This is a genomic window from Georgenia sp. SYP-B2076, from assembly GCF_003991205.1.
Classification (GTDB): Bacteria; Actinomycetota; Actinomycetes; order Actinomycetales; family Actinomycetaceae; genus Georgenia.
The window spans coordinates 114616-170517 of sequence record NZ_RXOZ01000037.1; the positions used below are offsets into that span (position 1 = coordinate 114616).

Annotated in this window: 64 protein-coding genes and 4 tRNA genes (2 of these 68 cut by a window edge); 64 read left to right on the plus strand and 4 right to left on the minus strand. The window is 71.4% G+C overall.

Going from position 1 to position 55902, the window contains the following annotated elements; genetic code table 11:
- Both EJK16_RS18875 and htpX read left to right on the plus strand, forming a co-directional pair.
- A protein-coding gene (locus tag EJK16_RS18875; protein ID WP_127132180.1) for an FAD-dependent oxidoreductase crosses the window boundary here: on the plus strand, positions 1–543 show its 3' end. 864 nt of this gene lie to the left of the window's left edge; only the last 543 of its 1407 coding nucleotides appear in the window; the start codon falls outside the window, past its left edge; its stop codon occupies positions 541–543.
- 168 nt (positions 544–711) lie between these two features.
- The gene (htpX, locus tag EJK16_RS18880; RefSeq protein WP_127132182.1) at positions 712–1578 is read left to right on the plus strand and encodes a zinc metalloprotease HtpX; all 867 of its coding nucleotides are present in this window, start codon (positions 712–714) and stop codon (positions 1576–1578) included.
- Between the two features lie 79 nt (positions 1579–1657).
- On the opposite strand, the gene EJK16_RS18885 is transcribed toward htpX, so the two are convergent.
- Positions 1658–2155 carry a YajQ family cyclic di-GMP-binding protein gene (locus tag EJK16_RS18885; RefSeq protein WP_127132184.1) on the minus strand — a complete coding sequence of 166 codons (498 nt, stop codon included), beginning with the start codon at positions 2153–2155 and terminating at the stop codon, positions 1658–1660.
- A 140-nt stretch (positions 2156–2295) separates the two neighbouring features.
- On the opposite strand from EJK16_RS18885, the gene EJK16_RS18890 reads away from it, so the two are divergent.
- The 9 genes from EJK16_RS18890 (at position 2296) to EJK16_RS18930 (ending at position 7554) form a co-directional block, all read left to right on the plus strand.
- Positions 2296–2377 (plus strand) — tRNA-Tyr (locus tag EJK16_RS18890).
- A gap of 113 nt (positions 2378–2490) precedes the next feature.
- Positions 2491–3378: a hypothetical protein gene (locus tag EJK16_RS18895; RefSeq protein ID WP_127132186.1), complete on the plus strand. Its 888-nt coding sequence runs from the start codon at positions 2491–2493 to the stop codon at positions 3376–3378.
- A gap of 201 nt (positions 3379–3579) precedes the next feature.
- A tRNA-Thr gene (locus EJK16_RS18900) sits at positions 3580–3652 on the plus strand.
- A 59-nt stretch (positions 3653–3711) separates the two neighbouring features.
- Positions 3712–3788: transfer RNA gene (locus EJK16_RS18905), tRNA-Met, on the plus strand.
- Positions 3789–3846: 58 nt separating this feature from the next.
- Positions 3847–4014, plus strand: coding sequence for a 50S ribosomal protein L33 (gene rpmG / locus EJK16_RS18910; RefSeq protein ID WP_127132188.1), 168 nt, complete (start codon positions 3847–3849; stop codon positions 4012–4014).
- Between the two features lie 35 nt (positions 4015–4049).
- On the plus strand, positions 4050–4523 hold the full coding sequence (locus EJK16_RS18915) for a MaoC family dehydratase N-terminal domain-containing protein (protein WP_127132190.1): 474 nt from the start codon (positions 4050–4052) through the stop codon (positions 4521–4523).
- On the plus strand, positions 4520–4981 hold the full coding sequence (locus EJK16_RS18920) for a MaoC family dehydratase (protein WP_127132191.1): 462 nt from the start codon (positions 4520–4522) through the stop codon (positions 4979–4981). Before EJK16_RS18915 ends, EJK16_RS18920 begins: the two co-directional genes overlap by 4 nt.
- A complete protein-coding gene (locus EJK16_RS18925; RefSeq protein ID WP_127132193.1) occupies positions 4978–6354 on the plus strand; it encodes an MFS transporter in 1377 nt (458 codons plus the stop codon). Before EJK16_RS18920 ends, EJK16_RS18925 begins: the two co-directional genes overlap by 4 nt.
- Positions 6355–6372: 18 nt before the next feature.
- A complete protein-coding gene (locus EJK16_RS18930) occupies positions 6373–7554 on the plus strand; it encodes a UDP-N-acetylmuramate dehydrogenase (RefSeq protein ID WP_205739858.1) in 1182 nt (393 codons plus the stop codon).
- 72 nt (positions 7555–7626) lie between these two features.
- On the opposite strand, the gene EJK16_RS18935 is transcribed toward EJK16_RS18930, so the two are convergent.
- Positions 7627–8688, minus strand: coding sequence for an adenosine deaminase (locus tag EJK16_RS18935; RefSeq protein ID WP_127132197.1), 1062 nt, complete (start codon positions 8686–8688; stop codon positions 7627–7629).
- 93 nt (positions 8689–8781) lie between these two features.
- On the opposite strand from EJK16_RS18935, the gene EJK16_RS18940 reads away from it, so the two are divergent.
- On the plus strand, positions 8782–10059 hold the full coding sequence (locus tag EJK16_RS18940; protein WP_127132199.1) for a phosphotransferase: 1278 nt from the start codon (positions 8782–8784) through the stop codon (positions 10057–10059).
- A gap of 83 nt (positions 10060–10142) precedes the next feature.
- A complete protein-coding gene (locus EJK16_RS18945) occupies positions 10143–11039 on the plus strand; it encodes a ketopantoate reductase family protein (protein ID WP_127132201.1) in 897 nt (298 codons plus the stop codon).
- A gap of 168 nt (positions 11040–11207) precedes the next feature.
- On the opposite strand, the gene EJK16_RS18950 is transcribed toward EJK16_RS18945, so the two are convergent.
- Entirely contained in the window at positions 11208–12422 is a 1215-nt protein-coding gene (locus EJK16_RS18950) for a pyridoxal phosphate-dependent aminotransferase (RefSeq protein ID WP_127132203.1), read from the minus strand.
- Positions 12423–12739: 317 nt separating this feature from the next.
- Here EJK16_RS18950 and EJK16_RS18955 point away from each other — a divergent pair.
- From EJK16_RS18955 to rplA, 5 genes are all read left to right on the plus strand, one after another.
- A tRNA-Trp gene (locus EJK16_RS18955) sits at positions 12740–12812 on the plus strand.
- 116 nt (positions 12813–12928) lie between these two features.
- A complete protein-coding gene (gene secE, locus EJK16_RS18960) occupies positions 12929–13195 on the plus strand; it encodes a preprotein translocase subunit SecE (protein ID WP_164737413.1) in 267 nt (88 codons plus the stop codon).
- Positions 13196–13444: 249 nt separating this feature from the next.
- On the plus strand, positions 13445–14233 hold the full coding sequence (gene nusG / locus EJK16_RS18965) for a transcription termination/antitermination protein NusG (RefSeq protein ID WP_127132401.1): 789 nt from the start codon (positions 13445–13447) through the stop codon (positions 14231–14233).
- 64 nt (positions 14234–14297) lie between these two features.
- Positions 14298–14729, plus strand: coding sequence for a 50S ribosomal protein L11 (rplK, locus tag EJK16_RS18970; RefSeq protein ID WP_127132207.1), 432 nt, complete (start codon positions 14298–14300; stop codon positions 14727–14729).
- 85 nt (positions 14730–14814) lie between these two features.
- Positions 14815–15531: a 50S ribosomal protein L1 gene (rplA, locus tag EJK16_RS18975; protein WP_127132209.1), complete on the plus strand. Its 717-nt coding sequence runs from the start codon at positions 14815–14817 to the stop codon at positions 15529–15531.
- 87 nt (positions 15532–15618) lie between these two features.
- On the opposite strand, the gene EJK16_RS18980 is transcribed toward rplA, so the two are convergent.
- On the minus strand, positions 15619–15906 hold the full coding sequence (locus tag EJK16_RS18980) for a DUF192 domain-containing protein (RefSeq protein ID WP_240646171.1): 288 nt from the start codon (positions 15904–15906) through the stop codon (positions 15619–15621).
- 163 nt (positions 15907–16069) lie between these two features.
- On the opposite strand from EJK16_RS18980, the gene EJK16_RS18985 reads away from it, so the two are divergent.
- From EJK16_RS18985 to secY, 46 genes are all read left to right on the plus strand, one after another.
- The gene (locus EJK16_RS18985; RefSeq protein ID WP_127132213.1) at positions 16070–16864 is read left to right on the plus strand and encodes a hypothetical protein; all 795 of its coding nucleotides are present in this window, start codon (positions 16070–16072) and stop codon (positions 16862–16864) included.
- Positions 16861–17571, plus strand: coding sequence for a Flp pilus assembly protein CpaB (gene cpaB / locus EJK16_RS18990; protein WP_127132215.1), 711 nt, complete (start codon positions 16861–16863; stop codon positions 17569–17571). Before EJK16_RS18985 ends, cpaB begins: the two co-directional genes overlap by 4 nt.
- Positions 17568–19154 (plus strand): AAA family ATPase, encoded by a 1587-nt coding sequence (locus tag EJK16_RS18995; protein WP_127132217.1) that lies wholly within the window; start codon positions 17568–17570, stop codon positions 19152–19154. The genes cpaB and EJK16_RS18995 overlap by 4 nt, the downstream gene beginning before the upstream one ends.
- Positions 19151–19513 (plus strand): TadE/TadG family type IV pilus assembly protein, encoded by a 363-nt coding sequence (locus tag EJK16_RS19000; RefSeq protein WP_127132220.1) that lies wholly within the window; start codon positions 19151–19153, stop codon positions 19511–19513. The genes EJK16_RS18995 and EJK16_RS19000 overlap by 4 nt, the downstream gene beginning before the upstream one ends.
- A 2-nt stretch (positions 19514–19515) precedes the next feature.
- Entirely contained in the window at positions 19516–20838 is a 1323-nt protein-coding gene (locus EJK16_RS19005; protein ID WP_127132222.1) for a CpaF family protein, read from the plus strand.
- On the plus strand, positions 20835–21767 hold the full coding sequence (locus EJK16_RS19010) for a type II secretion system F family protein (protein ID WP_205739852.1): 933 nt from the start codon (positions 20835–20837) through the stop codon (positions 21765–21767). Before EJK16_RS19005 ends, EJK16_RS19010 begins: the two co-directional genes overlap by 4 nt.
- The gene (locus EJK16_RS19015) at positions 21767–22651 is read left to right on the plus strand and encodes a type II secretion system F family protein (RefSeq protein WP_127132224.1); all 885 of its coding nucleotides are present in this window, start codon (positions 21767–21769) and stop codon (positions 22649–22651) included. Before EJK16_RS19010 ends, EJK16_RS19015 begins: the two co-directional genes overlap by 1 nt.
- Positions 22635–23855, plus strand: coding sequence for a sensor histidine kinase (locus tag EJK16_RS19020; protein ID WP_127132226.1), 1221 nt, complete (start codon positions 22635–22637; stop codon positions 23853–23855). The genes EJK16_RS19015 and EJK16_RS19020 overlap by 17 nt, the downstream gene beginning before the upstream one ends.
- 10 nt (positions 23856–23865) lie before the next feature.
- Complete coding sequence (locus EJK16_RS19025) at positions 23866–24531, plus strand: response regulator transcription factor (RefSeq protein ID WP_127132228.1); 666 nt, start codon at positions 23866–23868, stop codon at positions 24529–24531.
- An 88-nt stretch (positions 24532–24619) separates the two neighbouring features.
- Entirely contained in the window at positions 24620–24853 is a 234-nt protein-coding gene (locus tag EJK16_RS19030; protein WP_127132230.1) for a hypothetical protein, read from the plus strand.
- Positions 24854–24990: 137 nt separating this feature from the next.
- The gene (locus EJK16_RS19035; protein ID WP_127132232.1) at positions 24991–26511 is read left to right on the plus strand and encodes an OmpA family protein; all 1521 of its coding nucleotides are present in this window, start codon (positions 24991–24993) and stop codon (positions 26509–26511) included.
- The gene (locus EJK16_RS19040; RefSeq protein WP_127132234.1) at positions 26508–27305 is read left to right on the plus strand and encodes a pilus assembly protein TadG-related protein; all 798 of its coding nucleotides are present in this window, start codon (positions 26508–26510) and stop codon (positions 27303–27305) included. Before EJK16_RS19035 ends, EJK16_RS19040 begins: the two co-directional genes overlap by 4 nt.
- An 89-nt stretch (positions 27306–27394) precedes the next feature.
- Complete coding sequence (locus tag EJK16_RS19045) at positions 27395–28831, plus strand: hypothetical protein (protein ID WP_127132236.1); 1437 nt, start codon at positions 27395–27397, stop codon at positions 28829–28831.
- Between the two features lie 43 nt (positions 28832–28874).
- On the plus strand, positions 28875–29516 hold the full coding sequence (locus EJK16_RS19050) for a hypothetical protein (RefSeq protein ID WP_127132238.1): 642 nt from the start codon (positions 28875–28877) through the stop codon (positions 29514–29516).
- The gene (locus tag EJK16_RS19055; protein ID WP_127132240.1) at positions 29513–29995 is read left to right on the plus strand and encodes a hypothetical protein; all 483 of its coding nucleotides are present in this window, start codon (positions 29513–29515) and stop codon (positions 29993–29995) included. The genes EJK16_RS19050 and EJK16_RS19055 overlap by 4 nt, the downstream gene beginning before the upstream one ends.
- 292 nt (positions 29996–30287) lie before the next feature.
- Positions 30288–30809 (plus strand): 50S ribosomal protein L10, encoded by a 522-nt coding sequence (rplJ, locus tag EJK16_RS19060; RefSeq protein ID WP_127132242.1) that lies wholly within the window; start codon positions 30288–30290, stop codon positions 30807–30809.
- A gap of 81 nt (positions 30810–30890) precedes the next feature.
- On the plus strand, positions 30891–31274 hold the full coding sequence (gene rplL / locus EJK16_RS19065) for a 50S ribosomal protein L7/L12 (protein WP_127132244.1): 384 nt from the start codon (positions 30891–30893) through the stop codon (positions 31272–31274).
- 227 nt (positions 31275–31501) lie between these two features.
- Positions 31502–35011, plus strand: a complete 3510-nt coding sequence (rpoB, locus tag EJK16_RS19070) for a DNA-directed RNA polymerase subunit beta (RefSeq protein WP_127132246.1) — start codon at positions 31502–31504, stop codon at positions 35009–35011.
- 133 nt (positions 35012–35144) lie between these two features.
- Entirely contained in the window at positions 35145–39035 is a 3891-nt protein-coding gene (locus EJK16_RS19075) for a DNA-directed RNA polymerase subunit beta' (RefSeq protein ID WP_127132248.1), read from the plus strand.
- 463 nt (positions 39036–39498) lie between these two features.
- The gene (gene rpsL / locus EJK16_RS19080) at positions 39499–39873 is read left to right on the plus strand and encodes a 30S ribosomal protein S12 (protein WP_127132250.1); all 375 of its coding nucleotides are present in this window, start codon (positions 39499–39501) and stop codon (positions 39871–39873) included.
- Entirely contained in the window at positions 39873–40343 is a 471-nt protein-coding gene (gene rpsG, locus EJK16_RS19085; protein WP_127132252.1) for a 30S ribosomal protein S7, read from the plus strand. Before rpsL ends, rpsG begins: the two co-directional genes overlap by 1 nt.
- A gap of 58 nt (positions 40344–40401) precedes the next feature.
- Positions 40402–42504 carry an elongation factor G gene (gene fusA / locus EJK16_RS19090; protein WP_127132254.1) on the plus strand — a complete coding sequence of 701 codons (2103 nt, stop codon included), beginning with the start codon at positions 40402–40404 and terminating at the stop codon, positions 42502–42504.
- A gap of 122 nt (positions 42505–42626) precedes the next feature.
- Entirely contained in the window at positions 42627–43820 is a 1194-nt protein-coding gene (gene tuf / locus EJK16_RS19095; RefSeq protein WP_127132256.1) for an elongation factor Tu, read from the plus strand.
- Positions 43821–44564: 744 nt separating this feature from the next.
- Positions 44565–44888: a hypothetical protein gene (locus tag EJK16_RS19100; protein WP_127132258.1), complete on the plus strand. Its 324-nt coding sequence runs from the start codon at positions 44565–44567 to the stop codon at positions 44886–44888.
- 292 nt (positions 44889–45180) lie between these two features.
- Positions 45181–45489, plus strand: a complete 309-nt coding sequence (gene rpsJ, locus EJK16_RS19105) for a 30S ribosomal protein S10 (protein ID WP_006502853.1) — start codon at positions 45181–45183, stop codon at positions 45487–45489.
- A gap of 10 nt (positions 45490–45499) precedes the next feature.
- Positions 45500–46168, plus strand: coding sequence for a 50S ribosomal protein L3 (gene rplC, locus EJK16_RS19110; protein ID WP_127132260.1), 669 nt, complete (start codon positions 45500–45502; stop codon positions 46166–46168).
- Between the two features lie 5 nt (positions 46169–46173).
- The gene (rplD, locus tag EJK16_RS19115) at positions 46174–46830 is read left to right on the plus strand and encodes a 50S ribosomal protein L4 (protein ID WP_127132262.1); all 657 of its coding nucleotides are present in this window, start codon (positions 46174–46176) and stop codon (positions 46828–46830) included.
- The gene (gene rplW / locus EJK16_RS19120; protein WP_127132264.1) at positions 46827–47132 is read left to right on the plus strand and encodes a 50S ribosomal protein L23; all 306 of its coding nucleotides are present in this window, start codon (positions 46827–46829) and stop codon (positions 47130–47132) included. Before rplD ends, rplW begins: the two co-directional genes overlap by 4 nt.
- Before the next feature lie 36 nt (positions 47133–47168).
- Positions 47169–48005, plus strand: a complete 837-nt coding sequence (rplB, locus tag EJK16_RS19125; RefSeq protein WP_127132266.1) for a 50S ribosomal protein L2 — start codon at positions 47169–47171, stop codon at positions 48003–48005.
- A gap of 18 nt (positions 48006–48023) precedes the next feature.
- Positions 48024–48305 carry a 30S ribosomal protein S19 gene (rpsS, locus tag EJK16_RS19130; protein ID WP_127132268.1) on the plus strand — a complete coding sequence of 94 codons (282 nt, stop codon included), beginning with the start codon at positions 48024–48026 and terminating at the stop codon, positions 48303–48305.
- Positions 48306–48352: 47 nt separating this feature from the next.
- On the plus strand, positions 48353–48751 hold the full coding sequence (gene rplV, locus EJK16_RS19135) for a 50S ribosomal protein L22 (protein ID WP_127132270.1): 399 nt from the start codon (positions 48353–48355) through the stop codon (positions 48749–48751).
- On the plus strand, positions 48751–49593 hold the full coding sequence (gene rpsC, locus EJK16_RS19140) for a 30S ribosomal protein S3 (protein ID WP_127132272.1): 843 nt from the start codon (positions 48751–48753) through the stop codon (positions 49591–49593). Before rplV ends, rpsC begins: the two co-directional genes overlap by 1 nt.
- Before the next feature lie 3 nt (positions 49594–49596).
- Positions 49597–50016: a 50S ribosomal protein L16 gene (gene rplP, locus EJK16_RS19145; protein ID WP_127132274.1), complete on the plus strand. Its 420-nt coding sequence runs from the start codon at positions 49597–49599 to the stop codon at positions 50014–50016.
- Positions 50016–50255 (plus strand): 50S ribosomal protein L29, encoded by a 240-nt coding sequence (rpmC, locus tag EJK16_RS19150; RefSeq protein WP_127132276.1) that lies wholly within the window; start codon positions 50016–50018, stop codon positions 50253–50255. The genes rplP and rpmC overlap by 1 nt, the downstream gene beginning before the upstream one ends.
- Before the next feature lie 11 nt (positions 50256–50266).
- The gene (gene rpsQ, locus EJK16_RS19155) at positions 50267–50557 is read left to right on the plus strand and encodes a 30S ribosomal protein S17 (RefSeq protein WP_304999956.1); all 291 of its coding nucleotides are present in this window, start codon (positions 50267–50269) and stop codon (positions 50555–50557) included.
- A gap of 79 nt (positions 50558–50636) precedes the next feature.
- On the plus strand, positions 50637–51005 hold the full coding sequence (rplN, locus tag EJK16_RS19160) for a 50S ribosomal protein L14 (RefSeq protein ID WP_127132278.1): 369 nt from the start codon (positions 50637–50639) through the stop codon (positions 51003–51005).
- Position 51006: 1 nt separating this feature from the next.
- On the plus strand, positions 51007–51348 hold the full coding sequence (rplX, locus tag EJK16_RS19165) for a 50S ribosomal protein L24 (protein ID WP_127132280.1): 342 nt from the start codon (positions 51007–51009) through the stop codon (positions 51346–51348).
- Between the two features lie 2 nt (positions 51349–51350).
- Entirely contained in the window at positions 51351–51917 is a 567-nt protein-coding gene (rplE, locus tag EJK16_RS19170; protein WP_127132282.1) for a 50S ribosomal protein L5, read from the plus strand.
- A 1-nt stretch (position 51918) separates the two neighbouring features.
- Complete coding sequence (locus EJK16_RS19175) at positions 51919–52104, plus strand: type Z 30S ribosomal protein S14 (RefSeq protein WP_110852541.1); 186 nt, start codon at positions 51919–51921, stop codon at positions 52102–52104.
- Positions 52105–52158: 54 nt separating this feature from the next.
- Complete coding sequence (gene rpsH, locus EJK16_RS19180) at positions 52159–52557, plus strand: 30S ribosomal protein S8 (protein ID WP_127132284.1); 399 nt, start codon at positions 52159–52161, stop codon at positions 52555–52557.
- A 24-nt stretch (positions 52558–52581) separates the two neighbouring features.
- The gene (gene rplF, locus EJK16_RS19185) at positions 52582–53121 is read left to right on the plus strand and encodes a 50S ribosomal protein L6 (protein WP_127132286.1); all 540 of its coding nucleotides are present in this window, start codon (positions 52582–52584) and stop codon (positions 53119–53121) included.
- A 3-nt stretch (positions 53122–53124) separates the two neighbouring features.
- Positions 53125–53496, plus strand: coding sequence for a 50S ribosomal protein L18 (gene rplR, locus EJK16_RS19190; protein ID WP_127132288.1), 372 nt, complete (start codon positions 53125–53127; stop codon positions 53494–53496).
- Positions 53497–53530: 34 nt separating this feature from the next.
- A complete protein-coding gene (gene rpsE / locus EJK16_RS19195; RefSeq protein ID WP_127132290.1) occupies positions 53531–54235 on the plus strand; it encodes a 30S ribosomal protein S5 in 705 nt (234 codons plus the stop codon).
- Positions 54235–54417 (plus strand): 50S ribosomal protein L30, encoded by a 183-nt coding sequence (gene rpmD, locus EJK16_RS19200; RefSeq protein ID WP_127132292.1) that lies wholly within the window; start codon positions 54235–54237, stop codon positions 54415–54417. Before rpsE ends, rpmD begins: the two co-directional genes overlap by 1 nt.
- Before the next feature lie 2 nt (positions 54418–54419).
- Positions 54420–54905 (plus strand): 50S ribosomal protein L15, encoded by a 486-nt coding sequence (gene rplO, locus EJK16_RS19205; protein ID WP_127132294.1) that lies wholly within the window; start codon positions 54420–54422, stop codon positions 54903–54905.
- Positions 54906–55110: 205 nt separating this feature from the next.
- Positions 55111–55902, plus strand: the 5' portion of a protein-coding gene (gene secY, locus EJK16_RS19210; RefSeq protein WP_127132296.1) for a preprotein translocase subunit SecY. 498 nt of this gene lie beyond the right edge of the window; the window shows 792 of its 1290 coding nt (coding positions 1–792); the start codon lies at positions 55111–55113; its stop codon lies beyond the right edge, outside the window.

Consider the following 55902-nt stretch of genomic DNA (forward strand, 5'->3'; position numbering starts at 1 on the left):
ACCGAGCGCACCGAGCTCGCCGGCGACGGGAGCGTCCGCGGGACCGGGGAGTTCGTCGACACGCCCGTGCAGGCCGTGTACCGGGCGGTGGGCTACTACGGCTCGCCCGTGCCGGACCTGCCCTTCGACGAGCGCGCCGGCGTCATCCCCAACACCGAGGGCAGGGTCATCGGCGAGGACGGGACGTACCTGCGCGGCGTGTACGCGACGGGCTGGATCAAGCGGGGGCCGGTGGGCCTGATCGGCTCGACGAAGTCCGATGCCCAGCAGACCATCGCGCACCTGGTCGAGGACGCCGAGGCGGGCCTCCTCCACGCCCGCACGGACGACGAGTCCGCCGTCGGCCACGACGCGATGCTCCAGGCGCTGGAGGAGGCGGGCGTGCGCTACACCACGTGGCAGGGCTGGGAGCTGCTCGACGCCTTCGAGCGGTCCCTGGGCGGGGCGTACGACGGCATCGAGCGCGAGCGCGTCAAGGTCGTCCAGCGCGAGACCATGACGGCGATCTCCCGCGGCGAGGAGCACGACGGCCGGCTCCTCTAGCCGTCCGGCCCCGCACGGCCGCTCGCGCGCCGGCCTCTCGCGGGGCCGGGCCGGGCGCCGCGGCCCGGGGTGCCACGCGGGCCGGGGAACCGCCGGCCCGCGGCGGGCGTTGGACCAGGTGGCGGGGACCCGTGCGGGGCCGCCGACCCGAGACCAGGAGAGCCCAGGATGAACGACCGGCACCACAACGGCATCAAGACCACGCTGCTCTTCGCCGCGATGTGGGCCATCCTCCTGGCCATCGGCGGCGTGGTCGCCAACGGGACCGGCAGCTCCATGTTCATCTGGCTGTTCGCCGGCATCGGCCTCGTCACGACGTTCTACAGCTACTGGAACTCCGACAAGCTCGCCATCCGCGCCATGGCCGCGCGGCCGGTGAGCGAGGCGGAGGCCCCCGGGTACTACGCCATCGTCCGCGAGCTGGCCACGGCCGCGCGCCAGCCGATGCCCCGCCTGTACATCTCGCCCACCGCGCAGCCCAACGCCTTCGCGACGGGCCGCAACCCGCGCAACGCCGCCGTGTGCTGCACCGAGGGCATCCTCCGGCTCCTCGAGCCCCGCGAGCTGCGCGGGGTCCTCGGGCACGAGCTCATGCACGTGTACAACCGCGACATCCTGACGTCGTCGGTGTCCGCGGCCTTCGCCGGGCTCATCACGTCGGTGGCCCAGTTCCTCATGTTCTTCGGCGGGGGCCGCGACCGCAACGCCAACCCGCTGGCGCTCATCGCGACGGCGCTGCTCGCCCCGATCGCCGCGTCCCTCATCCAGCTGGCGATCTCCCGCACGCGGGAGTTCGACGCCGACGAGGACGGCGCGCAGCTCACCGGCGACCCGCTCGCCCTCGCCTCGGCGCTGCGCAAGATCGAGCGCGGCGCCGAGGCGCGACCCCTCACGCCGAGCCAGCCGCTGGAGAACGTCAGCCACATGATGATCGCCAACCCGTTCCGCGGGCGCGGCGGGCTCGGCCGGCTGTTCGCGACGCACCCGCCGATGGGGGAGCGCATCGCCCGGCTGGAGCGCATGGCGGGGTACTGACGGGGTCGTCCGGGCCGGCGGCCGGGCGGTGGGCTAGGCGGTCGGGCGCGGACGGCGGGCGCCGGCCGTCCGCGTGACGTCAGCGGTAGTTGGTGAACTGCAGCGCCGCGTCGATGTCCTCGGCGCCCTTGAGCAGGGTGATGACCTCCTGGAGCTCGTCGCGGCTCTTCGACGTCACCCGCACCTCGTCCCCGGTGATCTGCGTCTTGACGCCCTTGGGGCCCTCCTCGCGCACCAGCTTGGTGATCTTTTTCGCATTTTCCTGGCTCAGGCCCTCCTTGAGGGTGCCCACCAGGCGGTACTCCTTGCCGGACGGCTTGGGCTCGCCGTCGCCGGTGTCGACCGCCTTGAGGGAGATCCCGCGCTTGATGAGCTTGGACTGGAGCACGTCCAGGACGGCCTTGACCCTCTCGGCGGAGTTGGCCGCCATGGTGATCGTGTCTCCCGCCAGCGTCACGGAGGCGCCGACGCCCTTGAAGTCGTAACGCTGGGAGATCTCCTTGGCGGCCTGGTTGACGGCGTTGTCCACCTCCTGGTGGTCCACCTTGCTGACGATGTCGAAGGACGAATCGGCCATGAGCACTCCTTGGTCGTGGGTGGTGCGGGCGCGCGGGCGGAGGCGCGGCGCGGGCGTGTGTGACCATCGTCGCGCACGCCGCGGTTCACGAGCACCCGCAAGTTGTTGCTATCGTTCCATCTGCACCTTCCGAGGTGTGAGGCGAGTTGCCCGAGCGGCCAAAGGGAGCTGACTGTAAATCAGCCGCGGAATGCTTCGCAGGTTCGAATCCTGCACTCGCCACGGACCGGCCCATCACCTGCGCAAGCGGTGGTGGGCCGCCGTCATCTCCGGGCCCGCCCCGAGGCCCCGCCAGATCGCCTCCCGCCCGCAGGCGCCGACGCCAGAATGGGCGGATGACCGAGATCACCGGTTGGCGGCGCCTCATCGGCCACCGGGGAACGTTCCTGGCCACTCTCGACCTGTGGTCGCCCGAGCGCGCCGGCAGGACGCGTCACCTGCAGCCCGGGTTCCGGGCGCTGTGGTCGCTCGAGGGTGCCAACGGCGAGCCCGCGATCCAGGAGGGCCCGCTCGACCTCGTCGAGGCGCGAAGCCTGGCGCCGGGGAGCACCGGCAACGTGCTCATCCACCCGATGTGGCCCGAGGCGTGGCGGGGGGTCGACGCGGGTGCCACCTTGACGCTCCTCTCCCGGAGCCGGCACCGGCGAGTGATCGGGGAGGCGACCGTCCTCGAGCGCCGGGGTGTTCCCGCGTCGGCGCCGCCGAACCTCGAGCCGTTCGAGGAGACGCCGGCGCGAGCGCGCCTGCGCGCCGTGGCCGGCGCGCCGCCGGCCAGGTCCGTCGCGGCGCCGCCCACCGTGACCGTCGGGACGGTGACGTTGCCGCTGCTGAGCTCGTCCTGGGGCGACCCCGCGGACCGGCACGAGAATGCTCCCCGGTCCAGGACCGAGGAGGCCGACCTCGCGGCACGCCTGCCGACGATCAGGCTCGACCGCGGCGCGCCGGTGCTGATGACGGTGACCGACGCGGATTTGGCGGTCTCCGGCGAGATCGCGTACTTCTCCGGGATCGACCCCGACGGCATCCCCGCGGGGGACCGTCTGGACGTGCACCGTGACAGCCGCTCCCTGCTCCGCGGCGTCGAGCGTGTCGTGGGCGGCGCGTGGTCCCTTCGCATCCCCGCGCCCGGCGGCGCGAAGGCGGTCGTCGTCAGCCTCACCTTCGCACCGGGGGCGCCGGCCGCGCCGGCCAACCTCGCCTCCTGGGGCTTCCGCCTTCCATGAGTCCCCGCACGACGGTCCGTCCCGTCGGTGCCGCACGGCAGCGGCGTCCCGGAGGGCCGGCCGCCGGTGCGGCAGAGCGGCTCACAGGCCCGTGAATCCCCGTCGTTCCGGGCGAGATCCGGGCTGTGACGTGACTCACGGCCGGAAGTGGCCGATCGGATTTCACCTTCCGGCGGGGGTCCATGTAGGCTCGTCCGCGCTGCCCCGATAGCTCAGTCGGCAGAGCGTCTCCATGGTAAGGAGAAGGTCAAGGGTTCGATTCCCTTTCGGGGCTCTGGCCTTCGGGCCGCCGGCGGTACCGCAGGTTCGGTACGCTGGTGGCTCGAAGGACGCGGCGGGGTAGCTCAGTTGGCGAGAGCGCACGACTCATAATCGTGAGGTCGCGGGTTCGAGCCCCGCCCCCGCTACCAAGCAAGACGACGAAGCAGCCGATTGGCCGCTCGCACGAGTTGAACGTGAGGAACTGCCGTGGCCAAGTCAACCGATGTCCGCCCCAAGATCACCCTCGCCTGCGAGGTGTGCAAGGAGCGCAACTACATCACCAAGAAGAACCGTCGGAACAACCCCGACCGTCTCGAGCTGGCCAAGTACTGCCCGCGCTGCAACGCCAAGACGACGCACCGCGAGACCCGCTGACCTCCTCGGCCACGCCACTGCCCTAGGCTGGGGCGATGACCGAGAGCAGCACCCGCCCCACCGGCGTCGACAAGACGCTCGTGGGGCGTTCTTATGCCCCGACGGAGACCTACGAGGTCTCCCGCGTGAAGATCGCCGAGATGGCCGCCGCCACGGGCGCCACGCACCCCGCGCACACCGATCCCGATGCGGCCTGGGCCCTGGGATACGCCGACGTCGTCGCCCCGCCCACCTTCGCCGCCGTCGTGGCGCAGCGGGCCGAGCAGGCCTACGTGGCCAGCCCCGAGGCCGGCATCGACTTCTCCCGCGTGGTCCACGCCGAGGAGCGCCTGACCCACCACCGCCCCATCGTCGCCGGGGACCGGCTGCGCACCACGGTCCACGTGGACAAGATCCTCGAGCGCGCCGGCATCACCCTGGTGACCACGCGCGCGGAGATCGCCGACGACGCAGAGGCCCCCGTGTGCACCGTCCTGTCCACCCTCGCCGTGCGGGGGGAGGGCCGATGAGCGCGCAGACCCCGTCGTCCGACGACTTCCAGCCCGAGCGGCCCGTGCTCGCCGAGCTCGAGGTGGGGCAGGAGCTCTTCACGCGCACGTACGCGATCGACCGCGCGCTCCTGGTGCGCTACGCCGGGGCCAGCGGGGACTTCAACCCGATCCACTACAACGAGCGCGTCGCCCGCGAGGTCGGCCTGCCCGGCGTCATCGCGCACGGCATGGCGACCATGGGGCTGGCGGCCTCCGCCGTCGAGGACTGGGCCGACGACCCCGGCGCCGTCACCGAGTACGGGGTGCGCTTCACCCGGCCGGTGGAGGTGCCCGACCCGGGCACCGCCGAGATCGAGGTCGTCGGACGAGTCGGCGCGCTGGACCTGGCCGCCGGCTCGGTCCGCGTGGACCTGGCCGTGACCTCGGGTGGCGCGAGCGTGCTGGCCAAGGCGCAGGCCGTCGTCCGCCTCGCGTGAGCGGCGGCGCCACGGCCGCGCCGGTGACCGACCGGCGGGCCAACCGGGCGGCGTGGGCGACCTTCGCCGTCTTCGCCCTCAACGGGCTGGTGTTCGCGAACTGGGTCTCCCGGTTCCCGGCGGTGCGTGACGCCCTCGACCTGAGCCCGTCCCGGCTCGGCATGCTGCTGCTCGTCGGCTCCCTGGGCTCCGTGGTGGCGCTGCCCCTGACAGGGGCCGTGGTCCAGCGGCTCGGGACCGCACGCACGGCCGGCCTGGCGGCGACCCTCAACGTCGGCTGCTTCGCGCTGGTCGCGCTGGCCGTCGGCGCCGGTGAGATCGCCTGGCTGGTGCCGGCGCTGTTCGTCGCGCAGGTGGGCATCGCCGCATGGGACGTGGCGATGAACATCGAGGGCGGGGCCGTCGAGCGGGCGCTCGGACGGGCGATCATGCCGCGGTTCCACGCGGGCTTCTCCCTGGGCACCGTGGCCGGGGCCGGGATGGGCGCGCTGGCCGCCTGGGCGGGGATCTCCGTGACCGTCCACCTCCTGTGCGTCCTCGCCCTGATCTGGGTGGCGGTGCTGGTGTGCCTGCGCGGCTTCCTGCCCGAGCAGCCGGTGCCGCCGGCTCCGCGGTCCCCGCGCTCCGGCGAGCCCGGCCGGGGCGCGCGCCGCGGCGGCCTGCGGCAGGCGCTCTCGGCGTGGACCGAGGCCCGCACCCTGCTCATCGGCGGCGTCGTGCTCGCCGCGGCCCTGACCGAGGGGGCCGCCAACGACTGGCTCGCGCTCGCCGTCGTGGACGGCTTCGACCAGCCCGACGCCGTGGGCGCGGCCGGCTTCGGGATCTTCGTCGCCGCCATGACGGGCATGCGGCTCGCGGGCACCAGCCTCCTCGAGCGGTACGGCCGGGTGCCGGTCCTGCGGCTGTGCTCGGTCCTGGCCACGGTGGGCCTGGTGACCTTCGCCCTCGCCCCCTGGCTCGGCCTCGCGGTCGCCGGCGCCGTGCTGTGGGGCGTGGGGGCGGCCCTCGGGTTCCCCGTCGGCATGTCCGCGGCCAGCGACGAGCCGCTGCGCGCCGCCGCCCGCATCTCCGTCGTCTCCTCCATCGGCTACACCGCCTTCCTGGCCGGCCCCCCGCTGCTGGGCCTGCTGGCCGAGCACGTGGGCTACCGCCACGCCCTCCTGGCGATCGCCGTCCCGCTGGTCCTGGGGATCGTGCTGACGCCCGCCGCCCGGCCGATCGGGCCCGCGGGAGCCCGCCCTCCCGCCGTGGGGCCCGGCGCTCGCGCCGCCGAGCCGGGCGCTCCCGGCCCCGGCGTTGGCGCGCCCGGCCCCGGCGTCGCCGTGCCGGGCGCGGGCGATGTCACAGGACGCGGGGCAGGCTCCCGGCCGTAACCTGGACGGGTGACTGACATCCTCGACCCCCTCACGCCCGCGGCGACCCCCCTCGCAGCCGGCAGCACGTTCCCCGGGGGCGCGCCGACGCTCGCGGAGCTGACCACCCTGCGCGTCGGCGGCCCGGTGCGCGAGTACGTCGAGGCACAGACCGAGGCGGAGCTCGTCAGCGCCGTGCGGGCCGCGGACGACGCGGGCGCCGCGCTCCTCGTCCTGGGCGGGGGATCCAACCTGCTGGCCTCCGACGCGCCCTTCGACGGCGTCGTCGTGCGGGACGCCCGGCGCGCCATCGACGGCGTCGGGGACGACGCGTGCGCCGGCGCGAGCCTCACGGTCCCCGCGGGCCAGCCCTGGGACGACGTCGTCGCCACCGCCGTCCAGGAGGGCTGGATGGGCGTCGAGGCGCTCTCCGGCATCCCCGGGTCGGCCGGCGCGACGCCGGTGCAGAACGTCGGGGCGTACGGGCAGGAGGTCGCCGAGACGCTCTCCTCCGTGCGGGTGTACGACCGGCTCGAGCGGCGCACCCGGATGTTCGCCGTCGGGGAGCTCGGCCTGGGCTACCGCACCTCCCTCCTCAAGCGATCCCTCGCCGACACCGCCGCCGGGGGCGGGCGCACCTGGGGGCCCACCGGGCGGTACGTGGTCCTGGAGGTGAGCTTCCAGCTGCGCCTTGCCACCCTCTCGGCGCCCGTGCGCTACCCCGAGCTCGCCCGGACGCTGGGGATCGACGTCGGCCGCCGCGTGCCCGCCGCGGACGTGCGGGCCGCCGTGCTCGAGCTGCGCCGCGGCAAGGGCATGGTGCTGGACGCCGCCGACCACGACACGTGGTCGGCCGGCTCCTTCTTCACGAATCCCCTGATGAGCGTCGCGGAGGCGGACGCGCTGCTGCCCGCCGACGCGCCCCGCTACCCCGTGGCGGACCACACTGCGATCCACCAGATCGGTGGCAGCGCCCCCGTCGTCGAGGACCTCGTCAAGACCTCGGCCGCCTGGCTCATCTCCCACGCCGGGTTCGAGAAGGGGTTCGGCCTCGGCGCCCCGGCCAGCCTCTCGACCAAGCACGCCCTCGCGCTGACCAACCGGGGCGGCGCCACCGCGGAGGACCTCCTGGCGCTGGCCCGCGCCGTCCGCGAGGGGGTCCGGGCCGCCTACGGCATCGAGCTGATCCCCGAGCCGGTGCTGCTGGGCGCCGCGCTCTAACCCCCCGGCCGCCGAGCGGTCAAGTACTCGCACGCGAGTACTTGACCGCTCGACGTGTGTGTGGGGGGTGTGTCAGTGCGTGGCCGCGCGCTCGCGGGCGGTCTCGTCCGCCGGGTCCGGCGTGGCCAGCCAGGCGTCGACGTCCGCCAGCATCGCGGCCTTCGACGCCGGCGAGGCGAGCGACGCGTTGATCGAGCTGCGCGCCAGCCGGGCGAGTGCCGCGTCGTCCAGGCCGTGCACGTCCCGGGCAATGCGGTACTGGTCGTTCAGGCGCGAGAGGAACAGCAGGGGGTCGTCGGCGCCCAGGGCCACCTCCGCGCCGGCGTCGAGGAGCGCAGCGAGGGGCACGTGCGCCGTGTCGGCGTAGACGCCGAGGGAGACGTTCGAGGCCGGGCACACCTCCAGCGCGATGCCCGCGTCCACGATCTTGGCCAGCAGGTCGGGGTCCTCCGCGGAGCGCACCCCGTGCCCCAGGCGCGCGGGCTTGAGGTGGGCGACGACGTCGCGCACGTGCTCGGGCCCCAGCAGCTCGCCGCCGTGGGGGACCGCCGCCAGCCCCGCGTTCCGCGCGATGTTGAACGCCGGCGCCCAGTCGGCCGTGTTCCCCCGCCGCTCGTCGTTGCTGAGTCCGAACCCGATGACCTGGCCGGGCCCGTGCCCTGCGTGCGCGGCCGCGAGGCGCGCCAGGGTGCGCGCGTCGAGGGGATGGCGGGTCCGGGAGGCGGCGACGATCACCGCGACCTGCACGCCCGTGGCGGCGCTGGCCAGCCGGGCCTCGTCCACGACGATCTCCAGCGCCGGGGTGATCCCGCCGACGTACGGGGCGTAGGAGGTCGGGTCCACCTGGATCTCCAGCCGGCGCGAGCCCTCCGCGGCGTCGTCCTCGGCCGCCTCGCGCACGATCCGGCGCATCGCGGCCTCGGACCGCACCACGGCGCGGGCGGCGTCGTAGGAGCGCTGGAACCGGAACCAGCCGCGCTGGTCCGCCGGCACGTGCAGGGGGTCCGCGTCGAGCAGGTGCTCGGGGACCCGGAGCCCCTGCTCGGCGCCCATCTCCGCCAGGGTGGACAGGCGCATGGAACCGGTGAAGTGCAGGTGCAGGTGCGCCTTCGGCAGGCTTGCAAGGTCACGCATCCTGACGAGTCTGCCACCGGCGCCGCGGCACCCGCGCCGCCGGTCCGGCGCCGACCGGCCGGTCCCGGCGCCGGCGTGGTCCACACTGGTGCCATGAGCGTTCCAGTCGCCGCCCTCCACGAGCCGGCTGACGTCGCCCTGCTCACCGGGCCCGAGGCGGGCTCGATGCTCGCGGGCGCGCTCGAGGGGGAGGGCAGCCGGCTCGTCGCCTGGCACGTGCACACCGTGCACCACCGCCCGGGGGCGGGCGTGACCGTCGGCTACACCGCCACCGTCGAGCGGGAGATGCCCGGCGAGCCGGCGCCGCTGCGCACCGAGGAGTACCTGTGCGCGACCACCGCGCGGCTGAGCCAGGGGCCCGGCCCAGGCCTGGTCCGGTTCGAGCAGCCCGACGGCGGCCCCATCGTGCACATGTGGCGCCACCCGGCCGACCCGGAGCTGCCCGCGCTGCCCGTGGCCTGCGACGCCGCCGCGCTGACGCGGCGCCTCGGCGCGCCCGTGACCGTGGAGCTCCTCGCCTACCGGCCCACCCGCCGGGCGGTGCTGCGGGTCCGGCGCACCGACACGCCCACGACGACGGCGTACCTGAAGGTGGTGCGCCCCTCGGGCACCCGGGTCTTCGCCGACCGCCACCGCCTGCTCACCCAGGCCGGTGTCCCGGCGCCCGCCGTGCTGCGGGCCGACGACGACGGTCTCGTCCTGCTCGGGGAGGGGCAAGGGACACCGCTGTCGAACCTCCTGGCCCGCGGGCTCGGGCCGGACGCGGAGGCCGTGCTCGCCGCCCTGCTCGCCACGCTCGACGCCCTGCCCGAGGACGTGCTGGACCTGCCGCGACGGCCCGCCTGGTCCGAGCGGGCCCAGCACTACGCCCACGCCGCCGCCACGGTGCTGCCCGACCACGCGGACCGTGCGCGGGCGCTCGCGGACGGCGTCGACGCGCTCATGGCCGACTCGCACCCCGGGCCGGTGGTCCCCTCGCACGGGGACTTCTACGAGGCCAACGTGCTCATGGACCCCCGCGCGGGCGCCGTGGGCGTCACAGCGCTGCTCGACGTCGACGCCGTCGGCCCGGGCCACCGCGTCGACGACCTGGCGTGCCTGCTCGGCCACATCAGCGTGCTGCCGCACCTCGCCCCGACCACCTACCCCCACGTGCCCGACCTCCTCGAGGCGTGGACCCGTGCCTGCGAACGCCTGGTGGACCCGGTCGCCCTGCACGCGCGCTGCGCGGGCGTCGTCCTCTCGCTCGTCGCCGGCGCCCGCCGCACGGACGGCGGCGCGTGGCGGTCGGACGCCGAGGGTCGCCTGGCACGGGCGGAGGCGTGGCTGGCCCGCGGGCGCGAGACGCTCGCCCAGCGCGGCCCGCACTAGCGCGCACACCGCCGGCCGGGCGGCGGCGCCCGTCGCGCGCGCCCGCATGACCACACCGCACCGCACCGGGAGGGGACCCAAGGATGATCGCCGTTGTCGGGCCAGGAGCCGTGGGTGGGCTGCTCGCCGCCGTGCTGCACCGGGCGGGGGAGGAGGTCGTCGCCGTGGCGCGCGCGGGGACGGCCGAGCGGCTGGCGGCCGACGGCATCGTCGTGCGCTCCGAGAAGTTCGGGAGCTGGACGGCGCACGTGCCGGTCTCCCGCACGGTCCCGGACGGCTCCGCCGTCGTGCTGGCGGTCAAGGCCTACGGCCTCGCGGACGTCCTCCCCGAGCTGCGGCGGGCGCAGCCGGCCGAGATCCTCGCGCTCCTGAACGGTGTGGGCCACGCCCGCACGCTCCGCGACGCCGGGCTCGCCCACGTAGCGTGCGCGTCGATCCAGGTCGAGTCCACCCGGGAGGGAACCGTCGTCGTCCACAAGGGCAACTACGCGATCGTCACCGTCCCCGACGACGCCGACGGGTGGCGCACCACCGACGCGCTGCGGCGGGCGGGGGTGAGCGTGCGCACGGGCGGGACGGAGAACGAGGTGCTGTGGCGCAAGCTGGGCTTCCTCGCACCGACGGCGCTGCTGACCAGCTGGGCCGACCTGCCGATCGGCCCCGCGCTGGCGCACGACCCCGCGACGACCGCGGGCGTGGTGGCCGAGGTCGCGGCCCTGGCCTCCGCCGAGGGCCGGCCCCTCGACGGCGAGACGCTCGACGCCTCGCTGCGCAGGCTGCCCCCCACGCTGCAGTCCTCCCTCCAGCGCGACATGCGCCGGGGCGGTGCCAACGAGCTCGAGGCGCTCGGCGGGGAGCTCGTGCGGCTCGGGGCGAGCCGCGGAATCCCCACGCCCACGATCGCGCGGGTCGTCGCCGGCCTGCAGGCGCGGGCCGCGGGCGGCGCCGAGCGCGCAGGCGGCCCGCGGCTCAGCGGGTGACGTCGACCAGGCCGATGCCCACACCATGAGGTCGTAGCCCACGGTGTGGGCACCGGTCCCCATCTCTTCATGCGCCCATCGTGGCGCTGGCAGAGGAGACGAAGACGAGACACGGCCGGGGCCGCCCCGCGGGGCGGCCCCGGCCGTGTCGTGGCGGAGGCGGGTGCGTCAGGCGAGCAGCTCCTGGATGCGGCCGACGCCCTCGGCCAGGTCCTCGTCGCCCAGCGCGTAGCTCAGCCGCAGGAACCCGCTGGGGCCGAAGGCCTCGCCCGGCACGACGGCGACCTCGACCTCCTCGAGGATCAGGGCCGCCAGCTCGGCGGACGTGGTGGGGGTGCGACCGCGGATGGTCCGGCCCAGCACGCCCTCGACGGACGGGTAGGCGTAGAACGCGCCGCGCGGGGTGGGCAGCGTGACGCCGTCGATGGCCCGGAGCATCTCCACCATCGTCCGGCGGCGCCGGTCGAACGCGGTGCGCATCATCGCGACCGCGGACAGGTCGCCGGTCAGGGCGGCGATGGCGGCGCGCTGGGAGACGTTCGCGACGTTGGAGGTCAGGTGCGACTGGAGGTTGGTCGCGGCCTTGATGACGTCGGCCGGGCCGATCATCCAGCCCACCCGCCAGCCGGTCATCGCGTACGTCTTGGCGACGCCGTTGAGGACGATGGAGGTGTCGACGAGCTCGGGGACCACCCGCTGGATGGGGGTGAAGACCGCGTCGTCGTAGACGAGGTGCTCGTAGATCTCGTCGGTGACGACCCAGATGCCGTGCTCGAGGGCCCAGCGGCCGATCTCCTCGGTCTGCTCGGCGGAGTAGACCGCCCCGGTCGGGTTCGACGGCGAGCAGAACAGCAAGGCCTTGGTGTGCTCGGTGCGCGCGGCCTCGAGCTGCTCGACCGTGACGAGGTACTCCTGCTCGACGCCGGCGAACACCTCGACGGGCCGGCCGCCCGCGAGCTTGATGGCCTCGGGGTACGTGGTCCAGTACGGCGCCGGGAGGAGGACCTCGTCGCCGGGGTTGATGATCGACGCGAACGCCTCGTAGACGGCCTGCTTCCCGCCGTTGGTGACGAGCACGGCGTCGGGGGAGACCTCGTAGCCGGAGTCGCGCAGCGTCTTCGCGGCGATCGCCTCCCGCAGCGCGGGCATGCCCTTGGCGGGCGTGTAGCGGTGGTTGGCCGGGTCCTTCGCGGCGGCGACGGCGGCCTCGACGATGTAGTCCGGCGTCGGGAAGTCCGGCTCGCCGGCGCCGAACCCGATCACGGGGCGGCCCGCGGCCTTGAGGGCCTTGGCCTTGGCGTCGACCGCCAGGGTGGCGGACTCGGCGATGGCTGCCAGGCGTGCGGACACACGGGGCTTGGGAATGATGGTGGGTGCGCTCACGGGGACATCGTGGCACGCGCCCGGCAGGCCGTCCTAGGGCGACCGCCCCGTGGTCGCGGTCCGGGGCCCGCGGAGGTGGTGGCGGGCGCCGTCCGCGCAGGTGAGGGGGCCGGGCGGGCGGGTCGGGACGGTGTGCCCACGGGCGGTGATGCGCTCTCCCACCGGGCCGCGCAGCCGATGTGATCAGGGTCCCCAGCCGTCCGGTTCGACCTGACGGGCGAGAAGGACGTACACTCGACGCCGGTGGTTGACGTCCGCCACGCTGGACCCTGCCCCTGCGGGCAGGAGCCGGGGCGGTCGGGCGGCGAACCGCTGATAGGGCAGTGGCGCAATTGGTAGCGCACCGGTCTCCAAAACCGGCGGTTGTGGGTTCGAGTCCCTCCTGCCCTGCCGGGACACGTCTCCCCTCACGGGAGGCGGACGTCCTGACGGCTCCGCCACGCGGCGAGCCGGACCCGCCCGCTGGGCGGCGAAGGGACCTGGCCGGAAACCGTGAGGAAGAACCTGTGAGCGAGTCTGCAAGCGCGACCTCGGGGCGGCCCGAACGCGCCCGCAGCGCGTCCGCGCCGGAGGTCAGGAAGCGCGGGTTCTTCGCCAAGATCGCGCTGTTCGTCCGCCAGGTCATCGCGGAGCTCAAGAAGGTCGTGCGCCCCACGCGCAGCGAGCTGCTGACCTACTTCGTGGTCGTGCTCGTGTTCGTCGTGGCCATCATGGCGTTCGTCGGCGTGCTCGACCTGTTGTTCGGCCAGCTCGTGCTGTGGATCTTCGGCTGAGCCCCACCACGCCGTCCCCCGGACCACAGCCGACCGACATCCCAGCCCTTAAGTTTCCGAGCAGAAAGCAGGTCGCACGTGCCTGAGAACCTCGAGCCCACGAACCTCGACGAGGCGTCGCTCGAGCCCGGACAGCCGGAGGTCCCCTCCGAGGACACCGGTGACCTCGGCGCGCCTGCTCCCGCCCCCGACGACGCGGACCGCGAGCCCGGCGACGCCGAGCTCGCGGCCGAGGACGAGACGGACGACCTGGACGACGCCGAGGACGACCTGTCCGCCGGCTCCGACGAGGTCACCGAGCCGGCCGAGGACGACGACGAGCCGGCCGACGACGACGAGCCGGCCGACGCCGCCGTCGACGAGGCGGGCTCCGCGGAGCCCGCCTCGGACGAGGCCGCCGCGCAGGAGGCGGCTGCCGACGAGGCCGAGGAGACCGACCCGGTCAAGGCGTTCCGCGACGAGCTGCGCACCCTGCCGGGCTACTGGTTCGTCGTGCACACCTACGCCGGCTACGAGAAGCGCGTGAAGGCGAACCTGGAGAACCGCATCCAGAGCCTCAACATGGAGGACTACATCTACCAGGTGGAGGTCCCCATGGAGGAGGTCGTGGAGATCAAGAACGCCCAGCGCAAGATCGTCAACCGCGTGCGCATCCCCGGCTACACGCTGGTGCGGATGGACCTGACGGACGAGTCCTGGGGCGCGGTGCGCCACACCCCCGGTGTGACCGGCTTCGTGGGCAACACCCACCAGCCCGTGCCGCTGACCGACGACGAGGTCTTCTCCATGCTCGCCCCCACGATCGAGGCGCCGGTCGCCACCGGGGCCGGCAAGGGCGGCGGCGGCCAGACCGCGACGCCGATCAAGGTGGACTTCACGGTGGGCGAGTCGGTCACCGTCACCGACGGCCCCTTCGAGACCCTGCCCGCCACCATCTCCGAGATCAGCCCCGAGAGCCAGAAGCTCAAGGTGCTCGTCACGATCTTCGGCCGGGAGACGCCGGTCGAGCTGTCGTTCTCGCAGGTCGCCAAGATCTGACGAACGGCCCCACATCCCCGCCGGCTCACCGGCGGCCCCGAGAGAAGAACCGTAAGGACCCGACATGCCTCCCAAGAAGAAGGTCTCCGGCCTGATCAAGCTCCAGATCCAGGCCGGCGCCGCCACCCCCGCGCCGCCGATCGGCCCCGCGCTGGGACAGCACGGCGTCAACATCATGGAGTTCTGCAAGGCCTACAACGCGGCCACCGAGTCGCAGCGCGGCAACGTGATCCCGGTGGAGATCACGGTCTACGAAGACCGTTCCTTCACCTTCGTCACGAAGACCCCGCCGGCCGCCGAGATGATCAAGAAGGCCGCCGGTGTGGCCAAGGGCTCCGGCACCCCGCACACGGTCAAGGTCGCCAAGATCACCCGTGAGCAGGTGCAGGAGATCGCGCGCACCAAGCAGGAAGACCTCAACGCCAACGACATCGACGCCGCCGAGAAGATCATCGCCGGCACCGCCCGCTCCATGGGCATCACGGTCGAGGGCTGAGCACCACCATCCGAACCCGCGCCCCCGGGCGCGCAGTGGCAGGGTCCGCGCGGACCCGTACACCACGACTGCACAGGAGAAGCAGATGACTACGCGCAGCAAGAACTACCGCAAGGCCGCCGAGAACATTCACGCCGGCGAGCTGTACGCCCCCCTCCAGGCCGTGCGCCTGGCCAAGGAGACGGCGACCACCAAGTTCGACCCCACGGTCGAGGTCGCCTTCCGCCTTGGCGTCGACCCCCGCAAGGCGGACCAGATGGTCCGTGGCACGGTCAACCTGCCCCACGGCACCGGCAAGACCGCCCGCGTCGTGGTCTTCGCCGTCGGTGACCGCGCCGCGCAGGCGCTGGCCGCCGGTGCCGACGAGGTCGGCGGCGACGAGCTGATCGAGAAGGTCGCGGCCGGGTATACCGACTTCGACGCCGCCGTGGCGACGCCGGACCTCATGGGCAAGGTCGGCCGCCTGGGCCGCGTGCTCGGCCCCCGTGGCCTCATGCCGAACCCGAAGACCGGCACCGTGACGATGGACGTGACCAAGGCCGTCACGGACATCAAGGGTGGCCGCATCGAGTTCCGCGTCGACAAGCACTCGAACCTGCACTTCATCATCGGCAAGGCGAGCTTCGACGAGGCCAAGCTCCTGGAGAACTACGCGGCCGCGCAGGAGGAGATCCTGCGGCTGAAGCCCGCGAGCTCCAAGGGCCGGTACATCACGAAGGCCACGATGGCCACCACGATGGGCCCCGGCATCCCGCTGGACGCCACCAAGACGCGCAACCTCCTCACCGAGGACGCTTCCTGACGTAGCCCCGTCCCACCACGCCGCAGGCCCGGCACCCCTCGAGGGTGCCGGGCCTGCGGCGTCGTGCCTGGGTCTTGCGGCGCGCGGTCAGGCCGGTGCCCGGCCGACGTCGGCGCCCGGGCGCACGCCGAGACCCGCCATGACACCCGCGGGCGCCTCGAGGACCGAGCGCGCACGCAGCCGGGGCAGGCCCGCGCGACCCGGGCGCATGGTGGCGACGTCGAGGACGCGGCCGGACCGCGTGAGATAGGCCACGTCGATGGGGTAGCGCATCCCGAAGGTGTGCACCGAGGAACAGCGCTCGATCCACAGCAGCCCGTCGAGCCCGTCGGTGCCGAGGAGCCCCTGGCGCCGCGCGGGCCCGCTGGCGGCCACCCACACGATTTCCTTTCCGGTCGCACCATTCACGATAAGTCGATACGGTTCGTCCTGATCGGCCCAGGTTGGGCGCATTGTCCGTAGTCCAATCGTCGGATGACGGCCCGCGGCGGCCGGTCATAAGTCCATGTCTGGCAATAGATGAATGTGGGGAAGCTCGGTGAAGGTTATCGTCGGTGACGCCGGCCTTCCCGATCGGGACGGCGTCGTCACGGTATCGAGCCTGGGCGAGGCCGCGGCCGTCCTGGACTCGACGCGCGGGCGCGACGTCCTGCTGGTCTCGGGACCGGCCGAGCTCGAGCGCAGCTCCCGGATCGCGCGGACGGCCCTCGCGCGGGGCGACGTCGCCCTGGTGGTCCTGGGCGGGCACCGCACGGCCCGGACGATCCTCGCCGCGTGCCTCCTGGCGCTGCCGGCCGACCGCTACGGCTCGGCCCCCGGGGTCGTCGCCGCCGCCGCCCCGCTGGTGCGCACGCGGCTCGCGCTGACCTCGGTCGCCCGCCTGGCCGAGCCGGCCCCGAGCCTCCTGCAGCACATCGTGGGCTGGGTGCCCTCCACCGTCTTCGACGTCGACGTGACCGGCGGCCACGTGCACACGACCAAGGAGATCACCTGGACCGCCGCCGAGGGCGACTTCATCGCCTGGGAGGCGTCGAAGGAGCAGCGGCGCCTGCCGGTCACCCTCGCGGGCCCGGCGCCCGCCATCACCCTGACCGCGCCCACACAGGCGCCACCGTGGCGCGCCCGCAGCTGGGTCGCCATGAGCTCGGTGGACCGTGCGCCCGAGCAGCTGCTCGCCGACATCCTCCCCCGGCTGCCCGGGCGCGCGTGCCCGATGTGCCACCGCGCCGCCGATGCCGCGTGGTGCCTCTACTGCGGCCACGTCCTCACCCACGACCCCCAAGGAGCGCTCTCCCCGATGTCAGCCAGCGCGCGCGGCGGAGCCGCCCGATGAACCCCCGCCAGCGACGGGGCGTGCTGCTCCTGATCGCCACCGGGATCGGCGCCGTCGTCGTCTTCTTCGCCATCTCGGCCTACGTGTCCTCGGTCGCCTCCCAGGTCGGGAACATGGTGCCGGTCGTCACCCTCACGCGGGACGTCGAGGCGCTGGAGCCGGTCAGGCCGGAGATGGTCGAGGTCGTCGAGCGGCCCGAGCGGTGGGTGCCCGAGACCGCGCTGCGCTCCCTCGACCAGGCCGCCGGGCTCGTGTCCACGGGCCCCTTCCGCGCCGACACCATGCTGCAGGACGGCATGCTCACCGAGGCTCCCGGCCTGAATCCCGGCTTCCGCGAGGTGGCGATCATGGTCGACGCCGAGACGGGCGTGGCCGGCAAGGTCAGCTCCGGCGACCGGGTCGACATCCTCGCCACCACCGTCGATCCCGGCACCGACGCCCAGCGGGCCGAGGTGTGGGTGAGCAGCGCGCTGGTCATCGAGGTTGGCCTGCCACAGCCCGTGGAGGGGGAGGACGTGAACGGCGGGTTCGACAGCTCCCAGGGCGTGCCCGTGACCTTCGCGCTGAGCACCGCCGACGCGCTGCGGGTCGCGTATGCGGAGAGCTTCGCGGTCAAGCTGCGTCTCGCGCTGCGCGGGCTCGGCGACGAGTCGGACGTGCCCGCCGAGGAACGCGTCTACGAGCAGATCCCGGGGGTGGCGCGATGACGTCGAACGTGCTGGTCGTCTCGGACGACAGCTGGACGGTCGAGCAGGTGCGCGCCACCCTGGCGGAGCTCGACGGGGTGGGTGACGCCGTCGTCGTCGGCTCGGCCACGCAGCTGCGGGCCGAGCTCGCGCTCGGCGAGACCGACGTGGTCCTCGTCGACGAGCGGCTCGACGGCGGCACCGGGTTCGACGTCGCCCGCGAGAGCGGGCTCAACCATCCGCTGGTGGCAACGCTGGTCCTCGTCCAGCGCGCGACGCCGGAGGCGCTCGCCGCCGCGATGGACGCCGGCGCGCGGTCCATCCTCGCCCTGCCGCCCTCCCTGGAGCAGTTCGGCGCACGCATCGAGTCCGCGGTGACCTGGTCGCGGTCGGTCCGCCGGCAGATCGACGACTCCGCCGGCCACCGGGGCACGACCGGTGAGGTCGTCGCGCTCGTGGGCGCGAAGGGCGGGGTGGGCACCTCGCTGCTCACCCTGCTCCTGGCCAAGGAGCTGGCCGCGGACCACACCACGTGCCTCGTCGACCTCGACGCGCGCGGCGGCGACCTCGCCGGCTACGGCAACATCGCCGTGCGCCGCAGCGTCGTGGACCTGGTGGAGGTGGCCGACGAGCTGACCGGCCGCGCGCTGGGCGAGGTCACCTACGCGCTCCCGCACCGGATCAGCCTCATCCCGGCGCCGGCCGACGGCGAGCACGGTGAGGAGCTGTCCGAGTCCGCGACCCGCCAGATCATCCAGGCGCTGCGCTACCAGTACGAGCGGGTCGTCATCGACTGCGGCTCCCGGCTGGACGACGTCATGGTGATGGGCCTGGACTCCGCGGACGACGTCCTCGTCGTCGCCACCCCCGACGTGCCCGCCCTCCGGGCCGCCCGCCGCCTCTCCGAGGCGCTCGACCGTCTCGAGGTCCGCGGGCAGGCGCCGCTGCGCATGCTGCTGAACATGACGGACCGGTCCAACGAGATCCAGCCCGCGATGGCCCCGAAACTGTCCGGGATCCCGGTCGCGCAGAGCCTGCCGCGGCTCGGGGCCCCGCTCGCCGCGGCGATGAACACGGCCACCGTGCTCGAGGCGAAGCTCCCCGAGCTCGCCAAGCCCCTCCAGGCGGTGGCGGCGGCCACGGCGGTCCCTGCCGCCGCCGCGCCGGCCGCCCCGGGCGCGGAGGAGCAGGCGCCGTCGCGGCGCCGGCGGCGCCCGACCGGCCGACGTGGCCGGCGCCTGGACGAGGACCGCGAGGCGGGCCAGATCGTCGCCGAGACCCCGGTGGTCCTCACCCTCGCGACGCTCGTGCTGCTCGTGTGCCTCCAGCTCATCTTCTGGGGCGTCACCCACATCTTCGCCCACAACGCGGCCCAGGAGGCGGCGCGCGGCTTCGCGGTCGGCCTCCCAGGCGACAAGGTGCGCGCGGAGGTCCTGGACCGGGTGCCCGGGCCGTGGCGGGCGGACGTCACCATCTCGGCGCCGACGGTGGACGACGTGACCGTGACCCTGCGCACGCCGTCGCCGCTCTCCCTGCCGGAGACGAGCGCGACCGCCCAGATCCTCTGGGAACCCGGGGCCCAGGACGGCTGGGGACAGGGATGAGCGCGCGGGCCGGCGAGCGGGAGCGCGGCTCGCTCGGCGTGGAGCTGGCGGCCATGGTGCCGCTGCTCATGCTGGTGACCCTGCTGATCGTGCAGGGGATGCTCGCCGTCACGACCATCTCCGCCGTGCAGCAGGCCGCGCGCGACGGCGCCCGCACCATGGCGGCGGGCGAGCCCCGGGCGGTGTGGGAGCAGGCCGCCCTGGCCCAGGTCCCGGGCTGGCTCACGGACGTCGTCGTCAGGGACGGGGGGTGTGCCGGCGCGTGCGTCAGCGTCGAGGCCCGCGTCCCGATCGGCCTGCCGTCCATCACGTTCGACACCGTGACCGTGCAGCGCACGGCCGAGTTCCCGAGGGAGTAGCGGTGGCACTGCGCGACAGGCTCTCCCAGGACTCGCGGCCGGCGGGCGACGACGCCGATGACCTGGTCACCAAGTTCAAGACCCGCCTGCTCGAGGAGGTCGACCTCGAGGAGGTCACCGCCCTCGACCTGGCCAAGCGGCGCGCGCGGCTCGAGCGCGTGCTCGCCCGGATCCTCTCCTTCGAGGGGCCCGTGATGTCCTCGCGCGAGCGCGGGCGGCTCATCCAGCGCATCGTCGACGACACCGTCGGCCTAGGCGTGCTCGAGGGCCTCCTCGCCGACGAGACGGTCACCGAGATCATGGTCAACGGCGCCAAGGACATCTTCGTCGAGCGGCGCGGCCGCATCGAGCGGGTGCCCACCACCTTCGCGTCCGAGGCGCAGCTGTACCAGACCATCGACCGCATCGTCTCCTCGGTCAACCGCCGGGTGGACGAGTCGAGCCCGATGGTCGACGCCCGGCTGGCCACCGGCGAGCGCGTGAACGTGATCATCCCGCCGCTCGCGATGGACGGCCCCACGCTGACCATCCGCCGCTTCCCGCAGCCCTTCCGCATGGGGGACCTGGTGGCGAAGGGCACGCTGGACGAGCCCCTCGCCCTGCTGCTGGCCGCCATGGTCCGGGCGCGGTGCAACATCCTCGTCTCGGGCGGCACGGGCTCCGGCAAGACCACGTTCCTCAACGCCCTCTCGGGACTGATCCCGGACGGCGAGCGGATCGTCACTATCGAGGACGCCGCCGAGCTCTCGCTGCAGCAGCCCCACGTCGTCCGGCTCGAGTCCCGCCCGTCGAACGTCGAGGGGCAGGGCGCGGTCACCATCCGCGACCTCGTGCGCAACAGCCTGCGGATGCGGCCCGACCGGATCGTCGTCGGGGAGGTCCGCGGGGGCGAGACCCTTGACATGCTCCAGGCGATGAACACCGGCCACGAGGGGTCCCTGACCACCGTCCACGCCAACAGCGCCTCCGACGCCCTCGGGCGCCTGGAGACCCTGGCGGCGATGACCGACCTGGAGCTGCCGGTCGACGTCATCCGCGACCAGATCAACGGTGCCATGGACGTCGTCGTCCAGCTCGAGCGCGACGGCGACGGCAACCGGCGCATCCGCGAGGTGCACGCCGTGACCTCCGCCCACCGAGAGCCGTTCCGGACGGAGCCCATCACCGACTTCGTGCCCCCGCCGTTCGGCGCCGAGCCCGGCACGGCCGGCACCTTCGCGCACCACTCGCTGCCCCGGCAGCTGCGCGAGCGGCTCCTCCGCGCCGGCGAGGTCGTCCCGCAGCAGTTCGCCGTCGCCGGCCACCGGAGCGTGGTGCCGGCATGACGTGGGGATCCTCCGAGGCGGTCCTGCTCGCCACCGCGGCCGCGCTGGCGCTGGCGCTGTGGGCGGCGTCCGTCCTGGTCGACAACGCGGTGCGCGCCCGCGCGGTCGTGGAGGTGGCGGGCAACCCCGCCCAGCGGCCGCTCGCCGGCCTGTTCGTCCGGCTGGACGCGTGGGCGCGGCGCACGCGCAGCGGGCAGCGGCTGCACCGCCGCCTGGGCGGCGCCGGCATCGACATGTCGCCGGTGCGCCTGGTGGCCACCGTCGGTCTCGTCATGACGGCGGTGGCGGCCGTGGGCGTGGTGACGCTGGGACGCATCGCCACGATCGCCGTCGTGGTCGCCATCCCGGTCGTCGTCTCCCGCTGGCTTGACCACCGGGTGGTCCGCCGCACCGAGCGGTTCATCGCGCAGCTGCCCGAGCTCGCGCGGCTCCTGTCCAACACGGCGGCGGCCGGCCTGTCGGTCGGGCGCGGGCTCGAGCTGGCCGCGGGCGAGATCGGCGAGCCGGCCGCGGGCGAGCTCCGCAGAATCGTCGGCCAGCTTCGGCTGGGCCGGGACCTCGAGTTCGCGATGCGGGACCTGTCCACCCGGCTGCCCTCCCGCGAGCTCAACGTCCTCGTCCAGACCATCGCCATCCAGTCGCGCTCGGGCGGCGCGCTGGTCACGGCGCTGTCGGACATCGCGGCCTCGCTGGAGGAGCGCAAGGAGCTGCGCCGGGAGGTCGGCACGGTGATGCTCGGGTCGGTCTACGGCGGGTACACCGTGGTCGGGATCGGCGTCGCGTCGGTGCTGCTGCTCAACCTGTTCTCCCCGGGGATCCTCGACGAGATGGCCACGACCACGCTGGGCCAGCTGGCGCTGGCGGCGGCGGGTGCCTGCTTCGCCGTCGGGTTCGTCCTCATGAAGCTCATGACCCGGGTGGAGATCTGATGGCCCTGCTCATCGGTCTCGCGGGCGCGCTGCTCGTCGTGCTCGGGGCGACGGGCATCCGGATGACCAGCTCCGCCGGGCTCGAGGGCCTGGTCGTCACCGGCTCCACCGACGCGGACGCCGGCTCCGCGAAGGGCGCCGCGCTGCTCGTCGACCGGATCGGCGCCCGGTTCCAGCGCACCCTGATGCGGGCCTACGGCGCGCGCCGGCTGCACGCGCTCGAGCAGCGCCTGCGCCGCGCCGGACGGCCCGAGGGCCTGACCATGACCACGTTCGTCCAGCGCGAGGCGGGCTTCGTGGTGCTCGGCGCCGCGGTGGCCGTGCTCGTCGCCCTGCTCGGCGAGCCCGTCGTGGGCGTCCTGCTCGGGCTGGTGTTCGCGCTGTGGATGGAGGTCTGGCTGTGGCTGGTCGCCGGCAGGCGCCGCACGCAGATCGACCGCGACCTGCCGGACTTCCTCGACGTCCTCGGGGTGACGGTGCGGGCCGGCATGTCCTTCCGGCAGGCCGTCGAGCGGGTCGCCGCCTTCCACGACGGTCCGCTGGCGCAGGAGATGGCGACGGCGCTGCGCGAGATGCAGCTCGGCGTCCCCCGGCGCGAGGCGCTCATCGGCGTCCGCGAGCGCGCCCAGTCGGAGAACGTCAACACCTTCGTCACCGCCCTGCTGCAGGCCGAGGAGCTCGGCGTGCCCATCGCGGAGGCGCTGACGAGCATCTCCTCGGAGGTCCGCCGCCAGCGCGCCCAGCAGGTCCGGCGCGACGCGGCGAAGGCTTCTCCCCGCGTCTCCCTCGTCGTGACGATGACCATCGTGCCCGGCGCGCTCATCCTCATGATGGCCGGGATGCTGATCTCGAACGGGGGCGCCTTCGATGGCCTCCTCGGTTGACCTCACCGCCGCCCTCGCGGTGCGCGCCACCGCGTCACTGGAGACCGCCAGCATCGCCGGCGTCGTCCGGTTCCTCTGCGACGCGCGGCTCGCCACCCTGGCCGTCGTCATGGTGGTCAGCGCGACGCGGTCCCCGGACGCCTCGCTGCTGATCATGCTCCTGGCCGTGCCGCTGAGCTGGATGCCGCTGCGGCACTGGGCGCAGCACCCCATGGTCTTCGCCCGCGGCACGGCCTACCTCCTCAGCGAGGCCGTGATGACCCTCATGGTGCTGAAGGTGGGCTGGACGGAGATGGGGGAGCGGGCCCTGACGACCGCGTACCTCCTCGAGACCGCCGCGCTCTTCGGCGTCCTCCTGCCGCTCTGGCGGGCGCTGGCGCTCGCGGCGGCGACCGCCGCGGGCTGCATGGGCGTGGTGGCCGTCGGGGGCGGCGAGAGCCTGGGGGCCGTGCTCCTCGTCCCCGCCGCCGCCCTGACCTGCTACCTGTCGGGACGGCTGGGGCAGAACCTGCGGCGCCAGGGGAAGCTGGCCGAGCGGCTCGTCGAGCTGCGCAGCCGCGAGGCCGTGGCGGGCGAGCGCGCCGCCCTGGCGCGCGAGATGCACGACTCCACCGCCAAGACGCTCCACGGCGTGCGCATGCTCGCCGACTCCCTCGCGGCCCGGCTCCACGACGACGCGTCGCCGCACGCGGCCCGCGCCGACGTGATCTTCCAGGCCTGCGACACGGCCGTGCGCGAGACCCGCGACGTGCTGGGCGGGCTGCGGGCGCTCGCGACGGACCGGCTCGCCGACGCCGTCCGCCTGGAGGTGCGGATGTGGCAGGAGCGCACCGGCATCCCGGCCGGGCTCGAGGTCCGGGGCGACGCCGAGACGGCACGCCCCGAGGACGCGGACACCGGATGGCGGCTGGTCCGGATCCTCGGCGAGCTGCTGGAGAACGTGGAGCGCCACGCCGCGGCCCACCAGGTCTGGGTCGTGCTGCAGCTGGGGGAGGAGGCCACCGTGCTGACGGTGCGCGACGACGGCCGCGGCATGGGACGGCCGCTCGACCGCGACTCCCTCGCCCTGGGCGGGCACTACGGGCTCATCGGGGTCCAGGAGCGGGCCGCCGAGGTCGGGGGGTGCGTCACGGCCGCCGCGCCCGCCTCCGGCGCCGGGACACAAGTGACGATCCAGCTGCCGCGTACCCGCGGCCAGGACTAGGGAGACAGGCATGAAGGTGCTGATCGCCGACGACAACGCCATCGTGCGGCTGGGCGTCCGGGCAGTGCTCGAGCGGATCGCCGACGTGGCCGAGGTCTACGAGGCGGCAGACGGCCAGGCGGCGATCGACGTCGTCCGCGCGCGGCGGCCCGACGTGGTCCTCCTCGACGTGCGGATGCCCCGCAAGTCGGGCCTGGAGGTGCTCGACGAGATCGCCCCGGAGACCTGCACCCTGGTCCTCACCCACTCGGAGGACCCCGAGATCATCCGCCAGGCCCTCGCCGCGGGCGCCCGCGGATACCTGGTGCACGGCCGCGTCGGCGTCGACGAGCTGTCCGGGGCGCTGCAGACGTGCCGGTCCGGCGGGCTCGTGCTGGGTCCCGAGGCGGCGGCCGTGCTCAGCGGGGGCGCCCCGGCACCGGCCCCCGAGCACCCGCTGCGCGCGCTGCTGACCGCGCGCGAGGCGGACGTCGTCGAGGCGGCCGCGCAGGGGCTGAGCAACGACGAGATCGCCCGGACGCAGTTCCTCTCGCCCCGCACGGTGAAGAACTACCTCAACTCCGCCTACCCGAAGCTCGGTGTGCACGACCGTGCGGCCGCGGTGGTGGCATGGCTGGCCGCGGCCCACGACGGGGCGGCACCAGGGGCGGCACAGGGGGCGCTCGTGGGGCGGTAGGCCCTATCCGCCGGGGCGGCGGCGTCCGTAACGTCGAGCCTCGACACCCCCGGCAACGGGCCGGCCGAACACCACTCAGAGGAGCATCATGCTGAACACCGCCAAGACCCGCATCCTTGCCGCGCAGGTCGCCACCGTGGCCTTCGTCGCCGGCGCCGTCGACCGCCTCCGCACCGACGAGGAGGGCCAGGCCTCGGCGGAGTACGCGGGCATCATCGCCGTCATCGTGCTCATCGTCGGCGCGCTCGCCGCCTTCGGCGACGAGATCGCCCAGGCCGTCAAGGGCGTCATCACCGAGCAGATCGACAAGATCGGCGACTGACCCGGGCGCGGCGGACGAGCGGCCGGACCGACCCGGCGGCGCACGGCGGCCCGCCGTGCGCCGCCGGCGTGAGGCGCTCGGTTTGTATCGGCCTAGGCTGCACCGCAACCCCCAACGGCACATCAGGAAGGTTCTCCGTGAGACGCCCCACCGTCCATGTCCCTCTCGTCCTCGCCGCGGCCCTGCTCACCGGGTGCGCCGCGGAGGCGACCGACGGGACGCCAGGGCCTACGCCGGCGCCGGCCGAGGAGCCGACCGCCGTGCCCGGCGTGACCACGTCGGTGACGGTGCTGGACCGGGACATCGAGCTCGAGGTCGGTCCCCTCGTCGACGCCGGCGAGCACAGCGTCCTCATGCTGTCCGCGCGCGACGTCAGCCGCGCCCCGGCCGAGGAGCCGCTGGAGCTCGGCGCGATCTGGGGCGACGACCGGGCGCCGGGGTACGGCGCCCACGGGATCCGGCTCGTCGACGCCGTGTCCGGCACGGTGCAGGAGGAGGTGGCCGCGACCAGCGGCGAGCTGGAGGTCCCGGCGGGCGAGCCGGTCGAGGCCCAGGTCGCCTTCGGGGCCGTGGAGGGCGACACCACCGCCGTGATGCTTCCCCTCATGGGTCTCGTGGAGGACGTCCCGGTGGTCCCCGCCGAGGAGGCGGGCGTCGACGTGGCGGCGGTGGTCGCGGACCTCGACATCGACGCGGAGGCCCGGGAGGGGCAGATCGCGTCCTACACGGAGGCGGTGGACAGCTCCACCGACACCCGGGTGGTCGAGGAGCAGGTGAAGATCAACGTGGCGGCGGACGTCCTGTTCGCGCCCACGAGCGCCGACCTCTCGCCCGACGCGGACGCGACCCTCCAGGGCGTGGCCACCCAGCTCGCCGGCTACGGCGCCGGCGCCCTGACGGTGATCGGCCACACCGACGACGTCGACGACGACGCCTACAACCAGGACCTGTCCGAGCGACGTGCCGCAGCGGTCGCGGCGCGGCTCGGCGCGCTCACCGACCTCGGCGCGTACGAGGTGGTGACCGAGGGGCGCGGCGAGTCCGAGCCCCGGGTGGAGGGCACCGGCAAGGAGGCCAGGGCCGTGAACCGGCGCGTGGAGCTGGTGTTCGTGCCCGACGCCGCGCCCGACGCGGGGACGGTCGGGGCCACCAGCGCCGCCGAGCTGCCCGAGAGCACGGGACCGACCGGCACCGGCGCGCAGGGCGTGACGCTCGCCGGGGGGAGCGGCGAGGTGACCGTCCGGCTCGCGGAGGTGCGGCGCCTCGGTGACTACCTGGTCGGCGAGGTCGAGGTCGCTCACCAGGCCGGCGAGGTCAGCACCATCGGGACCTGGTTCTCCGTCGGTGGGGGGAACAACAGCCGCGGCGAGGCCGCGATCTACCACCAGTACTCGACGAACAACCTCACCCTCGTCCACGGCGGGCAGCGAATCTACCCGGTGGACTACTACATCGAGGGCGACAAGCAGTTCCGGGGGCTGACGGAGCTGGAGGCCAAGACCGACCTCGCCGAGGGCGAGACGGTGACGCTCACGGCCGTCTGGCCCGGGGTCGACGCCGACACGGTCACCCTCGACGTGCACAACGACTCGACGTTCACGGGGGCGCTGGAGGGCCAGCCGCCGTTCCGCCTCACGGACATCCCGGTCGTGGAATGAGCGCCGGTCGGCTCCGCGACCTGCGGACATGGGCGGCCCGCCGCCTGACGGGCGGCCCCGAGCGCGGAAGCATCCTGCCCTACACGGTGGCAGGGGCGGTCGTCCTCCTCCTGGTCGGGCTGCTGTTCATGATCCCGCTGGGCACCGCCATCACCGAGCGGCGCACCGCGAGCACCGCGGCGGACGCGGCGGCGCTCGCCGCGGTCGGCACGTGGACGAAGCCGCTCAGGACCCTCCACGGGAACCTCGTCGACGCCGCCGAGGCTGCCGAAGCCGCGGAGGCTGCCGCGGAAGCTGCTGCGGAAGCGGCCGAGGCTGCCGCCGCGGCGGCCGCGGCAGCCGCCGAAGCGGCCGCCGCGGCCGGTGTCGAAGCCGAGGAGTCCACGCCCGATCCCACACCCTCCGAAGAAGCGACCGAGACGGACCCGTGGGAGGGGTTCTGGGCGCTGGTCGGGAAGCCGTTGACCGCTTACCAGAACTCCACCATGACCGTGGCTGCCGGCAGCTACGCCGCCCGTAATGACGCGGTGCTCGACCCGCACGAGGTCGAGGTCCTGGCGGGTGGGAAGGTCCACGTCCGGGTCCGTTCGGCGGAGCCGCTGGAGTCGACGGGGACGTACGCCCGCTCCGAGGCCACGGCCGAGCTGGTGCTCGAGTCCGGCCTCTGCCTCGAGGGCGGGGACGTCGGCGTCAGGATCGGCGGCGTGTGCCGAGTTCATCGGGGACCCGCGGGCAGCCCGGGCGCCAGACCGGACGACCTGGAGATCACCACCCGCCTCGTCGCCAACGAGTGAGGGCGCTCGGCGGGGCGTCCGCCCCTGTCAGCGGGGCTACGGGCGCTCCTAGCGTCATCACACCGACCACCGACCGAAGGAGACGCCCCGTGCGACCCCGCAGCGAGCCGCGCGCCGGCGAAGAGCTCCCGGCAGCGACGAACGACACGGGCGCGGGCGCCCGGCGCGAGACCGACGGCGCGTGGCGCGAGCGCGGCGCGGCCTCGGCCGAGTTCGCCGGGATGATCTTCGTCGTGGTCCTCGTGGTGGGGGCGCTCCTGACCGCGGCGGCGCCGGGCGGCGGGCTCTCGGGCGCGTTCGAGAACGCCCTCTGCCGGGCCTTCTCCTCCTTCGGGCTCGAGTGCGGCGGCTCGTCGGGCGACGCCGCCGCGGACTCCCGGGTGCCCGACGAGATCTGCGTCGTGGCGACGGAGGGGACGAAGAAGAGCCTCGGGGTCACGGTCATGTCCGTCGACCTCGACGGCGGTGGCGCCGTGGCGGTCGAGACCCTCGCCGACGGCACCTACCGCGTCACCTTCCAGGGCGACCTGCAGGGCGGGGTGAGCGGCGGCGTCGGCGCCGGCGCCACGGTGACGTGGGACGACGAGCAGTACGGCGGCGAGGCGTCGGCCGGCGGGGGTGCCGCGGCCGTCCTCACGGGCGGCGGCATGTGGGAGGTGGACAGCAAGGAGGAGAAGGACGCCCTGGTCGCCTACTTCCAGGAGGAGCTGTCGAACGCGACCACGCCCATCGTCGGTCCCGCGAAGAACCTGTGGAACGCCATGCCCTGGGTGGACCGGTACCAGCCGCCGCCGCCGACCTCCGTGTTCGGGGAGGTCGGCGTCAAGGGCTCGGGCAGCGCCGTCGCGACGGCGCTCGACCGCTCGGCGTCCGCCAAGGGGGACGTGGGCGTGGCGCTGGGTATCGAGACGAACCTCGAGACGGGCGAGGTCACCACCTACTACCAGGTCGACTACGACGTCTCCGCCGAGGCCAACGTCGGCCGCGTCGTCGAGGTCGACGGCTCGGCCGAGAGCCAGGGGACGGGCATCATCGCCGTCACCCTCGATCCCAAGGGCGAGTACCTCACCAACGTCGAGCTCCAGGGCACGGTCTTCGGCGCCGCCGACGGGAGCGTGGACCCGATCTTCGGGCAGGGCTTCTCCGGCGACGCCTCCGGGGGGCAGGTGCTCAGCGCCTCGGTCGACCTCACGCGAGGCGAGAGCCTGTCCATCGCGACCGACCTGCTCCGCGGCGCGGGGATCCCGGTGCCGCCCGGCTCGCACGGCGGCGGCGACTCGCCCGAGGGGCCCCTCTCCTTCGTCGGCGCGGCGCAGACCTTCGTGGGTGCGGCGCAGGAGCGCGGCGAGCTGTGGCGCCAGGAGTTCGACGGCGACTCGAGCACGCCGTTCGCGTTCAACGCCTCGGGGAAGCTGGGCGTGGCGCTCGGCGCGCGCTACGACAACAGCACCAGCCAGACCAACGTGACCGATGCCGAATACTGGGACGGGCAGGTGTGGGCGCCCTGGGTGAGCTGCCACTCCTGAGCGCCCCGCACGAGTCCCTGCCCCCCGACCGAGAGGAATGTCTGTGTACCACCTTCGACGATCGCTCGTCCTGCCCGCCCTGGCCGTGCTGGCACTGGCCGGGTGCGCGGCCGGCGGGGGAGGGGGCGCCGCTGACGCACCGGCCTCCGCGGCGAGCGAGGAGGCCGAGAACCCGATGACGCCGACCGACGAGCCGCTCGGCATCTCGCCCACCCGCCCCACCGGCGATGCGGTGGATCCCGTGAAGGGCCTCACGCTCACGCTTCCGGGTGGCACCGAGGAGGAGAGCTCCAAGGAGGAGTCCGGCCTGACGACCGTCGTGTACCGCCTGCCCGGCGGCGACGCCGCGTCCGGTCTGCCCGTCATCCAGGTCCAGAGCGACGACGGCGGCCGGGACCTCACCGAGGAGACGTACACCCAGCAGCAGGCGCTGGTGGGCGCGGGCATCAACAGCGACGTCCACCGGTCCGCCGAGACCTGGCCCGGGGCCGCCGAGGCCATGGCGCTCACCTGGACCCAGGCGGTGGAGGAGGACGGCGGCGGGAGCCACGCCAACGACGTGTTCTGGCTCTGGCTCGTCGACGAGCAGGGGCGGGGGTACAACGTCATGGCCGTGGCGCCCGAGGGCGAGCTGGAGCCCGGCTCCGAGACGTACGACGCCGTGCTGAGCGCGACCCTCGGATGACGACGTCCCGTCGCGCGCGGACCCGCCCCGCCCGGCACTGGCGCGAGACCGTCCTGACGAGCGTCATGGGCGCGGTGACCAACGTCGCCCTGACCTGGATGATCCTCGCCTCGCCCACGCTGTCCCTCCACCTCGGGCTCGCCAGCGCCAGCTGGGTGACGCCGATGGTGGGGGTCGAGCTGGTGCGCATGGCCCTGGTCGCCGTGATCGGGCTCGTCATGGTCAGGCAGCGTCACGGGCTGGAGGACCGCGCGCAGGCGGCCCGCCTCGCCGCCCGGTTCGGGGTGGGCACCTGGGCGCTGCTGACCCTCGTGGGCGTCCTCGCCGCGGCGGGCGACGTGAGCGCCTGGGGCACGGTGACGAACCTACTGACCTGGGTGGTGGGCGCCCTCCTCGGCGCGGTCTTCGTCGCTCCCGGGCCGCCCACCCGCGAGGAGAACGTGTACCTCCGCCGGCTCGACCAGGACGCCCGGGGCTGAGCGCGGGGCAGCCTCCGCGGCTGGGGGTGTGGGCAACGCCACTGCGGTCCGGGTCCGCCCGGGCGCCCCGCGCCTTGCCTGCCGGGCCCGCGCTCGGGTAGCGTGTGCTCTTGCCCAAGACCGCCGGTCGCCCGTCTGCCAGACGGGTCGAAGTCCGCAGCAGCGGAGCCAGCGCAGGTGAAGCAAAGAGCTCAGCAACGCCCTCGTGGCACCCGAGCCCCGCGCCCTCCTGCGCGGGGCTTTTTCTGTGCCCAGGACTTCACCATCGCGCGGCATTATCGGAAGGAGGGCCATGGCGAGGCCTGACAAGGTAGCTGCGGTTGCCGAGCTCACGGACCAGTTCCGGGAGTCCAGCGCCGTCCTGCTGACCGAGTACCGCGGGCTCAGCGTCGCCCAGCTCACGCAGCTGCGTCGCTCGCTCGCCGGTACCGCAAGCTACGCCGTGGTGAAGAACACGCTGACGGCCATCGCGGCGAAGGAGGCCGGCGTCGACGTTCTCGACGACGACCTCGCCGGCCCGACGGCCATCGCCTTCGTGACGGGTGAACCGTCCGAGGCGGCCAAGACCCTGCGTGACTTCGCCAAGGCGAACCCTCAGCTCGTGATCAAGGGTGGTGTCCTGGAGGGCAACAAGCTCTCCGCCCAGGACGTCTCCACCCTGGCCGAGCTCGAGTCCCGCGACGTGCTGCTGGGCAAGGCGGCCGGAGCGTTCAAGGCTGCGCTGTTCCAGGCTGCCTACCTCTTCACCGCGCCGGCCAGCAAGGCCGTGCGCACCATCGAGGCCCTGCGCGAGAAGCAGGCCGCCGAGGCCTGAGCCCCTGTGGGCCCCAGGCACGGCACGCACCACCCCCACCCTCTGCTCGCGTAGCAGGACAACCAGGAAGGAACGCCAACCATGGCGAAGCTCACCAACGAAGAGCTCATCGAGGCTTTCAAGGAGCTCACCCTCATCGAGCTCTCCGAGTTCGTGAAGCAGTTCGAGGAGACCTTCGAGGTCACCGCCGCCGCTCCCGCCGCCGTCGCTGCCGCGCCGGCCGCCGGTGGCGCTGCCGAGGAGGTCGAGGAGAAGACGGACTTCGACGTCGTCCTCGAGACCGTCGGTGACAAGAAGATCCAGGTCATCAAGGAGGTGCGCGCCCTCACGTCCCTCGGTCTGAAGGAGGCCAAGGACCTCGTGGACAGCGCCCCCAAGGCCGTCCTGGAGGGCGTCAACAAGGACGCCGCCGAGAAGGCCAAGGAGACGCTCGAGGGCGCCGGAGCCACCGTCACCCTCAAGTGACACATCACCGGGCCCGGCGCGCCACGCGCGCTGCCTGAGCCCGGATCTCGATGTCGAGGCCCGCACCGCCACGGTGCGGGCCTCGACCGCATGAGTGCCCCCCTGGACAGTGCACCATCCAGAGGGTATGCTGACGCTTTGCGCTGACTTGTGCCTGTAGAACAGGCCTCCCACCCGCCCCAGGTCGTCAGCGCTGTGTGCAATCAATTCGCAGGGAAGGACCCCCTTTGGCTGCCTCGCGCACCTCTTCCGCACCTACTGCAGACGCTATCGCGGCCCGCACAGCTTCGCGGCGTGTCTCATTCGCCAAGATCCACGAGCCGCTCCAGGCCCCGAACCTCCTGGGCCTGCAGACCGAGAGCTTCGACTGGCTCCTCGGTGACGACGCCTGGCGCGCCCGCGTCAAGGCTGCTGCGGAGGTCGGCGACACGAACGTGCCCGCGACCTCCGGCCTTGAGGATATCTTCTCGGAGATCTCCCCGATCGAGGACTTCGGCCAGTCGATGTCCCTCTCCTTCCGCGACCACCGCTTCGAGCCCCCGAAGTACACGGCCGAGGAGTGCAAGGAGAAGGACTTCACCTATGCCGCCCCGCTGTTCGTGACGGCGGAGTTCGTCAACTACACCACGGGCGAGATCAAGTCGCAGACCGTGTTCATGGGCGACTTCCCGCTCATGACCGAGCGCGGCACGTTCATCATCAACGGCACCGAGCGCGTCGTCGTCTCGCAGCTCGTGCGCTCCCCGGGCGTCTACTTTGAGAAGGTTGCCGACAAGACCTCCGACAAGGACGTCTTCACCACGAAGGTCATCCCCTCGCGCGGCGCGTGGCTCGAGTTCGAGATCGACAAGCGCGACGCCGTCGGCGTCCGCATCGACCGCAAGCGCAAGCAGTCCGTGACCGTGTTCCTGCGCGCCCTGGGCATGACCGAGGGCGAGATCCGCGAGCAGTTCGCGGACTACCCGGTGCTGATCGAGACCCTCGAGAAGGACAACGTCCACACCCAGGACGAGGCGCTGCTCGACATCTACCGCAAGGTCCGCCCGGGCGAGCCGCCCACGGTCGAGGCCGGCCGCACCCTGCTGGAGAACTACTACTTCAACCCGAAGCGCTACGACCTCGCGAAGGTCGGCCGCTACAAGATCAACAAGAAGCTCGGCGAGACCACCGACCTGGGCGAGTCCGTCCTGCGCATCGAGGACATCACCGCGGCGATCAAGTACCTCCTCGCCCTGCACAAGGGCGACGAGGAGCTCCCCGGCACCCGGAACGGCGAGCCGGTCCAGGTCCGCGTCGAGACTGACGACATCGACCACTTCGGCAACCGCCGCATCCGCGCGGTCGGCGAGCTGATCCAGAACCAGGTCCGCACCGGCCTGTCCCGCATGGAGCGCGTCGTCCGCGAGCGCATGACCACGCAGGACGTCGAGGCCATCACCCCGCAGACCCTGATCAACATCCGCCCCGTGGTGGCGTCGATCAAGGAGTTCTTCGGGACGTCACAGCTCTCGCAGTTCATGGACCAGAACAACCCGCTGGCCGGGCTGACGCACAAGCGGCGTCTCTCCGCGCTGGGCCCGGGTGGCCTGTCCCGTGACCGCGCCGGCATGGAGGTCCGCGACGTCCACCCGTCGCACTACGGCCGCATGTGCCCCATCGAGACCCCTGAGGGCCCGAACATCGGCCTGATCGGCTCGCTGGCCACCTACGCCCGCATTAACCCGTTCGGCTTCGTCGAGACGCCGTACCGGACCGTCACGGGCGGCCAGGTCAGCGACGACGTCGTGTACCTCACGGCCGACGACGAGGACCGGCACATCATCGCCCAGGCCTCCGCGCCGCTGACCGAGGAGGGCCGCTTCGCCGAGGAGCGCGTCCTGTGCCGCCTCAGCGGCGGTGAGCCGGCCCTCGTGCCGGCCGACGAGGTCGACTACATGGACGTCTCCGCCCGGCAGATGGTGTCCGTGGCCACGGCCATGATCCCGTTCCTCGAGCACGACGACGCCAACCGCGCGCTCATGGGCGCGAACATGCAGCGCCAGGCCGTGCCGCTGATCCGCAGCGAGGCCCCGCTGGTCGGCACCGGCATGGAGTGGCGCGCGGCGGTCGACGCCGGCGACGTCATCCTCGCCGCCAAGGCGGGCGTGGTCACGGAGGTCTCGGCCGACGCGATCCACGTCGCCGCGGACGACGGCACGAACCAGGTGTACCGCGTCGCGAAGTTCCGCCGCTCGAACCAGGGCAACTCCTACAACCAGCGCGTGCTGGCCGAGGAGGGCGCCCGCGTCGAGGTCGGCTCGGTCCTCGCGGACGGCCCCGCCACCGACGAGGGCGAGCTCGCCCTGGGCCGCAACCTCATGGTCGCGTTCATGTCGTGGGAGGGCTACAACTACGAGGACGCCATCATTCTGTCCCAGCGTGTCGTGTCGGACGACCTGCTGACCTCGATCCACATCGAGGAGCACGAGGTCGACGCGCGCGAGACCAAGCTGGGCGCCGAGGAGATCACCCGGGACATCCCGAACGTCTCCGAGGAGGTCCTGGCCAACCTCGACGAGCGCGGCATCATCCGCATCGGCGCCGAGGTCAGCGCGGGCGACATCCTCGTCGGCAAGGTCACGCCCAAGGGCGAGACCGAGCTGACCTCCGAGGAGCGCCTCCTGCGGGCGATCTTCGGCGAGAAGGCGCGTGAGGTGCGCGACACGTCGCTGAAGGTGCCCCACGGCGAGTCCGGCATCGTCATCGGGATCCGCGAGTTCAGCGCGGACAACGACGACGAGCTGCCGCCCGGCGTCAACCAGATGGTCCGGGTCTACATCGCCCAGCGACGCAAGATCACCGACGGCGACAAGCTCGCCGGCCGCCACGGCAACAAGGGGGTCATCTCCAAGATCCTGCCCGTGGAGGACATGCCCTTCCTGCCCGACGGCACCGCCGTCGACGTCATCCTCAACCCGCTCGGCGTGCCCGGCCGCATGAACATCGGCCAGGTCCTCGAGCTGCACCTCGGCTGGATCGCGGCGCAGGGCTGGGACGTCACCGAGGCCAAGAAGCAGGCCGAGGAGTGGACGCGGCAGATGTCCGACGACTCGCTCGTCGCCGGGCCCCGCACCACGGTCGCCACACCGGTGTTCGACGGTGTGCAGTACGAGGAGCTCCAGGGCATGCTCGCGCACACCCTGCCCAACCGCGACGGCGAGCGCATGGTCGGCACGGACGGCAAGGCGCAGCTCTTCGACGGCCGCTCCGGCGAGCCGTTCCCGGAGCCGATCTCGGTGGGCTACATGTACATCCTGAAGCTGCACCACCTCGTGGACGACAAGATCCACGCGCGCTCCACCGGCCCGTACTCGATGATCACGCAGCAGCCGCTGGGTGGTAAGGCGCAGTTCGGTGGCCAGCGTTTCGGCGAGATGGAGGTGTGGGCCCTCGAGGCCTACGGCGCCGCCTACGCCCTGCAGGAGCTGCTCACCATCAAGTCCGACGACGTCACCGGTCGCGTGAAGGTCTACGAGGCCATCGTCAAGGGCGAGAACATCCCGGAGCCCGGTATCCCCGAGTCCTTCAAGGTGCTCATCAAGGAGATGCGGTCGCTGTGCCTGAACGTCGAGGCGCTCGACGCCGAGGGGAACGCCATCGAGATGCGTGACGCCGACGACGAGGTGTACCGCGCCGCGGAGGAGCTCGGCATCGACCTCTCCCGCCGCCCGGACGCCAGCAGCGTCGAAGAGCTCTAGCCCCGTCTGGGGCCGGCCGGGAGGCGCCGGGGGAAGAACGGAACACGTTCTCCCGGCGCCCCCGGCACGCACGGCCCCGCCGGCGTCAACAACATGGAAGTACACGGTGTTCTACCGGAGGAAGTAGGAACCCTTGCTCGACGTCAATGTCTTCGACCAGCTGCACATCAGCCTCGCGACGGCAGCCGACGTGCGCGAATGGTCGCACGGTGAGGTCAAGAAGCCCGAGACGATCAACTACCGCACGCTGAAGCCGGAGAAGGACGGCCTCTTCGGCGAGCAGATCTTCGGCCCTACCCGCGACTGGGAGTGCGCGTGCGGCAAGTACAAGCGCGTGCGCTACAAGGGCATCATCTGCGAGCGCTGCGGCGTTGAGGTCACCCGCTCGAAGGTCCGCCGTGAGCGGATGGGCCACATCGAGCTCGCCGCTCCCGTCACGCACATCTGGTACTTCAAGGGCGTGCCCTCACGCCTGGGGTACCTGCTCAACCTGGCCCCGAAGGACCTCGAGAAGGTCATCTACTTCGCGGCCTACATGATCACCGAGGTCGACGACGAGGGTCGTCACGAGGACCTGCCCTCGCTCCAGAACGAGATGGACCTGGAGAAGAAGCAGGTCGAGACGAAGCGCGACTCGGACATCGAGACCCGCGCGCAGCGCCTCGAGGCCGACCTCGCCGAGCTCGAGGCGTCCGGCGCCAAGGCGGACGCCCGCGAGAAGGTGCGCAAGTCCGCCGAGCGCGAGATGACGCAGATCCGCAAGCGCTCGGAGCAGGACCTGGACCGGCTCGACCGCGTCTGGGACCGCTTCAAGAACCTCAAGGTCGGCGACCTCGAGGGCGATGAGATGCTCTACCGCGAGCTCAACGCCCGCTACGGCATCTACTTCAAGGGCTCCATGGGCGCCGAGGCGATCCAGAAGCGCCTCGAGACCTTCGACCTGAAGGCCGAGGGGGAGTCCCTGCGCGAGACCATCGCCACCGGGACCGGGCAGCGCAAGACCCGGGCGCTCAAGCGCCTCAAGGTCGTCAACGCGTTCCTGAGCACCGGCAACTCGCCCATGGGCATGGTCCTGGACTGCGTCCCGGTCATCCCGCCGGACCTGCGCCCCATGGTCCAGCTCGACGGCGGCCGGTTCGCCACGTCCGACCTGAACGACCTGTACCGCCGCGTCATCAACCGGAACAACCGCCTCAAGCGGCTCCTGGACCTGGGCGCGCCGGAGATCATCGTCAACAACGAGAAGCGCATGCTCCAGGAGTCCGTGGACGCGCTGTTCGACAACGGCCGCCGCGGGCGCCCGGTGACGGGCCCGGGCAACCGCGCCCTCAAGTCGATCTCGGACATGCTCAAGGGCAAGCAGGGCCGGTTCCGCCAGAACCTGCTCGGCAAGCGCGTGGACTACTCCGGCCGGTCGGTCATCGTGGTGGGCCCCACACTCAAGCTGCACCAGTGCGGCCTGCCCAAGCAGATGGCGCTCGAGCTCTTCAAGCCCTTCGTCATGAAGCGGCTCGTGGACCTCAACCACGCCCAGAACATCAAGGCGGCCAAGCGCATGGTCGAGCGCTCCCGCCCGCAGGTGTGGGACGTGCTCTCGGAGGTCATCCGCGAGCACCCTGTGCTGCTCAACCGCGCGCCCACGCTGCACCGCCTCGGCATCCAGGCGTTCGAGCCCCAGCTGGTCGAGGGCAAGGCCATCCAGCTCCACCCGCTCGTCTGCGGCGCGTTCAACGCCGACTTCGACGGCGACCAGATGGCCGTGCACCTGCCCCTGAGCGCGGAGGCGCAGGCCGAGGCCCGCATCCTCATGCTCTCGAGCAACAACATCCTCAAGCCGTCGGACGGCCGCCCGGTGACCATGCCCACCCAGGACATGATCATCGGCCTGTTCCACCTGACGTCGGACCGCGAGGACGCCAAGGGCGCCGGCCGCTCCTTCGCGTCGGTCGCCGAGGCCATCATGGCCTACGACGCCGGCTCGCTGGACATCAACGCCGTCGTCAAGATCCGCTTCGACGGCCTCGTGCCGCCGGCCGGCTGGGTCGCGCCCGAGGGCTGGGAGGAGGGGGACCCGGTCCTCCTCGAGACCAGCCTGGGCCGGACCCTGTTCAACGAGCTCCTGCCGGTGGACTACCCGTACATCAACGGCGTGGTCGACAAGAAGGTGCTCGGGTCGATCGTCAACGACCTGGCGGAGCGGTACCCCAAGGTCGAGGTCGGGGCCAGCCTGGACGCGCTCAAGGAGGCCGGCTTCAAGTGGGCCTCCCGCTCGGGCGTGACCATCGCCGTCTCCGACGTCGTCGCGCCGGCCGCCAAGGCCGACATCCTCGAGAAGTACGAGGGCGAGGCCGCCAAGATCCAGGACCAGTACGAGATCGGTCTGATCACCGACGACGAGCGCCGTCAGGAGCTCATCGACATCTGGACCCAGGCCACCAACGAGGTCGACGTCGCGATGCGGGAGAACTTCCCCGAGCGCAACACCGTCTTCCGGATGGTCTCTTCCGGTGCTCGTGGTAACTGGATGCAGGTGCGTCAGATCGCCGGTATGCGTGGCCTCGTGGCGGACCCGAAGGGCGAGATCATCCCTCGCCCCATCAAGTCCAACTACCGCGAGGGCCTGTCGGTGCTCGAGTACTTCATCGCCACCCACGGTGCCCGCAAGGGCCTGGCCGACACCGCCCTGCGGACCGCCGACTCCGGGTACCTCACCCGCCGCCTGGTGGACGTCTCCCAGGATGTCATCGTCCGCGAGGACGACTGCGGCACCCGCATGGGCCTGACGCAGACGATCGCCGTGGAGGGCGCCGAGGGCAACCTCGTGCGCGCCGACACGGTCGAGACGAGCGTCTACGCCCGCACCATCGCCACCGACGTCAAGGACGCGGACGGCAACGTCCTCGCCCACGCCGGCGACGACGCGGGTGACGTGGTCATCGCCAAGCTCATCGCGGCGGGTGTCACCGAGGTCAAGGTGCGCTCCGTGCTCACCTGCGAGTCGCGGGTCGGCACGTGCGCGAAGTGCTACGGCCGCTCGCTGGCCACCGGCCTGCTCGTGGACATCGGCGAGGCCGTCGGCATCATCGCGGCCCAGTCCATCGGTGAGCCCGGCACGCAGCTGACCATGCGTACCTTCCACACCGGTGGAGCCGCCTCCGCGGAGGACATCACCCAGGGCCTGCCGCGTGTCCAGGAGCTGTTCGAGGCCCGTACCCCCAAGGGTGAGGCCCCGATCGCCGAGGCCGCCGGCCGGATCAAGGTCGACGACTCCGAGCGCACGCGCAAGCTCGTCATCACCCGCGACGACGGGCAGGAGGACGCCGTCTACCCGGTGACCAAGCGCGCGCGCCTGCTGGTGGAGGACGGCGAGCACGTGGCCGTGGGCCGCCAGCTCATCGCCGGCGCCGTGGACCCGAAGAAGGTCCTGCGCATCCTCGGCCCGCGCGCCACGCAGAAGCACCTGGTGGAGCAGGTCCAGGAGGTCTACCGCTCGCAGGGCGTGGACATCCACGACAAGCACATCGAGGTCATCGTGCGGCAGATGCTGCGGCGCGTGACCGTGCTCGAGCCCGGCGAGACCCGCCTCCTGCCCGGTGAGCTCATGGAGCGCACCAGGTTCGAGGACGAGAACCGCCGCGTCGTCTCCGAGGGTGGCGCCCCCGCCGCCGGACGCCCGGAGCTGATGGGCATCACGAAGGCCTCGCTGGCCACCGACTCGTGGCTCTCCGCCGCCTCCTTCCAGGAGACGACGAAGGTGCTCACCGAGGCGGCCATGAGCGGCCGTCGTGACCCGCTGCTCGGCCTGAAGGAGAACGTCATCCTCGGTAAGCTCATCCCGGCCGGCACGGGCCTGCCCCGCTACCACGAGGTCGTCGTGGAGCCGACCGAGGAGGCCAAGGCCCAGGCGTTCAGCCGCATGGGCTACAGCGACATCGACTTCGCCCCCGCCACGGGGACGGGCGACTCGATCCTGCTCGAGGAGCTGGACTTCGGTCCGGACACCTACGGGCTGGAGTTCCGCTGACGTCACGCGCATGACGGCGGGGCCGTGGGGTCACCCTCACGGCCCCGCCGCGTGTCCGGCGTCAGCCATCCCGCTCGCCCCGACGGCGAGCGGACTACCATCCAGCGCCACCGGCGTGGTGCAGACCACGCCGCTGCGCTCTCCTACGCTTTGACGAGGGAAACGGCCCCGGAGTAGTCTGGTCGGCGGTGCCCGCGACAACGGGCTCTCGTGTGTGCGCCTCTCGCGCCGGCAGTGACAACGCTGCGCAGTGAGGTGCCCGCAGGCGTCCTCGCCAGCTGCAACCAGTGTCCGTCCCCTTCGCGGGTGGCTGGCCTCAGGTGTCCGCCGCTGGGCGACACGCCCGACAACGGGGGCAAGGGGAGCGAGCCTGGACGGGCCGTCCCAGCGGTCCGGGCCGGTCGACCCCATGGTCGGGCGAGCAGAAACATCGAACAGCTAAGAACTTCGAGACGGAGACGTAGTGCCCACGATTCAGCAGCTGGTCCGCAAGGGCCGCAGCGTCAAGGTCGGGACTTCCAAGACGCCGGCCCTCAAGGGCAGCCCGCAGCGTCGCGGTGTGTGCACCCGCGTGTACACCACGACCCCGAAGAAGCCGAACTCGGCTCTTCGCAAGGTCGCCCGCGTGCGCCTGTCCAGCGGCGTCGAGGTCACCGCATACATCCCCGGCGTCGGCCACAACCTCCAGGAGCACTCCATCGTGCTGGTGCGCGGCGGTCGTGTGAAGGACCTGCCGGGTGTGCGATACAAGATCGTCCGCGGCGCGCTCGACACCCAGGGTGTCCGTGGCCGCCAGCAGGCCCGCAGCCGCTACGGCGCCAAGAAGGAGAAGAAGTAATGCCTCGTAAGGGCCCCGCCCCGAAGCGTCCGCTCGTCGTCGACCCGGTCTACGGCTCCCCGGTCGTGACCCAGCTGGTCAACCGCGTGCTCACGGACGGCAAGAAGTCCACCGCCGAGCGCATCGTCTACGGCGCCCTCGAGGGTGTCCGCGACAAGACGGACAGCGACCCGGCCGTCGTGCTCAAGCGCGCGCTGGAGAACGTCCGCCCCTCCCTCGAGGTGCGCTCGCGCCGCGTCGGTGGCGCGACCTACCAGGTGCCGATCGAGGTCCGTCCGGTGCGCCAGACGACCCTCGCGCTGCGGTGGCTCGTCGACTACGCGCGCTCGCGCCGCGAGAAGACGATGACCGAGCGCCTGATGAACGAGATCCTTGACGCCTCCAACGGCCTCGGTGCCGCCGTGAAGCGCCGCGAGGACACGCACAAGATGGCCGAGTCCAACAAGGCCTTCGCGCACTACCGCTGGTAGTTCAACGGCGTAGTCCGCACCTGTCCTTACGTTCCGACACGACCGAAGAGAGCTCCACGTGGCACTTGACGTGCTGACCGACCTGACCAAGGTCCGCAACATCGGCATCATGGCGCACATCGACGCCGGCAAGACGACGACGACTGAGCGGATCCTGTTCTACACCGGGATCAACTACAAGATCGGCGAGACGCACGACGGCGCCTCGACGATGGACTGGATGGAGCAGGAGCAGGAGCGCGGGATCACCATCACCTCCGCGGCCACCACCTGCTTCTGGAAAGACAACCAGATCAACATCATCGACACCCCCGGCCACGTGGACTTCACGGTGGAGGTCGAGCGCTCCCTGCGCGTGCTCGACGGCGCCGTCGCGGTCTTCGACGGCAAGGAGGGCGTGGAGCCCCAGTCCGAGACGGTGTGGCGCCAGGCGGACAAGTACAACGTCCCGCGCATCTGCTTCGTGAACAAGATGGACAAGCTCGGCGCGGACTTCTACTTCACCATCAAGACGATCGAGGACCGCCTCAAGGCGACCCCGCTCGTCATGCAGCTGCCCATCGGCTCGGAGAACGACTTCACCGGCGTCGTCGACCTGGTCAACATGCGCGCGCTCACCTGGCGCGGCGAGGTGAAGATCGGCGAGGACTACGAGGTCGAGGAGATTCCCGCCGACCTCAAGGACAAGGCCGAGGAGTACCGCGCCAAGCTCATCGAGCAGGTCGCGGAGGCCGACGAGGAGCTGCTCGAGAAGTACCTCGGTGGTGAGGAGTTCACGATCGAGGACATCAAGCGCGGTGTCCGCATCATGACCATCACCAGCCAGGCCTACCCGGTCTTCTGCGGCTCGGCGTTCAAGAACAAGGGCATCCAGCCCATGCTCGACGCCGTGATCGACTACCTGCCCACGCCCCTCGACGTCGGCGCCATCCACGGCCACGCGCTGGGTGACGAGGAGAAGATCGTCGAGCGCCACCCCGACGAGAAGGAGCCCTTCTCCGCGCTCGCCTTCAAGGTCGCGACGCACCCGTTCTTCGGCAAGCTCACCTACATCCGGGTCTACTCCGGCAAGGTGGCCCAGGGCGTGCAGGTGCTCAACTCGACCAAGGGGAAGAAGGAGCGCATCGGGAAGATGTTCCAGATGCACTCCAACAAGGAGAACCCGATCGAGGAGGCCCACGCCGGCCACATCTACGCGTTCATCGGCCTCAAGGACGTCACCACCGGTGACACCCTGTGCGCCCTCGACGCGCCGGTGGTCCTCGAGTCGATGTCCTTCCCCGAGCCGGTCATCCACGTGGCCATCGAGCCGAAGACCAAGGCCGACCAGGAGAAGCTGGGCACGGCGATCCAGAAGCTGGCGGAGGAGGACCCCACCTTCACCGTCAAGCTGGACGACGAGACCGGCCAGACCGTCATCGGCGGCATGGGCGAGCTCCACCTCGACATCCTCGTGGACCGCATGCGCCGCGAGTTCAAGGTCGAGGCGAACGTCGGCAAGCCGATGGTCGCCTACCGCGAGACGATCCGCCGCAAGGTGGACAAGCTCGACTACACGCACAAGAAGCAGACCGGTGGCTCCGGCCAGTTCGCCAAGGTCCAGATGTCCTTCGAGCCGCTGGACACCACCGAGGGCGAGCTGTACGAGTTCGACAACAAGGTCACCGGTGGCCGCGTCCCGCGCGAGTACATCCCCAGCGTGGACGCGGGCGTCCAGGACGCCCTCCAGGGCGGTGTCCTCGCGGGCTTCCCGCTCGTGGGCGTCAAGGCCACCCTGCTCGACGGCGCCTACCACGAGGTCGACTCCTCCGAGATGGCCTTCAAGATCGCCGGCTCCATGGCGCTCAAGGAGGGTGTCCGCAAGGCGGACCCCGTCCTGCTCGAGCCGATGATGGACGTCGAGGTGCGTACGCCCGAGGAGTACATGGGTGACGTCATTGGCGACCTCAACTCCCGCCGTGGCATGATCCAGTCGATGGAGGACGCGAGCGGCGTCAAGGTCGTCCGTGCTCTCGTGCCGTTGTCGGAGATGTTCGGCTACGTCGGCGACCTGCGGTCCAAGACCCAGGGGCGCGCGGTGTACTCGATGCAGTTCGACAGCTACTCGGAGGTTCCTCGGAACGTCGCCGAGGAGATCATCAAGAAGACCCGGGGCGAGTGAGTCCCACAGGTCGACCCGCAAGTAACCCATAACCGACCCGTAGGATCGCATCCGCCCAGGCAGGAGCAGCCACGCCCCTGCTAGAGCTGAGAGACAACTACCCAAGTCCCAGGAGGACCCCAGTGGCGAAGGCCAAGTTCGAGCGGACCAAGCCGCACGTCAACATCGGCACGATCGGTCACGTCGACCACGGTAAGACGACGCTGACCGCTGCCATCTCCAAGGTGCTGGCTGACAAGTACCCGGACCTGAACACGTTCACGCCGTTCGACCAGGTCGACAACGCTCCCGAGGAGCGCCAGCGCGGTATCACGATCAACGTCTCGCACGTTGAGTACCAGACGGAGAAGCGCCACTACGCGCACGTTGACGCGCCCGGTCACGCTGACTACATCAAGAACATGATCACCGGTGCCGCCCAGATGGACGGCGCGATCCTGGTGGTCGCGGCGACCGACGGCCCGATGGCCCAGACCCGCGAGCACGTCCTGCTCGCCCGCCAGGTGGGTGTTCCCTACCTCCTGGTGGCGCTGAACAAGTCCGACATGGTCGAGGACGAGGAGATCCTCGAGCTCGTCGAGATGGAGGTCCGCGAGCTGCTGTCGAGCCAGGGCTTCGACGGCGACAACGTGCCCGTGGTCCGCGTCTCCGCGCTCAAGGCGCTCGAGGGCGACCCGGAGTGGGTCAAGTCGGTCGAGGACCTCATGGAGGCCGTCGACGAGAACGTGCCGGACCCGGTCCGCGACATCGACAAGCCCTTCCTCATGCCCATCGAGGACGTCTTCACGATCACTGGCCGCGGCACCGTCGTGACCGGTCGTGTGGAGCGCGGTCAGCTCAAGGTCAACGAGGAGGTGGAGATCGTCGGCATCCACCCGGAGAAGCAGAAGACGATCGTCACCGGCATCGAGATGTTCCGGAAGCTGCTCGACACCGCCGACGCCGGCGAGAACGTCGGTCTGCTGCTGCGCGGCACGAAGCGCGAGGAGGTCGAGCGCGGGCAGGTCGTCTGCAAGCCGGGCTCGATCACCCCGCACACCAACTTCGAGGGTCAGGTCTACATCCTGGCCAAGGACGAGGGCGGGCGTCACAACCCGTTCTACTCGAACTACCGCCCGCAGTTCTACTTCCGCACCACCGACGTCACCGGCGTCATCACGCTGCCCGAGGGCACCGAGATGGTCATGCCCGGCGACAACACCGAGATGACGGTCGAACTGATCCAGCCGATCGCCATGGAGGAGGGCCTCGGCTTCGCCATCCGCGAGGGTGGCCGCACCGTCGGCTCGGGCCGGGTCACCAAGATCATCAAGTGACTCCCCGCCGGGGGCGACCCCGGCCGCCGGCCAGGCCGGCACAGCAGGACCGGAAGGGCCCGGCAGCTCCCAGAGCTGCCGGGCCCTTCGGCGTTCCGAGCTGCCGACGCTGGGGGAACCGGAGTGCGCCGCGCGTGGCTGCACCCGCGCCGGGCATGCGTGTCCCGGGGGCATCCAGCAGGACATGACGGATGTACCCCCGCGCGGTTCCGAGTGCCTCACGGAGCTGACCGGGTGCGGGTCCCATCGAAGACCTGTTGCGCGGGCTGACCAGGCGGCTTGGCACTGACGGCGACCGGCCCGCGGCATTGGCCAAAGGGAAACCTTCGTACGGATAATCCGTACGAAGCTTTCGGCGTCGGGGAACCGCTGGAGCGGTGTGGCCGGGTGGGCGGCAGGGACTAGCCGCGGAGGAGCGATTGGCAGTGGCGGCGGCCCGCCGGGCATGGCTACGCCGGGCGCCGGCCTGCTGACCGCGGGGTACCTCCGGCAGACACCTGACGGATGTACCCCGGGGGCGGTCCTGAGCGTCGCCGAGCTGATGAGGTGCCGGTCCCATCGGAAATCTGTTGCGTGGGGCGGCCTGCGCGCCGGCTCTGAGGGCACCGAGCCAGTGGAGACCACTAACGAGCCAGTGGAGACCACTAACGGGGAAACTTCGTACGGATAGTCCGTACGAAGGCTTCTGCATCGCGGGGACGGGCGGAACGGAGCCGGCCACCGCGCCGCTCGACCTCGAAGCCGGTGGCCGAGTCCACTGGGCCCGACGCCGACGCCGACGCCGACGCCGACGCCGACGTGGACGCCGACGCGGACGTGGACGCCGACGCGGACGTGGACGCCGACGCGGACGTGGACGCCGACGCGGACGTGGACGCCGACGCGGACGTGGACGCCGACGCGGACGCCGACGCCGACGCGGACGCCGACGCCGGCAGCTGCCGGGGAGCAGGCGCCCGAGCCCGCGGGGCCCCCCGCCGACGTCGGCGGCTACGCGACGTCGCGGTGTGCAGCCTCACAGCGGCCGATCCGCCCGGGGGGTCGCCGCTTGGTGTCGCGGGCTGGTAATGTGGCGGAGCCGGGTTGCGCGGTCGCGCACCTGCCGGGAAGTGACTGGCCTCTCACCGCGAGGGGTAGGTCCCGATTGGCCATGCGCCTGTCGTTCTGGCAGACTAGTCCGGTTGCCTGGGGTTAGGCCTCAGGCGTCACGACTGCTGGAACGGGCGCCACCGCCCGGTCCCACAAGCATCACAACGACCAGCCCCGTACCGGGGTACCCGGTCGGGTTTGCCGCAAAAAGCGACACGCCCGAGTGCGGGGGTCGGTACAGGTAGCGGTACGAGAGAGGTTAGACGACGCCATGGCGGGACAGAAGATCCGCATCCGGCTCAAGTCCTACGACCACGAAGTCATCGACAGCTCGGCGCGCAAGATCGTCGACACGGTGACTCGCGCTGGTGCGACGGTCGTGGGCCCGGTGCCGCTGCCGACGGAGAAGAACGTCTTCGTCGTCATCCGATCGCCCCACAAGTACAAGGACAGCCGCGAGCACTTCGAGATGCGCACGCACAAGCGGCTCATCGACATCGTCGACCCGACGCCGAAGGCCGTCGACTCGCTCATGCGACTCGACCTGCCGGCCGACGTCAACATCGAGATCAAGCTCTGAGGACCCTGTAATGACTACGACTTCCCAGCAGGCTGCTGGCACCGCCGTCAAGGCGCTGCTCGGCACGAAGCTCGGCATGACCCAGGTCTGGGACGAGGCCGGGCGCCTCGTGCCAGTCACGGTCGTCCAGGTGGGCACCAACGTGGTGACGCAGGTGCGTACCCCGGACGTGGACGGCTACAGCGCCGTCCAGCTCGCCTTCGGCCAGATCGACCCTCGCAAGGTCACCCAGCCCCTCAAGGGCCACTTCGAGAAGGCCGGGGTCACCCCACGCCGTCACGTGGCCGAGATCCGCACCAGCGACGCCTCCGAGTACAACCTCGGCCAGGAGATCACGGTGGAGGCCTTCGCGGCCGGCACCACGGTCGACGTCTCCGGTACGACCAAGGGCAAGGGCTTCGCGGGCGGTATGAAGCGCCACGGCTTCCACGGTGTGGGGGCCTCGCACGGCTCGCACAAGAACCACCGCAAGCCGGGCTCCATCGGTAACGCCTCGACGCCCTCGCGGGTGTTCAAGGGCCTGAAGATGGCCGGTCGCATGGGGCATGACCAGCACACCACCCAGAACCTCACGATCCACGCCGTCGATGCCGAGAGAGGTCTCCTCCTCGTCACCGGTGCGGTGCCCGGCCCCAAGGGCGGCGTCGTCGTGGTCCGTACTGCCGCGAAGGGGGCGTGAGCCTCATGGCCACCACGCAGACCGTCGACGTGCTCGACGCCTCGGGCGCGAAGGCCGGCAGCGCCGACCTCCCCGCCGAGATGTTCGACGTCCAGACGAATGTCCCGCTCATCCACCAGGTCGTCGTGGCTCAGCTCGCCGCCGCGCGTCAGGGCACGCACTCCACCAAGACCCGCGGCGAGGTCCGCGGTGGTGGACGCAAGCCCTACAAGCAGAAGGGCACCGGCCGCGCCCGTCAGGGCTCGACCCGCGCCCCGCAGTTCGCCGGTGGTGGCGTCGTCCACGGCCCGCAGCCGCGTGACTACAGCCAGCGCACGCCCAAGAAGATGAAGGCCGCCGCCCTGCGCGGGGCCCTGTCGGACCGGGCCCGCGCCGGCCGCGTGCACGTGGTCAGCTCGCTCGTCTCGGGCGAGACGCCGCGGACCGCTGCCGCCCTCGCCGCGCTTAGGAACGTCGTCGCCGAGCGCACCGCGCTCGTCGTCATCGAGCGCACCGACGAGCTGACCGTGCTGAGCCTGCGCAACGTGCCGGCCGTGCACCTGCTGTGGGTCGACCAGCTCAACACCTACGACGTCCTGGTCAACGACGACGTCGTGTTCACCGCCGGTTCCCTCGCTGCCTTCATCGGCGGCGCACCGGTGGCCGAGGAGGAGTCGAAGTGAGCGTCGAGGCGAGCAAGAACCCCCGCGACATCATCATCAAGCCGATCGTCTCCGAGAAGAGCTACGGCCTGATCGACGGCGGCAAGTACACCTTCGAGGTGGACCCCCGCTCGAACAAGACCGAGATCAAGAACGCCATCGAGAAGATCTTCGAGGTGAAGGTGTCCTCGGTGAACACGCTGAACCGTGCGGGCAAGTCTCGCCGCACCAAGTTCGGTCTTGGCAAGCGCAAGGACACCAAGCGCGCGATCGTCACGCTGCGCGAGGGCACCATCGACATCTTTGGCGAGGTGGCCGGCTGACGCCGGTCTGCCAGAGAAGATTGAGGATCGACACCCATGGGAATCCGTAAGTACAAGCCGACGACGCCGGGCCGCCGCGGTTCGAGCGTGGCTGACTTCGTCGAGATCACCCGGTCCGAGCCGGAGAAGTCGCTGGTCCGCCCGCTGACAAAGACCGGTGGCCGTAACTCCACCGGTCGGATCACCACCCGTCACAAGGGCGGTGGCCACAAGCGCGCCTACCGCGTGATCGACTTCCGTCGTCACGACAAGGACGGCGTGCCGGCGAAGGTCGCGCACATCGAGTACGACCCGAACCGCACCGCGCGCATCGCGCTCCTGCACTACGCCGACGGCGAGAAGCGCTACATCATCGCGCCGAACAAGCTGAAGCAGGGCGACCGCATCGAGAACGGCGCCGGGGCTGACATCAAGCCCGGCAACAACCTCCCGCTGCGCAACATCCCGGTCGGTACGGTCATCCACGCCATCGAGCTCAAGCCCGGTGGCGGCGCGAAGATCGCCCGGTCGGCCGGCACGTCCGTGCAGCTCGTCGCGAAGGAGGGCAAGTTCGCGCAGCTGCGGATGCCCTCCGGCGAGATCCGCAACGTCGACGCACGCTGCCGCGCCAGCATCGGCGAGGTCGGCAACGCCGAGCAGTCGAACATCAACTGGGGCAAGGCCGGCCGCATGCGGTGGAAGGGCAAGCGCCCGACCGTCCGTGGTGTGGTCATGAACCCGGTCGACCACCCGCACGGTGGTGGCGAGGGCAAGACTTCCGGTGGCCGCCACCCGGTCAGCCCCTGGGGCAAGCCCGAGGGCCGCACCCGCCGTCCGAACAAGCCGAGCGACAAGCTCATCGTGCGCCGTCGCCGTACCGGCAAGAAGCGCTGATAGGGAGAGGGCGACGACATGCCGCGCAGTTTGAAGAAGGGTCCGTTCGTCGACGACCACCTGCAGAAGAAGGTGGACGCCGCTAACGAGAAGGACTCCAAGAACGTCATCAAGACCTGGTCCCGTCGGTCCGTGATCACCCCCGATTTCCTGGGGCACACCTTCGCGGTGCACGACGGGCGCAAGCACGTCCCGGTCTTCGTCACCGAGTCGATGGTCGGCCACAAGCTCGGGGAGTTCGCCCCGACCCGCACCTACCGCGGGCACGACAAGGACGACCGCAAGGCCCGCCGCCGCTAGGCGAGCCTTCCACCCGAGCACACCGATCAGATAAGTAAGGCAGGAACATGGAAGCCAAGGCGCAGGCGCGATTCGTCCGCGTCACGCCCCAGAAGGCTCGCCGTGTCGTGGACGTCGTCCGCGGCAAGCGCGCCGAGGAGGCTGTGGCAGTTCTGCGGTTCGCCCCGCAGGCGGCGGCGGAGACCGTGCGCAAGGTCGTCGAAAGCGCGATGGCCAACGCACGGGTCAAGGCCGAGCAGGCCAGCGAGGCGTTCAACGAGGGCAACCTCGTCGTCCTCGAGGCCTACGTGGACGAGGGTCCCACCCTGAAGCGGTTCCGGCCGCGCGCCCAGGGCCGGGCCAGCCAGATCCTCAAGCGCACGAGCCACATCACGGTCGTGGTGGGCGAGGCCGAGACCAACGGCGCGGCCAAGAAGGCCGCCGGCACGAAGGGGAGGACCCGCTAGTGGGTCACAAGGTCAACCCGACCGGATTCCGGCTCGGCATCACCACCGATCACCGCTCGCACTGGTTCGCCGACAGCACCAAGGTTGGCCAGCGCTACCGTGACTACGTCCGCGAAGATGTCGCGATCCGTCGCCTCATGTCCGCCGGGCTGGAGCGCGCAGGCATCTCCAAGGTCGACATCGAGCGCACCCGTGACCGCGTGCGCGTCGACCTGCACACCGCCCGCCCGGGCATCGTCATCGGGCGTCGCGGCGCGGAGGCCGACCGCCTGCGCGGCGAGCTGGAGAAGCTGACCGGCAAGCAGGTCCAGCTGAACATCCTCGAGGTCAAGAACCCCGAGATGGACGCCCAGCTGGTCGCCCAGGGTGTCGCCGAGCAGCTCGCGAGCCGTGTCTCCTTCCGTCGTGCGATGCGCAAGGGCATGCAGTCCGCGCAGCGCGCCGGCGCCAAGGGCATCCGGGTGCAGTGCGCCGGTCGCCTCGGCGGCGCGGAGATGTCGCGCTCGGAGTTCTACCGCGAGGGGCGCGTGCCGCTGCACACGCTCCGCGCGAACATCGACTACGGGTTCTTCGAGGCCCGCACCACCTTCGGCCGCATCGGTGTGAAGGTGTGGATCTACAAGGGTGACGTGACCGAGAAGGAGTACGCCCGCGAGCAGGCAGACTCCGCCAACCGGGCCCCGCGCGGTCGTGGTGGAGAGCGCCGTGGCGCGCCCCGCCGCGAGGGCGCCGGCCGCGGTGGCGAGTCCCGCACGCAGGAGGCTCCGGCACAGGCAGCCGCGGGGACGCCCAGCGCCCCCGCCGCCGACGCCGCCTCGGCCACCACCGGAACGGAGGCCTGAGCCGTGCTCATCCCTCGGCGGACCAAGCACCGCAAGCAGCACCACCCCACGCGTCGCGGCGTGGCCAAGGGTGGCACGACGATCTCCTTCGGCGAGTTCGGCATCCAGGCCATCGAGCCTGCGTACGTCACGAACCGTCAGATCGAGGCCGCTCGTATCGCCATGACCCGTCACATCAAGCGTGGTGGAAAGGTGTGGATCAACATCTTCCCCGACCGCCCGCTGACGAAGAAGCCTGCCGAGACCCGCATGGGTTCCGGTAAGGGTTCCCCGGAGTGGTGGATCGCCAACGTCAAGCCCGGCCGGATCATGTTCGAGCTGGCCGGGGTCCCGGAGTCGCTGGCGCGTGAGGCCATGAGCCGCGCGCAGCACAAGCTCCCCATGAAGACTCGCTTCGTGCGTCGTGAGGGTGGTGAAGGCTGATGGCCATCGGAACCAAGGGTCTTAGCCCCGTGGACCTGGACGGCATGGACAACGACCGCCTGGCCCAGGAGCTCGACAAGGCCAAGGCAGAACTGTTCAACCTGCGGTTCTCCGCAGCGACCGGCCAGCTCGAGGACCACGGGCGGCTCAAGGCTGTGCGCCGGGACATCGCCCGCATCTACACGATCGTGCGCGAGCGCGAGCTGGGCATCCGTACCGCGCCCAGCACCGAGAAGTGAACGAGGCCCCAGTGAGCGAGAACCAGAGCGCCCCCACGACGGGCGGCGAGGAGCGCGCGTTGCGCAAGACCCGTCGCGGCTACGTGGTCAGCGACAAGATGAACAAGACCGTAGTGGTCGAGGTCGAGGACCGCGTCAAGCACCCGGTCTACGGCAAGGTCATCCGCCGCACCGAGCGGGTCAAGGCGCACGACGAGAACAACGAGGTCGGTACCGGTGACCTGGTCCTGATCATGGAGACCCGGCCGCTGTCGGCGACCAAGCGTTACCGCGTGGTCGAGATCCTCGAGAAGGCCAAGTAACCCAGGCCTCAAAAGCCCACCATCCGTTCGGCCAGGCTCGACTCGGTCGAGAACCGGTACGACGACAGGAGTACATCGAATGATCCAGCAGGAGTCGCGGCTGAAGGTCGCCGACAACACCGGGGCGAAGGAGATCCTTTGCATCCGCGTGCTCGGCGGCTCCGGCCGGCGCTATGCCGGCATCGGCGACACCATTGTCGCCACCGTCAAGGACGCCATCCCCGGCGGCAACGTGAAGAAGGGCGACGTCGTCAAGGCGGTCGTCGTCCGCACCACCAAGGAGCGGCGTCGCCCGGACGGCTCGTACATCAAGTTCGACGAGAACGCGGCAGTCATCCTCAAGGGTGACGGCGAGCCCCGCGGGACGCGCATCTTCGGCCCCGTGGGCCGCGAGCTGCGCGACAAGAAGTTCATGCGCATCATTTCTCTGGCGCCGGAGGTGCTCTGACATGTCGAAGATCAAGAAGGGCGACCTCGTCGTCGTCATCTCCGGGCGTGACAAGGGCAAGCAGGGCCGTGTCCTCGAGATGGACCGTGACAACGACCGTCTCGTCGTCGAGGGCGTCCAGCGCGTGAAGAAGCACACCAAGGTCGGCCAGTCCAGCCGCGGTGCGCGCACGGGCGGCATCGAGACGATCGAGGCCCCCATCCACGTCAGCAACGTGATGCTGGTCGACCCGGAGACCAAGAAGGGCACCCGGGTCGGTTCCCGCAGCGAGACGGTCGAGCGCGATGGCCGGAGCCGCACCGTGCGGGTCCGCGTGGCCAAGCGCTCCGGTAAGGACATCTGAGCATGAGCGAGACCACCACCATCCAGGCGCCGCGACTCAAGCAGCGCTACCGCGAGACGATCGTGGCCGAGCTCCGCGAGGAGTTCAGCCACCCCAACGTCAACGAGGTTGCCGGCCTGACCAAGATCGTGGTCAACATGGGCGTCGGCGACGCAGCGCGCGACTCGAAGCTGATCGAGGGCGCCATCCGCGACCTCAGCCTGATCACGGGCCAGAAGCCGCAGGTCACCAAGGCACGCAAGTCCATCGCGCAGTTCAAGCTTCGCGAGGGCCAGCCGATCGGCGCGCACGTCACGCTGCGCGGGGACCGCATGTGGGAGTTCCTCGACCGCCTGCTCTCCCTCGCGCTGCCGCGTATCCGCGACTTCCGGGGGCTCTCCCCGAAGCAGTTCGACGGCAACGGCAACTACACGTTCGGTCTGACCGAGCAGTCGATGTTCCACGAGATCGACCAGGACAACATCGACCGCGTGCGCGGCATGGACATCACGGTCGTCACCTCGGCCACTACAGACGAAGAGGGGCGGTCGCTGCTGCGCCGCCTGGGCTTCCCTTTCCAGGAGGGCTGAGATGGCGAAGACCGCTCTCATCCAGAAGGCGAACCGCAAGCCGAAGTTCGCGGTCCGTGCATACACCCGGTGCCAGCGCTGCGGACGTCCGCACTCCGTGTACCGCAAGTTCGGGCTGTGCCGCATCTGCCTGCGCGAGATGGCTCTCGCCGGGCAGCTGCCGGGCATCACCAAGTCCAGCTGGTAACCACTACGTCGCAGGTCCCGCGAGGAAACCACGACGAGGAAGGGCAGAAGCCCGATGACTATGACTGACCCCATCGCAGACATGCTCACGCGTCTGCGTAACGCCAACTCGGCGTACCACGAGACGGTGACCATGCCGTACTCGAAGCTCAAGGCCAACATCGCGGAGATCCTCAAGTCCGAGGGCTACATCGCCGCATGGAAGGTCGAGGACGCCGAGGTCGGCAAGAAGCTGACCCTGGACCTCAAGTTCGGCCCGAACCGCGAGCGCTCGCTCGCCGGCATCCGCCGCGTGTCCAAGCCCGGACTGCGCGTCTACGCGAAGTCGACCAACCTGCCCCGGGTCCTCGGTGGCCTCGGTGTGGCAATCCTGTCCACGTCCTCCGGTCTGCTCACCGACCGCGAGGCTCACAACAAGGGCGTTGGCGGGGAAGTCCTCGCCTTCGTCTGGTGACCAGGGAAACGGAGGAGTAAGACCATGTCCCGAATCGGTAAGGTCCCCGTCCCGGTCCCCGCTGGCGTCGATGTCACCATCGACGGAGCGATCGTGACGGTCAAGGGCCCCAAGGGCACGCTCAGCCACACGGTGGCCGCGCCCATCACCGTGACCCGTGACGACGCCGGCGCCCTCGTGGTGACGCGTCCGAACGACGAGCGCGAGTCGCGCTCGCTCCACGGCCTCACCCGCACGCTGCTGGCCAACCTGGTCACCGGCGTCACCCAGGGCTACACCAAGGCGCTCGAGATCGTCGGCACCGGTTACCGCGTGCAGGCGAAGGGCTCGGACCTCGAGTTCGCGCTCGGCTTCTCGCACCCGGTGCACGTCACCGCCCCCGAGGGCATCACCTTCGCGGTCGAGGGCCTGACCAAGTTCTCGGTCTCCGGCATCGACAAGCAGCAGGTCGGTGAGGTCGCGGCCAACATCCGCAAGATCCGCAAGCCCGAGCCGTACAAGGGCAAGGGTGTGCGTTACGCCGGCGAGCAGGTCCGCCGCAAGGCCGGAAAGGCTGGTAAGTAACCGATGGCTATCTCGATCAAGGGCAAGGGCAAGACGATTGCCCGCACGCGCCGTCACATGCGGCTGCGCAAGCGCATCTCCGGTACGTCGGAGCGTCCCCGTCTGGTGGTCACCCGGTCCAGCCGGCACATGGTCGCCCAGCTCGTGGACGACACGACCGGCCGCACGCTGGTCTCGGCCTCGACTCTCGAGGCCGACCTCCGCGCCGACGGCGGCGACAAGACCGCCAAGGCACGCCGGGTCGGCGAGCTCGTCGCCGAGCGCGCCAAGACCCAGGGCGTGGAGCTCGCCGTGTTCGACCGCGGCGGCAACAAGTACCACGGGCGGGTTGCGGCGGTGGCCGATGGTGCCCGCGAGGGTGGTCTGACCCTGTGACCACGCAGACCGAACGAGAGCAGAGGAACATCTGATGGCTGCACCGCAGCGAAGCAGGACCGGCTCTGGTCCCGCCACGGGCACCGGGGCAGGCGCCGCCGGGACGGGTGAGGGCGGCAAGGGCCGCGGCGACGGCCGCCGCAACGACCGTCGCGACAACCGTCGCGGGGCCGAGGAGAAGAGCCAGTACATCGAGCGCGTGGTGACGATCAACCGCGTGTCCAAGGTCGTCAAGGGTGGTCGCCGCTTCAGCTTCACCGCGCTGGTCGTGGTGGGCGACGGCGACGGCACCGTCGGCGTGGGTTACGGCAAGGCCAAGGAGGTGCCCGCGGCGATCGCCAAGGGCGTCGAGGAGGCCAAGAAGAACTTCTTCCGCGTTCCCCGCGTCCAGCGGACCATCCCGCACGCCGTGACCGGCGAGGCCTCGGCCGGAGTCGTCTTCCTCCGTCCCGCGTCCCCGGGTACCGGTGTCATCGCCGGCGGGCCCGTGCGCGCCGTCCTCGACTGCGCCGGGATCCACGACGTCCTCAGCAAGTCCCTCGGCTCCACGAACGCGATCAACATCGTGCACGGGACCGTGGCGGCGCTGAAGATGCTGGAGCAGCCGGAGGCCGTGGCCGCCCGCCGTGGCCTGCCCCTGGAGCACGTGGCCCCGGCCGCGCTGCTGCGGGCGCGCGCCGAGGGCGAGGCCAAGGACCGCGAGGTCAAGGCCACCGCGACCGCCGGGGCAGGTGCATGATGGCGAAGCTCAAGGTGACCCAGACCAAGTCCGTCATCGGCGGCAAGCAGAACCAGCGTGACACGCTGCGTTCGCTGGGCCTCAAGCGCATCAGCCACACCGTGGTGCGCGAGGACAACCCCGAGACGCGCGGCATGATCACGACGGTGGCGCACCTCGTCACCGTCGAGGAGGTCGACTGACCATGGCTGACAGCACGAAGACCAACGAGACCGCGGCGTCCGCCCCGGTGCTCCGGGTCCACCACCTGCGTCCGGCCCCCGGCGCCAAGTCCACCAAGATCCGCGTGGGTCGTGGTGAGGGCGGCAAGAGGGGCAAGACCGCGGGCCGCGGCACCAAGGGCACCAAGGCCCGCTACCAGGTGCCGGAGCGCTTCGAGGGTGGGCAGATGCCGCTGCACATGCGGCTGCCCAAGCTCCGCGGCTTCAAGAACCCGGCGCGGGTCGAGTACCAGGTGGTCAACCTGGAGAAGCTCGGCGCGCTGTACCCCGAGGGTGGCTCCGTCACCGTCGAGGACCTCGTGGCCAAGGGCGCGGTGCGCTCCGGCCAGCTGGTGAAGGTCCTCGGCAGCGGTGAGCTCGGCGTCAAGCTCGAGGTCGCCGTCGACGCGTGGTCCGCGTCGGCGAAGTCGAAGATCGAGGCCGCCGGCGGGGCAATCTCCGCCAGGTGAGTCCGTGCGCGGGCGGTCCGGCTGATGCCGGGCCGCCCGCGTCGTCGTCCCCGCGCGCGTGCGCGCCCCGCCCGAGCCGCCCCCCCCGCGGCGGAGCCGGGCGGCGGCGCAACCAGGGTAGTCTGACCGGCGGCCCGTGCGGCGCCCCGCACGCCCGAGCCGGCCCCGCCCCCGTGTACAGGGGCCCGAAGTACCAGGAGGACCATTGCTCAGCGCATTCGCCCAGGCGTTCCGCACGCCTGACCTGCGGCGCAAGCTGCTGTTCACGTTGGGCATCATGGCCCTCTTCCGGCTGGGGACGTTCGTCCCCGCCCCGGGCGTCTCCTACGCCAACGTCCAGCAGTGCCTCGCCTCGGCCGGCACCGGTGACCTCCTGGGGATGGTTAACCTCTTCAGCGGCGGCGCACTGCTGCAGCTGTCGGTCTTCGCGCTCGGGATCATGCCGTACATCACGGCGAGCATCATCATCCAGCTGATGCGCGTGGTCATCCCTCGCTTCGAGGACCTCCACAAGGAGGGCCAGGCCGGGCAGTCGAAGCTGACGCAGTACACCCGCTACCTGACGATCTTCCTGGCGGTCCTGCAGTCCGCCGTCATCGTCACGGTCGCGAACAACGGGCTCTTCCCGGGCTGCGCCACGCCGCCGATCCCGAACGACTCCCCGCTCAGCCTCCTCATCACGATCGTCGCCATGACGGCCGGCACCGGCCTCGTCATGTGGCTCGGCGAGCTCATCACCGAGCGCGGCGTCGGCAACGGCATGTCGCTGCTGATCTTCACGTCGATCGCGGCGAGCTTCCCGTCGGCCATGTTCTCCATCGCCGGGGGCGCCGGCGGGGTGGCGAAGTTCCTCATCATCCTGGGCCTCGTCCTGGTGATCACGCTACTCGTCGTCTTCGTCGAGCAGTCGACGCGGCGCATCCCCGTCCAGTACGCCAAGCGCATGGTCGGGCGCCGGATGTACGGCGGGTCCTCCACGTACATCCCGATCAAGATC

Bases quoted from the DNA above. Each gene is read 5' to 3' on its own strand.
- EJK16_RS19000 (WP_127132220.1), top strand. From the start codon at position 19,151: ATGAGCGCGCGGGCCGGCGAGCGGGAGCGCGGCTCGCTCGGCGTGGAG.
- EJK16_RS19175 (WP_110852541.1), top strand. From the start codon at position 51,919: ATGGCGAAGACCGCTCTCATCCAGAAGGCGAACCGCAAGCCGAAGTTC.
- rplF (WP_127132286.1), top strand. From the start codon at position 52,582: ATGTCCCGAATCGGTAAGGTCCCCGTCCCGGTCCCCGCTGGCGTCGAT.
- rplK (WP_127132207.1), top strand. From the start codon at position 14,298: ATGCCTCCCAAGAAGAAGGTCTCCGGCCTGATCAAGCTCCAGATCCAG.
- rplB (WP_127132266.1), top strand. From the start codon at position 47,169: ATGGGAATCCGTAAGTACAAGCCGACGACGCCGGGCCGCCGCGGTTCG.
- rplL (WP_127132244.1), top strand. From the start codon at position 30,891: ATGGCGAAGCTCACCAACGAAGAGCTCATCGAGGCTTTCAAGGAGCTC.
- EJK16_RS18885 (WP_127132184.1), bottom strand. From the start codon at position 2,155: ATGGCCGATTCGTCCTTCGACATCGTCAGCAAGGTGGACCACCAGGAG.
- EJK16_RS19040 (WP_127132234.1), top strand. From the start codon at position 26,508: ATGAGCGCCGGTCGGCTCCGCGACCTGCGGACATGGGCGGCCCGCCGC.
- EJK16_RS18920 (WP_127132191.1), top strand. From the start codon at position 4,520: ATGAGCGCGCAGACCCCGTCGTCCGACGACTTCCAGCCCGAGCGGCCC.
- rpsE (WP_127132290.1), top strand. From the start codon at position 53,531: ATGGCTGCACCGCAGCGAAGCAGGACCGGCTCTGGTCCCGCCACGGGC.
- EJK16_RS19055 (WP_127132240.1), top strand. From the start codon at position 29,513: ATGACGACGTCCCGTCGCGCGCGGACCCGCCCCGCCCGGCACTGGCGC.
- EJK16_RS19025 (WP_127132228.1), top strand. From the start codon at position 23,866: ATGAAGGTGCTGATCGCCGACGACAACGCCATCGTGCGGCTGGGCGTC.
- rpmD (WP_127132292.1), top strand. From the start codon at position 54,235: ATGGCGAAGCTCAAGGTGACCCAGACCAAGTCCGTCATCGGCGGCAAG.
- rpmC (WP_127132276.1), top strand. From the start codon at position 50,016: ATGGCCATCGGAACCAAGGGTCTTAGCCCCGTGGACCTGGACGGCATG.
- EJK16_RS19020 (WP_127132226.1), top strand. From the start codon at position 22,635: ATGGCCTCCTCGGTTGACCTCACCGCCGCCCTCGCGGTGCGCGCCACC.
- rpsH (WP_127132284.1), top strand. From the start codon at position 52,159: ATGACTATGACTGACCCCATCGCAGACATGCTCACGCGTCTGCGTAAC.
- cpaB (WP_127132215.1), top strand. From the start codon at position 16,861: ATGAACCCCCGCCAGCGACGGGGCGTGCTGCTCCTGATCGCCACCGGG.
- EJK16_RS19015 (WP_127132224.1), top strand. From the start codon at position 21,767: ATGGCCCTGCTCATCGGTCTCGCGGGCGCGCTGCTCGTCGTGCTCGGG.
- rplN (WP_127132278.1), top strand. From the start codon at position 50,637: ATGATCCAGCAGGAGTCGCGGCTGAAGGTCGCCGACAACACCGGGGCG.
- rplO (WP_127132294.1), top strand. From the start codon at position 54,420: ATGGCTGACAGCACGAAGACCAACGAGACCGCGGCGTCCGCCCCGGTG.
- rplX (WP_127132280.1), top strand. From the start codon at position 51,007: ATGTCGAAGATCAAGAAGGGCGACCTCGTCGTCGTCATCTCCGGGCGT.
- rplA (WP_127132209.1), top strand. From the start codon at position 14,815: ATGACTACGCGCAGCAAGAACTACCGCAAGGCCGCCGAGAACATTCAC.
- rpsG (WP_127132252.1), top strand. From the start codon at position 39,873: ATGCCTCGTAAGGGCCCCGCCCCGAAGCGTCCGCTCGTCGTCGACCCG.
- rplV (WP_127132270.1), top strand. From the start codon at position 48,353: ATGGAAGCCAAGGCGCAGGCGCGATTCGTCCGCGTCACGCCCCAGAAG.
- EJK16_RS19030 (WP_127132230.1), top strand. From the start codon at position 24,620: ATGCTGAACACCGCCAAGACCCGCATCCTTGCCGCGCAGGTCGCCACC.
- EJK16_RS18915 (WP_127132190.1), top strand. From the start codon at position 4,050: ATGACCGAGAGCAGCACCCGCCCCACCGGCGTCGACAAGACGCTCGTG.
- EJK16_RS18945 (WP_127132201.1), top strand. From the start codon at position 10,143: ATGATCGCCGTTGTCGGGCCAGGAGCCGTGGGTGGGCTGCTCGCCGCC.
- htpX (WP_127132182.1), top strand. From the start codon at position 712: ATGAACGACCGGCACCACAACGGCATCAAGACCACGCTGCTCTTCGCC.
- rplJ (WP_127132242.1), top strand. From the start codon at position 30,288: ATGGCGAGGCCTGACAAGGTAGCTGCGGTTGCCGAGCTCACGGACCAG.
- rpsJ (WP_006502853.1), top strand. From the start codon at position 45,181: ATGGCGGGACAGAAGATCCGCATCCGGCTCAAGTCCTACGACCACGAA.
- EJK16_RS19010 (WP_205739852.1), top strand. From the start codon at position 20,835: ATGACGTGGGGATCCTCCGAGGCGGTCCTGCTCGCCACCGCGGCCGCG.
- EJK16_RS18935 (WP_127132197.1), bottom strand. From the start codon at position 8,688: ATGCGTGACCTTGCAAGCCTGCCGAAGGCGCACCTGCACCTGCACTTC.
- rplD (WP_127132262.1), top strand. From the start codon at position 46,174: ATGGCCACCACGCAGACCGTCGACGTGCTCGACGCCTCGGGCGCGAAG.
- rpsS (WP_127132268.1), top strand. From the start codon at position 48,024: ATGCCGCGCAGTTTGAAGAAGGGTCCGTTCGTCGACGACCACCTGCAG.
- EJK16_RS18995 (WP_127132217.1), top strand. From the start codon at position 17,568: ATGACGTCGAACGTGCTGGTCGTCTCGGACGACAGCTGGACGGTCGAG.
- rplC (WP_127132260.1), top strand. From the start codon at position 45,500: ATGACTACGACTTCCCAGCAGGCTGCTGGCACCGCCGTCAAGGCGCTG.
- rplE (WP_127132282.1), top strand. From the start codon at position 51,351: ATGAGCGAGACCACCACCATCCAGGCGCCGCGACTCAAGCAGCGCTAC.
- EJK16_RS18895 (WP_127132186.1), top strand. From the start codon at position 2,491: ATGACCGAGATCACCGGTTGGCGGCGCCTCATCGGCCACCGGGGAACG.
- EJK16_RS18940 (WP_127132199.1), top strand. From the start codon at position 8,782: ATGAGCGTTCCAGTCGCCGCCCTCCACGAGCCGGCTGACGTCGCCCTG.
- rplR (WP_127132288.1), top strand. From the start codon at position 53,125: ATGGCTATCTCGATCAAGGGCAAGGGCAAGACGATTGCCCGCACGCGC.